At 41.7% G+C, this 57671-nt stretch carries 52 protein-coding genes (2 of these 52 cut by a window edge); 23 read left to right on the top strand and 29 right to left on the bottom strand.

Annotation, left to right across the window (positions count from 1 at the left end):
• From J2W55_RS13190 to J2W55_RS13140, 11 genes are all read right to left on the bottom strand, one after another.
• Window positions 1-557: the 5' portion of a DUF3109 family protein gene (locus J2W55_RS13190; RefSeq protein ID WP_310096411.1), read on the bottom strand. It extends 7 nt beyond the left edge of the window; the window shows 557 of its 564 coding nt (coding positions 1-557); the start codon lies at window positions 555-557; the stop codon falls past the left edge of the window.
• Between the two features lie 6 nt (window positions 558-563).
• Entirely contained in the window at window positions 564-1220 is a 657-nt protein-coding gene (locus tag J2W55_RS13185) for a DUF3108 domain-containing protein (protein ID WP_445353950.1), read from the bottom strand.
• 275 nt (window positions 1221-1495) lie between these two features.
• The gene (locus tag J2W55_RS13180) at window positions 1496-2011 is read right to left on the bottom strand and encodes a DUF2480 family protein (RefSeq protein WP_310096409.1); all 516 of its coding nucleotides are present in this window, start codon (window positions 2009-2011) and stop codon (window positions 1496-1498) included.
• A gap of 114 nt (window positions 2012-2125) precedes the next feature.
• Window positions 2126-4246, bottom strand: coding sequence for a SurA N-terminal domain-containing protein (locus J2W55_RS13175; protein WP_310096408.1), 2121 nt, complete (start codon window positions 4244-4246; stop codon window positions 2126-2128).
• A 104-nt stretch (window positions 4247-4350) separates the two neighbouring features.
• Window positions 4351-4935 carry an LPS export ABC transporter periplasmic protein LptC gene (gene lptC, locus J2W55_RS13170; RefSeq protein WP_310096406.1) on the bottom strand — a complete coding sequence of 195 codons (585 nt, stop codon included), beginning with the start codon at window positions 4933-4935 and terminating at the stop codon, window positions 4351-4353.
• Window positions 4936-4940: 5 nt separating this feature from the next.
• Complete coding sequence (gene bamG, locus J2W55_RS13165) at window positions 4941-6251, bottom strand: BamG family beta-barrel-assembly machinery protein (protein ID WP_310096404.1); 1311 nt, start codon at window positions 6249-6251, stop codon at window positions 4941-4943.
• Window positions 6244-6987 carry a type III pantothenate kinase gene (locus J2W55_RS13160; protein ID WP_310096402.1) on the bottom strand — a complete coding sequence of 248 codons (744 nt, stop codon included), beginning with the start codon at window positions 6985-6987 and terminating at the stop codon, window positions 6244-6246. Before J2W55_RS13160 ends, bamG begins: the two co-directional genes overlap by 8 nt.
• Window positions 6987-7679 (bottom strand): phosphoribosylformylglycinamidine synthase subunit PurQ, encoded by a 693-nt coding sequence (purQ, locus tag J2W55_RS13155; RefSeq protein ID WP_310096400.1) that lies wholly within the window; start codon window positions 7677-7679, stop codon window positions 6987-6989. Before purQ ends, J2W55_RS13160 begins: the two co-directional genes overlap by 1 nt.
• Before the next feature lie 45 nt (window positions 7680-7724).
• Window positions 7725-8711, bottom strand: a complete 987-nt coding sequence (locus tag J2W55_RS13150) for a DUF6427 family protein (protein ID WP_310096398.1) — start codon at window positions 8709-8711, stop codon at window positions 7725-7727.
• A 40-nt stretch (window positions 8712-8751) separates the two neighbouring features.
• On the bottom strand, window positions 8752-9753 hold the full coding sequence (locus J2W55_RS13145) for a glycosyltransferase family protein (RefSeq protein WP_310096396.1): 1002 nt from the start codon (window positions 9751-9753) through the stop codon (window positions 8752-8754).
• 310 nt (window positions 9754-10063) lie between these two features.
• Window positions 10064-10918: a UDP-2,3-diacylglucosamine diphosphatase gene (locus J2W55_RS13140; protein WP_310096394.1), complete on the bottom strand. Its 855-nt coding sequence runs from the start codon at window positions 10916-10918 to the stop codon at window positions 10064-10066.
• 355 nt (window positions 10919-11273) lie between these two features.
• Here J2W55_RS13140 and J2W55_RS13135 point away from each other — a divergent pair, with 355 nt between their 5' ends.
• A complete protein-coding gene (locus J2W55_RS13135) occupies window positions 11274-12044 on the top strand; it encodes a hypothetical protein (RefSeq protein WP_310096392.1) in 771 nt (256 codons plus the stop codon).
• Here the strand turns inward: J2W55_RS13135 and J2W55_RS13130 are convergent.
• The 4 genes from J2W55_RS13130 to upp form a co-directional block, all read right to left on the bottom strand.
• A complete protein-coding gene (locus J2W55_RS13130) occupies window positions 12037-12549 on the bottom strand; it encodes a DinB family protein (protein ID WP_310096390.1) in 513 nt (170 codons plus the stop codon). The genes J2W55_RS13135 and J2W55_RS13130 overlap by 8 nt on opposite strands.
• The gene (locus J2W55_RS13125) at window positions 12546-13241 is read right to left on the bottom strand and encodes a YjjG family noncanonical pyrimidine nucleotidase (protein ID WP_310096388.1); all 696 of its coding nucleotides are present in this window, start codon (window positions 13239-13241) and stop codon (window positions 12546-12548) included. Before J2W55_RS13125 ends, J2W55_RS13130 begins: the two co-directional genes overlap by 4 nt.
• A gap of 137 nt (window positions 13242-13378) precedes the next feature.
• Window positions 13379-15670: a M60 family metallopeptidase gene (locus J2W55_RS13120; RefSeq protein ID WP_310096387.1), complete on the bottom strand. Its 2292-nt coding sequence runs from the start codon at window positions 15668-15670 to the stop codon at window positions 13379-13381.
• A gap of 239 nt (window positions 15671-15909) precedes the next feature.
• Window positions 15910-16554 (bottom strand): uracil phosphoribosyltransferase, encoded by a 645-nt coding sequence (upp, locus tag J2W55_RS13115; protein ID WP_310096386.1) that lies wholly within the window; start codon window positions 16552-16554, stop codon window positions 15910-15912.
• 134 nt (window positions 16555-16688) lie between these two features.
• Here upp and J2W55_RS13110 point away from each other — a divergent pair, with 134 nt between their 5' ends.
• The 6 genes from J2W55_RS13110 (at window position 16689) to J2W55_RS13085 (ending at window position 23341) form a co-directional block, all read left to right on the top strand.
• Window positions 16689-17186, top strand: coding sequence for a GNAT family N-acetyltransferase (locus J2W55_RS13110; RefSeq protein WP_310096385.1), 498 nt, complete (start codon window positions 16689-16691; stop codon window positions 17184-17186).
• 14 nt (window positions 17187-17200) lie between these two features.
• Window positions 17201-17680, top strand: coding sequence for a transcriptional regulator, SarA/Rot family (locus J2W55_RS13105; protein WP_310096383.1), 480 nt, complete (start codon window positions 17201-17203; stop codon window positions 17678-17680).
• A 132-nt stretch (window positions 17681-17812) separates the two neighbouring features.
• Window positions 17813-19837 carry an excinuclease ABC subunit UvrB gene (uvrB, locus tag J2W55_RS13100; protein ID WP_310096381.1) on the top strand — a complete coding sequence of 675 codons (2025 nt, stop codon included), beginning with the start codon at window positions 17813-17815 and terminating at the stop codon, window positions 19835-19837.
• Between the two features lie 371 nt (window positions 19838-20208).
• The gene (locus J2W55_RS13095) at window positions 20209-20451 is read left to right on the top strand and encodes a DUF4834 domain-containing protein (protein ID WP_310096380.1); all 243 of its coding nucleotides are present in this window, start codon (window positions 20209-20211) and stop codon (window positions 20449-20451) included.
• Between the two features lie 7 nt (window positions 20452-20458).
• Window positions 20459-20755 carry a hypothetical protein gene (locus J2W55_RS13090; protein ID WP_310096379.1) on the top strand — a complete coding sequence of 99 codons (297 nt, stop codon included), beginning with the start codon at window positions 20459-20461 and terminating at the stop codon, window positions 20753-20755.
• Between the two features lie 84 nt (window positions 20756-20839).
• A complete protein-coding gene (locus J2W55_RS13085) occupies window positions 20840-23341 on the top strand; it encodes a putative glycosyltransferase family protein (RefSeq protein WP_310096378.1) in 2502 nt (833 codons plus the stop codon).
• An 86-nt stretch (window positions 23342-23427) separates the two neighbouring features.
• On the opposite strand, the gene J2W55_RS13080 is transcribed toward J2W55_RS13085, so the two are convergent.
• Together J2W55_RS13080 and J2W55_RS13075 are read right to left on the bottom strand one after the other, a co-directional pair.
• Window positions 23428-24183, bottom strand: coding sequence for a glycosyltransferase family 2 protein (locus tag J2W55_RS13080; RefSeq protein WP_310096376.1), 756 nt, complete (start codon window positions 24181-24183; stop codon window positions 23428-23430).
• A complete protein-coding gene (locus J2W55_RS13075) occupies window positions 24173-25456 on the bottom strand; it encodes a glycosyltransferase (RefSeq protein ID WP_310096374.1) in 1284 nt (427 codons plus the stop codon). Before J2W55_RS13075 ends, J2W55_RS13080 begins: the two co-directional genes overlap by 11 nt.
• Window positions 25457-25855: 399 nt before the next feature.
• Between J2W55_RS13075 and J2W55_RS13070 the strand changes: the two genes are divergently transcribed.
• From J2W55_RS13070 to J2W55_RS13060, 3 genes are all read left to right on the top strand, one after another.
• Entirely contained in the window at window positions 25856-26158 is a 303-nt protein-coding gene (locus J2W55_RS13070; protein ID WP_310096372.1) for a GIY-YIG nuclease family protein, read from the top strand.
• 473 nt (window positions 26159-26631) lie between these two features.
• Entirely contained in the window at window positions 26632-28443 is a 1812-nt protein-coding gene (typA, locus tag J2W55_RS13065; RefSeq protein ID WP_310096370.1) for a translational GTPase TypA, read from the top strand.
• A 125-nt stretch (window positions 28444-28568) separates the two neighbouring features.
• Window positions 28569-29606 (top strand): LamG-like jellyroll fold domain-containing protein, encoded by a 1038-nt coding sequence (locus J2W55_RS13060; RefSeq protein ID WP_310096368.1) that lies wholly within the window; start codon window positions 28569-28571, stop codon window positions 29604-29606.
• 77 nt (window positions 29607-29683) lie between these two features.
• On the opposite strand, the gene J2W55_RS13055 is transcribed toward J2W55_RS13060, so the two are convergent.
• Window positions 29684-31162, bottom strand: a complete 1479-nt coding sequence (locus J2W55_RS13055) for a lipopolysaccharide biosynthesis protein (RefSeq protein ID WP_310096367.1) — start codon at window positions 31160-31162, stop codon at window positions 29684-29686.
• Between the two features lie 54 nt (window positions 31163-31216).
• Between J2W55_RS13055 and J2W55_RS13050 the strand changes: the two genes are divergently transcribed.
• Genes J2W55_RS13050 through J2W55_RS13035 form a run of 4 tightly spaced genes read left to right on the top strand, consistent with a single transcriptional unit; the run spans window position 31217 to window position 34674 of the window.
• Entirely contained in the window at window positions 31217-32227 is a 1011-nt protein-coding gene (locus J2W55_RS13050) for a glycosyltransferase (RefSeq protein WP_310096365.1), read from the top strand.
• Window positions 32227-32964: a class I SAM-dependent methyltransferase gene (locus tag J2W55_RS13045; RefSeq protein WP_310096363.1), complete on the top strand. Its 738-nt coding sequence runs from the start codon at window positions 32227-32229 to the stop codon at window positions 32962-32964. Before J2W55_RS13050 ends, J2W55_RS13045 begins: the two co-directional genes overlap by 1 nt.
• Before the next feature lie 21 nt (window positions 32965-32985).
• Complete coding sequence (locus tag J2W55_RS13040; RefSeq protein WP_310096361.1) at window positions 32986-33759, top strand: class I SAM-dependent methyltransferase; 774 nt, start codon at window positions 32986-32988, stop codon at window positions 33757-33759.
• Between the two features lie 12 nt (window positions 33760-33771).
• Entirely contained in the window at window positions 33772-34674 is a 903-nt protein-coding gene (locus J2W55_RS13035) for a glycosyltransferase family protein (protein WP_310096359.1), read from the top strand.
• A gap of 17 nt (window positions 34675-34691) precedes the next feature.
• On the opposite strand, the gene J2W55_RS13030 is transcribed toward J2W55_RS13035, so the two are convergent.
• Window positions 34692-35507 carry an alpha/beta hydrolase gene (locus J2W55_RS13030; RefSeq protein WP_310096357.1) on the bottom strand — a complete coding sequence of 272 codons (816 nt, stop codon included), beginning with the start codon at window positions 35505-35507 and terminating at the stop codon, window positions 34692-34694.
• A gap of 133 nt (window positions 35508-35640) precedes the next feature.
• Between J2W55_RS13030 and J2W55_RS13025 the strand changes: the two genes are divergently transcribed.
• The 4 genes from J2W55_RS13025 to J2W55_RS13010 all read left to right on the top strand — a co-directional run bounded on the left by J2W55_RS13025 (window position 35641) and on the right by J2W55_RS13010 (window position 39733).
• A complete protein-coding gene (locus tag J2W55_RS13025) occupies window positions 35641-36348 on the top strand; it encodes an esterase family protein (RefSeq protein ID WP_310096355.1) in 708 nt (235 codons plus the stop codon).
• Between the two features lie 82 nt (window positions 36349-36430).
• The gene (locus J2W55_RS13020) at window positions 36431-37504 is read left to right on the top strand and encodes an ATP-grasp domain-containing protein (RefSeq protein ID WP_310096353.1); all 1074 of its coding nucleotides are present in this window, start codon (window positions 36431-36433) and stop codon (window positions 37502-37504) included.
• Window positions 37505-37699: 195 nt separating this feature from the next.
• A complete protein-coding gene (locus J2W55_RS13015) occupies window positions 37700-38797 on the top strand; it encodes a carboxylate-amine ligase (RefSeq protein ID WP_310096351.1) in 1098 nt (365 codons plus the stop codon).
• A gap of 93 nt (window positions 38798-38890) precedes the next feature.
• Window positions 38891-39733 carry a type 1 glutamine amidotransferase gene (locus J2W55_RS13010; RefSeq protein ID WP_310096349.1) on the top strand — a complete coding sequence of 281 codons (843 nt, stop codon included), beginning with the start codon at window positions 38891-38893 and terminating at the stop codon, window positions 39731-39733.
• 207 nt (window positions 39734-39940) lie between these two features.
• Here J2W55_RS13010 and J2W55_RS13005 read toward each other — a convergent pair whose 3' ends face one another.
• Both J2W55_RS13005 and J2W55_RS13000 read right to left on the bottom strand, forming a co-directional pair.
• On the bottom strand, window positions 39941-41281 hold the full coding sequence (locus J2W55_RS13005; protein WP_310096347.1) for an efflux RND transporter periplasmic adaptor subunit: 1341 nt from the start codon (window positions 41279-41281) through the stop codon (window positions 39941-39943).
• Window positions 41282-41325: 44 nt separating this feature from the next.
• Window positions 41326-42771: a TolC family protein gene (locus tag J2W55_RS13000; protein ID WP_310096345.1), complete on the bottom strand. Its 1446-nt coding sequence runs from the start codon at window positions 42769-42771 to the stop codon at window positions 41326-41328.
• 101 nt (window positions 42772-42872) lie between these two features.
• Between J2W55_RS13000 and J2W55_RS12995 the strand changes: the two genes are divergently transcribed.
• Both J2W55_RS12995 and J2W55_RS12990 read left to right on the top strand, forming a co-directional pair.
• On the top strand, window positions 42873-43502 hold the full coding sequence (locus tag J2W55_RS12995) for a polysaccharide deacetylase family protein (RefSeq protein WP_310096343.1): 630 nt from the start codon (window positions 42873-42875) through the stop codon (window positions 43500-43502).
• A gap of 200 nt (window positions 43503-43702) precedes the next feature.
• Window positions 43703-45970, top strand: coding sequence for an aconitate hydratase (locus J2W55_RS12990; protein ID WP_310096341.1), 2268 nt, complete (start codon window positions 43703-43705; stop codon window positions 45968-45970).
• Between the two features lie 194 nt (window positions 45971-46164).
• Here J2W55_RS12990 and J2W55_RS12985 read toward each other — a convergent pair whose 3' ends face one another.
• The 6 genes from J2W55_RS12985 to J2W55_RS12960 form a co-directional block, all read right to left on the bottom strand.
• A complete protein-coding gene (locus J2W55_RS12985; RefSeq protein WP_445353951.1) occupies window positions 46165-46623 on the bottom strand; it encodes a transposase in 459 nt (152 codons plus the stop codon).
• Window positions 46624-46872: 249 nt separating this feature from the next.
• Window positions 46873-48528, bottom strand: a complete 1656-nt coding sequence (locus J2W55_RS12980; protein ID WP_310096339.1) for an ABC transporter substrate-binding protein — start codon at window positions 48526-48528, stop codon at window positions 46873-46875.
• A gap of 254 nt (window positions 48529-48782) precedes the next feature.
• Window positions 48783-49790, bottom strand: a complete 1008-nt coding sequence (recA, locus tag J2W55_RS12975; RefSeq protein WP_310096337.1) for a recombinase RecA — start codon at window positions 49788-49790, stop codon at window positions 48783-48785.
• A gap of 124 nt (window positions 49791-49914) precedes the next feature.
• Entirely contained in the window at window positions 49915-50676 is a 762-nt protein-coding gene (gene nth, locus J2W55_RS12970) for an endonuclease III (protein ID WP_310096335.1), read from the bottom strand.
• Window positions 50677-50887: 211 nt separating this feature from the next.
• Window positions 50888-51082: a hypothetical protein gene (locus J2W55_RS12965; RefSeq protein WP_310096333.1), complete on the bottom strand. Its 195-nt coding sequence runs from the start codon at window positions 51080-51082 to the stop codon at window positions 50888-50890.
• A gap of 195 nt (window positions 51083-51277) precedes the next feature.
• Entirely contained in the window at window positions 51278-51862 is a 585-nt protein-coding gene (locus J2W55_RS12960; protein ID WP_310096329.1) for an RNA polymerase sigma factor, read from the bottom strand.
• 480 nt (window positions 51863-52342) lie between these two features.
• Here J2W55_RS12960 and uvrA point away from each other — a divergent pair, with 480 nt between their 5' ends.
• Together uvrA and J2W55_RS12950 are read left to right on the top strand one after the other, a co-directional pair.
• Window positions 52343-55234, top strand: coding sequence for an excinuclease ABC subunit UvrA (gene uvrA / locus J2W55_RS12955; protein WP_310096327.1), 2892 nt, complete (start codon window positions 52343-52345; stop codon window positions 55232-55234).
• A 172-nt stretch (window positions 55235-55406) separates the two neighbouring features.
• The gene (locus tag J2W55_RS12950; protein ID WP_310096325.1) at window positions 55407-56003 is read left to right on the top strand and encodes a glycoside hydrolase family 19 protein; all 597 of its coding nucleotides are present in this window, start codon (window positions 55407-55409) and stop codon (window positions 56001-56003) included.
• 43 nt (window positions 56004-56046) lie between these two features.
• On the opposite strand, the gene J2W55_RS12945 is transcribed toward J2W55_RS12950, so the two are convergent.
• Together J2W55_RS12945 and tsaD are read right to left on the bottom strand one after the other, a co-directional pair.
• On the bottom strand, window positions 56047-56217 hold the full coding sequence (locus J2W55_RS12945) for a hypothetical protein (protein ID WP_310096323.1): 171 nt from the start codon (window positions 56215-56217) through the stop codon (window positions 56047-56049).
• An 89-nt stretch (window positions 56218-56306) separates the two neighbouring features.
• A complete protein-coding gene (gene tsaD, locus J2W55_RS12940) occupies window positions 56307-57308 on the bottom strand; it encodes a tRNA (adenosine(37)-N6)-threonylcarbamoyltransferase complex transferase subunit TsaD (protein ID WP_310096320.1) in 1002 nt (333 codons plus the stop codon).
• Window positions 57309-57502: 194 nt separating this feature from the next.
• Between tsaD and J2W55_RS12935 the strand changes: the two genes are divergently transcribed.
• Window positions 57503-57671, top strand: partial view of a translocation/assembly module TamB domain-containing protein gene (locus J2W55_RS12935; protein WP_310096318.1) — the 5' portion only. The gene runs 4253 nt beyond the window's last position; the window shows 169 of its 4422 coding nt (coding positions 1-169); the start codon lies at window positions 57503-57505; its stop codon lies beyond the right edge, outside the window.

Raw genomic sequence — 57671 nt, 5'->3', positions numbered from 1 at the left:
CCGGCAACCTCATTTTCCAACTCCTGATACCATTCCGGGCCATATTTGCGTATAAGCGGATCTTTTAAAAACTCGTGCACCCTAACCTTAAGTTCGTTGCCAAAAGAGCATGCGGGGCTGCAAATACTCCAGCGATCATAATTTAATACATCAAACTCAGGGTATGCAGTTATCCGTATAGGGTATAGATGACAGGAAATCGGTTTTTTCCAGCTGATAGCACCTTCCTCATATGCTTTTTCAATACCACACTTGGTAATGCCGTTTTCCCATATCACATAGGCGCACTCTTTATTTACATCAACACATGGTGTGGTATAATCACCTTCAAAATCCTTAACGTATACGCCGGTCTTTTCAATTGTTTTAATGCCTTTGGCCGTAAGGTAAGGTTTTACTTTGGGGTATATTTCTTTTAAAATATCAAGTTCATCGGCATTCAAAGGTGCGCCGGAATCGCCTTCCAAACAGCAGGCCCCTTTACATTTGTTCAGGTTACAAACAAAATTTTCCTTCACTACATCCTCGTGCACCAATACATTGCCAACCTCAATCATATTTATTTATTTTTTTATAGGGTTTAAAGGATACTTAAGACCAGTAGCCGCCTGCAGATCCATTGTTATACTACCTAATATAACTTCAACATGCGCTTTTACAGGTATCCTGTTACCGTCATTTGTTACCCAAAGGTACAATTTACTGTCCTTTCTGAAAATACGGCCTGGAATAATAGTAGGATTAAATTTAAGGCAGTTAAATTTCCCTAATGAACAGCTTACCACCTCGGTACCAACATAAGTTATACCCATGGAATGAAAACCATCCTCCAGAAAATACTGCAATTGAAATTGCTCGCCTATTTTCATCTTTGAAACATCAATAGTACGGGCAAAATAATAAGCGGATACAAAATCAAATGTTTTTCCTTTGAACTGGAACACGCCTTTATTGGCAGTCACCTTATTGTCTTTATGGTCAAATGTTACATTGTCAGTATGCTTCCATTTTCCCTCGCGTCTGTTTTCGGTATAAAAATAGGGCAATAAGGTGTTTTGATCAACGTACGATTCATACTTGTTACGCACTTTGTAAAAAAAATCAAAAGAGCCGGCTGTTTTACCCTCGGCTATTAAATGAAACGCGGGTTTGTCAAATTTTTTATCGCTGGCTTCTATTCGTATATCTGCTTCGGCTGCCGTAAAAATCCCATATTTCATTTTATAGCTTAACTTTTCGCCCACTTTAAAAACAGGTTCACTGATTTTTGTTAGTTCCTGTGCAAAAACATGATTACAACAGCAAAGAAAGAGCAGGATATAAAAAAAACGTTTTCTCATTAGCACAATTTGCATTATTATAAATGGACCGCCCGATATTATCAGCGGGCGAAGATATGACAACTGCTACTATAAATGGTTTAAATCCATTTTTATTGCAACGGCACATAAATACTGCCTGTGGGCAGGTTCCATAAAATTAAAAAGCAAATTTGTTAGTCTTTCCGTTTATATATAGGTACGGTTGAGCAAGGCTCACCAAACATGAGGCTTTTTACTATAGGTGTTAATTTTTTTGTTAGCTCAACATAAGCCGAAACCGGCACATCGGTATCGCCGCATCCCTTTAATACAATACGCTGATCGCGATATTGTTCAAAATTGGCCTTTGCCATTTCTTTTTCAAACAACACTGTTTCCAAAACATCCTTGTCACCAAAAACAACTTCACGCGCATAAGGAGCCATGCGATTGGCCAGGAGCATATAAGCCCATGCAGGTACAATGGCATCAGCGGTACAGGTAATACCTACATTTTTACCTTCATATTGTGTCCAGTCATGTTCTTTTACAAAATCCCTGAAATCCTTTTCACGTAATATAAGGCCATGGAACAGGTTATCTTTAATATCATAAACAACGCGCTCGCCGGCAGGGTAAAAAGCGGCAGGATCTAAGGTTACCAGACCACTTTGAGCCACTTTATTCACTATATTTTCCTGTATATCCATATCTTTTCAAATTCTAAAAAAAGAAACCCTGATCCTAAATCAAAATCCCGATATAAAAAAAATCCGGAAGCGGCTTGGAGCCACTTCCGGATACAAAATTACTTTAAAATATTATTATAACAGTTTAGCTCTGTTATCTTTTACATTAGCATTATCTTTCAACGCGTCCAGTATTTGTCCTTGTGAACGTTGTGTTAAAGTTTGGCTTATTTGTTGTTTTTCCCTTACATTATTAGCAAGTGCTGGTGGATTGGTAAAGCCATCAACAACATATACAAAAACTCCTTGCTGACCGTTAACCGGTTTTGAAAGCTTGTTGGGTTGTGAACCAAAAATAGAGCCGATAACTTTATACTCAATTGATGCGCCAGGGATAACCGGGTTTGCAAAAACAATATTTTGAACCGGAACTACTTTGCTGCCCGCTTTTTGAGCTACCTGATCAATGGATGAAGATCCGCTTAGTGCAGCCTGGAATTTTGCATTCAGTTGCTTGGCCTTTACCTCATTGCGTACAGCAGGTTCAATTTGTTTTTTAACGATATCAAGCGGCAATATGCCTTTTGGTTTAATTTCGCTTAAACGGGTAACAATATATTGGTTTCCAACGGTAAATACTTTATCGGTAATATCGCCTTTGTCTGCTTTGTATGCCCATCTAACCACTTCACGCGCATTGTCTAACCCGGGTAAGCTTGCCGATACACCGGTAACATCTTCGGCGGTTTGTTTTTTCAAACCTTCTTTTTTAACCTCGGCATCAAAGTTGTCTTTTGAAAGGTTAGCTAAAAATGCCTGCGCTTTACTATAAGCAACAGTTTGGGTTTTGCTGCTTGCCTCAATCGGTTTATCAACAACAGCAACCTTTACTACTTTTACTGATCCTTTTTGATCTTCAACCTGAATAAGGTGCACGCCAAACTGTGAAGTAACCACGATCATATCGCCTTTGCTTGCTTTAAAAGCAGCGTTGGTATACTCAGGCGTGATTTGGCCCTGACCGCCACCCATTGCGCCATTAACATCAAATGCCGGAATATCACCGCCTTTAGTACCGCTTCCTTTATCAGCAGAGAAGGTCAGAGCCATTTCAGCAAATGATTTACCGCTCTGGATTACTTTTTTAATGGAATCGGCTTTGGCAATTGCTTTATCAACACCACCTGTAGTAGCAGGGTCAATTAATATATGCCTTGTTTTAACCGAATCAAATGTGGTTTTTACATCAGTTAACTTAGCTATTTTATAGCTGCCGTTTGATACATAAGGACCATAAACAAACCCTTTTGCAGCATTAAACATCAGTGTATCCAATTTAGGCTCAAGGCTGCCTTTTTTCTGAAAAGTGATTGGAGTTTTGGTTTCAGAGTTGATCTGAACAAAAAGAGAATCATTTGTGCTGGCTTTAAAACTTTCAGCAAGTTTATCAGCTTCGGTTTTCAGGGCCAGGGAATCTTCTTTTGATGGTGCAGCATTAAAACTTACATACTCAAATGACCGCAGATCCTGCTGATTTTTAAATTCAGCTTTGTGTGCATTATAATAAGTATTATAATCGTCATCAGTTAAAGTAACTTTAGCATCAGGAATCGAAGCATAATCAAGTGTGGCGTACTTAAAGTTCACCAGCTTATTTTTAGCTTCATAATCGTCTTTCGCCTCCAGTGAGTTTACATACAAACCGTTAGAAACCAACGCCATGTATTTGGACTCCATTTTTGCCTCAATCAGTTGCGTTAAGAAATCTGTCCACGCTTGTTTTTGAGAGGGATCGGCTTTGCCTGATTGCAGATAGCTTTTAAACTGGTTCAACCGGTTTACATCAAACTTACCTGTTTGCGGGTCGGCAAACTGGCGGGCAATCTGAGGGTCGGGATTGCTGCTGCCGGTCATCGATGCTGTTTCATCGCCACCAACCACAATGCCTACTTTTTCAATCTCCTTGTCAAGCAATATCTGACCCAGATACTGGTTCCAGGTAGTTTCCTGAATGTAACTGGTAATTTGCGGTGATATACTTTGCCCCGATTGTTTAAATTGGGCTGTATTTTGTTCAAGCCTTTTATTAAACTCAACATAAGGCACTTTCTCCCCGTTTACTTCGGCCAGTACACTATTATCATCCCTAAAAAAAGATCCACCAGATCTTACAACCTCGCTCACAATAAAAGCAAGAAGCGCGAAACCAATAAAGAATGCAAGGATAGTCCCCATTCTTTCGCGCAAATAACCCATTATACCCATATACTTTTTATAATTATTTTCTATTCTTCAAAAGAGGGCGCAAGATACAATTTTTAGTAAAATTCTATAACACAAAATTTTCCTGTAAAAAAACGTCATTGCGTTGCATTTTCGTCAACATGAAATACACCTTTACTGTTTCTAAGTGTGGGATGCAGAAACTTGTCGTCGCTCTCAAAATCATCACCGTTCATTACATTGCCGCCGTTCATGGTAACTTCAACTATTTTATGAGAATATACCTTTTTTGTGGCAGCGTTCCAGAACAATTCATCTGATTTGTAAGTTTCCCCCTTAGCATTCGTAGCTACCACATTTTTATGAAACTCGTATAACTTTTGATCTTCGCGAAGAATACCGGTATCGGCAATGATGTTACCTGATTCCTTTTGGGTTTGTTTATCATAAAAAATGATCTTGATACCCTTTGGGGCTACCCGGTAAGGTTTTTTGGTTTGGTAGGTTAATAATAAAGGAGCGGTAAGATGAAGTTGCACTCTTGCCGAGTCGCTCATGATGATATCAACTCCTGTTGTAGGTTCAACTATTGTTCCAACCTCATTTGATGATATCTCTTTAACCTTATTCAGGTCATTCTCGCATGAAGTTATTAAAAGCACAAACAAGGGCAATAACCACAGACATAAGTCTTTAATGTTTTTAACCCAGGTATACATCATATTGCTTAATCAAATTTATACTTTTGGAACCACCTGTCATTAAGTGTAAAGCCCAAATGAATATTGATGTAATTTTCTTTAACCAAGCCGTTGACTAATGAACCTCTTTTGCCAACTTCGGCCGAGATATTGATTTTGTAAAAACTGCCGTTATTAGGTCTTAAAGGCAAACCCAAACCAGCGGTAACCGCATATCTTTTAATTCTGGTGTTGTTAACAACCATATAAGTTTCGTCATATATACCTCCCAGGCGGTAATCAACAGAAGAAAAGTAATTACGTAAAGAAGCGATATTTGGAGTATACTGCCCTCCTACGTTAAAGGTTTTGCTGTCTTGCAGGCCCTTGTTTATGCCTGTAAGGCCAGACCACTTACTCATTGTATAATCAGCACCTACCAGGAATTTGCCATCGCTTTGAAACGATATGCCGAAGCGGTTGGTTTGCGGAAGCTTTATTTTTGTTTTAGCATCCTGTCTGTTAATAATACTATCAAGCGGTACATCCTGGTTGCCATTGACATCAGTAAAGTACTGGCTAACTATAAAACTGCTCTGCGAGTTTAGTTTAGAACCGGTAGAGGCTGAGTATCCTAAAACGAGGTGCTTTGTTTCAGAAAAATCAAATGAGTATTGAACGCCATAATCATAATTTAAGCCGCTGATAGCGTTGCTTTGTTCAATTTTTGAATTTATTGTACCTACCAGATCGGGTATTTCGGTAGTGCTTATATCTTTTAGTGTACCAAATATGTATGATACATTACCGCCCAGCAATAAGTGTTTGCCTATGCCGAAACCATAACCGATATAAGCTTTTGATAAACCGCCATCTCCGCTGTAAGTGTAATTGGTAATGTTGGTATCAGCCGGTGATGAGCCTGTTCCTTTAACTGAATTCTTAAAATTGTAACCGCGTTCGCTGTAAGGAAGCAAGCCAAAACTAAGTGCAGAACGTTTTGATACCGGTATAGCAAAAGCCACGTGGCTAAGCCTGAAATTGCTGTTTTTTTGACTTGATACACCTGTTTGGTTCAACGTTAAAAAGTTGGCATAAAGGCCAATATCAATAGTAGTTAAATTTATAGCGCCGTACGAGGCAGGATTTATAATATTAATATTATTAAAATAACCAAATTTATTGGTAGCCACGCCGATACCACCCATGGCAGAGTTTTGAGGCATTAACTGAGGATCAATATCGCCTATACCATACCTTGAATATGGAGAACTTGTAGTTGCAGTTGATTGTGAATGTGCTGCAAATGCAATAACAGCAAATAAAAGTGTTATAAAAAACCTGGTATATTTAATCATTATGCTTTTGTATAGCTGCGTTTAATCCTTTTAAAACCAAATAAGGTTCAATTTTAATATAGGGGGCAAAGATGCTATTTTTCAATAGAGTATCAAAAAAAATACTATCGCCCCCGCTCAGTATAATATTCCCTATTGAACTGCTGTTATTATAGCTTTCAATAAACCCCATTAGCTCATGTTTTATTCCGTTTTGTACGCCTGAGCGGATAGCGGTTTCTGTATTGTTTCCATATGGGGCATTAAAAGTCGCATCAGTGCTGATCAGGGGCAAACCGGCCGTATAATAATTTAAAGCCTTATAACGCATATTTAAACCCGGCGATATACTGCCACCAAAATAATTTCCGCCTGCATCAATATAATCATATGTTATGCAGGTACCTCCGTTAATTACCAGGCTGTTTTGGTCTGGGAAAACATAATTTGCACCAATAATTGCAGCTAACCTATCTGTACCAAGTGTTTCGGGGGTTAAATAATGGCTATGTATACTGCTTTTTGTTAGCGCGCTAAAATAGGTAAGCGGAATTTTTGCGCCCAGATCAGTTTGCCATGGTTCAATATCTTTTTTAACCGATGACACGATTGCCTTATCGATATTATAATTTTTCAAAAAACTATCCAGCGTATCATTACCTACAGTTTCAAACTGAACAACTGCCAGCAATTCATCCAGCTTAAAAACAGCGATCTTGGTGTACGAATTACCGATATCGATAACCAGATTGGTCATCAGGCCCTAACTAATGATAGGATAGATTCAAAAATTGCCAATCCGTCTTCATTCGCCAGCAAGCTGTCGGCCGCCCGTTCGGGGTGAGGCATTAAGCCAAATACATTTCTGTTTGCATTACAAATGCCTGCTATATTCTCTAATGACCCGTTAGGATTAGCTTCGCTAACAATATTACCGGCTTCATCACAGTACCTGAACAATACCTGCTCATTATCATTAAGCGCTTTTACCACATCGGCATCGGCAAAATAGTTTCCTTCGCCGTGGGCAATAGGAATTTTATAGGCCTGCTCCTGTACTAACTGGGCGGTAAGTAATGATTGAGTGGTTTGCGGCTTTAAATAAATATTGCGGCAAATAAATTTACGGTTCTCGTTATGCAGCAATGCGCCATCAAGTAGGCCGGCTTCGGTCAATATCTGGAACCCGTTGCAAATACCCATTACATAGCCACCCTTTGCAGCAAACTGTATAACCTCCTGCATAATTGGTGAAAAGCGGGATATAGCACCTGAACGAAGATAATCGCCAAAAGAAAAGCCACCTGGTAAAACAACAAAGTCAACACCCTGCAGATCATGGTCTTTATGCCATAACCTAACCACCTGCTGACCCATTATTTTTTCTAATACGTATATGATGTCTTCATCACAATTGGACCCGGGAAATATAACTACTCCAAATTTCATGTTACAAAACTAATATAACCGCCGAAATTTGAACGAATGTAAAAGTTAAAAATTGTTAAACTGAAAGCAGATGACGCTGATTAGCAGTAATAAAAACAAACTTTCGTAAAACCATTTGCGTGTTGCGTACAGAAAAAAGTAGGCAAAAAACACCGCCGCAGGGGCTATACACAACAAAAAATGATTTAAATGGAACGAGGCGTTCACATAAAATGAAAATGCGGCTATTAAAAAAATAAAAAATAACAGCTGAAAAGATTTTCGTATTTGCACATAGCTTTTAAAAAAGTTTTGCTGTAATTTAAAAAAACAAAGCACCAATATTGCTACAATAGGTATAAGTAGCACATAGTTATAAGAATTTATGCTGATGTGATCTGGAAATTTTGTACCTAACGGACGCCATATTTTATAAAACACCGGAAGATGATCATTTAAATAATAAAAAACAGCCAGGAAGAAAAAAACAGTGACATAGCCCAATACACCGGCAATCCACTCGCGCCAGTTAAAAGGTTTAAAAAGTACCAGCGCAATCCAAATCACTAAGAATAAATAAATAAACGGAAAATAGATGAGCGACCCCAGTGCTACTATCATTCCCAGATCATAAACGGTTGACTTGGCATCGTCGCCTTTATACAGGCTAAACAGCTTAAACAGCATCCATATTACCAGAAAATTACATATAAGCGGGGCGCTCAGGATTAAAAACGGGGCAAACAAGCCCGAAAGGGTTACATACATTAATGCCGGTAAAAATGTAGGCTTGCCCAGTAAATTGTAAAAATTGATGAGATAATTAAGCAGCAAAGCCTGTATAAAAACAAGCACCGCGGCCAATAATATATTTAAAACAGGCGAAAATGCATACTCATACGCCACCGGTACCAGCAACCTTGCAAAGGGCTCAACAAAAATAAATTTTAACGTGGCTGGAACATGAAACAGGTAGCCCACGCGCGACAAGAACAATACTATTGCTAACCATAAAACATTCAACGGATTAAAGGCTCTGAAAATACTGATCATAAAGGCGCTGTTTGCGGGGTAAAATTAGCAGAAAAACCTTTTATGCTACAATGCTTTGTGGCTTTGCATAACGTTTTATCAAATCATCAACAATGCTGGCGGTCTCGTCAGGAAAATCAACGGTTACTTTCTTATCGTCCTGTATCCAGTTGTTAAGGTATCCTGCAAACTCTTCATTGATCTCGTTAACCACGGGCACCCCCAGTTTTGAGGCAGCCAGGGCATTGCATTGCTGCTCATATTGCCCCTTCATGGGTATCATGAGCACCTTCTTTTTAAGGAATAAAGCCTCGGCAGGGCCCTCAAACCCCCCTCCTGTGAGTAAGCCCTCGCAATTGGCCAGGCTTTTGTTAAAGGCCTCATTGTTTACGGGGAATATTTCAATATTGCCCGACTGGTAGGGCGTTTTTTGACGTTTTGAAAATACCTGCCATTTAGCATCAGTAAGGCTCAGGTGCTTCACCAGGGTTTTGTCGTTATAAGCGGGCAGGTAAACCGTATAATGCCCCAGGTTAGCCGTTTCCATCTCACGGATGCCGCTCCTGATCACCGGGGTATGTATAAAATCATCATAACGCTCAAAATGAAAGCCTATATGATTTGTTGTTGGCGAATAATATTTGAACAGCCACTCCGCATAATTCCATTTTGCGGGCCGCGGGGTTTTGGGCGATATAAATGAGCACTGGTGACTTAACGATACCGACGGAACCTTCTGCAACCGGCATGCCCAGGCGCTTACCGGTTCAAAATCATTGATTATCAGATCATATTGATCCAGGGGCAAGCTGTGCATGTCGCGCCAAAGCTGGCGCAGGTTCATGATCTTATAGGTGGCCCAGTTATCAACCCCTCCATTGGTGCCAAATACAAAGCTAAAGCCATGAAACCTGTATTTAAGCGGCTGCGACAAGGAAACCTCGGCCTCGGTACCGCTTACCAGCAGATCAACCTCGCCATACTGCTGCAACAAGGGCACAACTTCGCGGGCCCGGCTAATGTGTCCGTTACCGGTTCCCTGTATAGCAAAAAGTATCTTCATGGAGGTATAAAAGTGTTTAAATTTGAACCAAAACAGATAAATTAAGACCCATTTTAACAAATTTTAAACGTAAATTTTCATAGTTTTAGTTGCGGGGTCAAGTTAGTAAAGAAAACTGATTTTTTTGTGGACTTTGGGACGATGGAATTGCAGGACGATAGGATTATTGGACTGCTGGAGTGGTAAGATCATAGAAGAGTTTATAACGCCTGTTTCAATATTTATTTTCTTTGTCCTAAAAATGTTCGATCCTTTAATCCTTCTATCTTTTGTCCATTATCCCAAAGTCCAACAACCTCCATCGTCGGCCTTAACGCGGCTCTTGTTTAAAACGCTCCAGTAAACTTTTGACATCCATTTTTGCGTCCAGATCTTCGGCGTCGGTTTTATCATCTTCGTCGGTATCGGTAGTAAAATCGTCGGGGTGGTATTTAAATATCTTCCATATACCTTCATGGTATTCCAAAGCGGTGAGGCTTTCCACCCAATCGCCTGAATTTAAATAAAGCACTTTACCTGTTTTGTCAGTGTTAGGTATTTCCCTGATCTCGGCGTGGTGAATGTGCCCGCAAATTACATATTGGTAATCTTTATCAACAGCCAGATCAGCGGCTGTTTGCTCAAACTGGTTAATAAACTTTACCGCTTCTTTAAACCGGGCTTTCACTTTTTGCGAAAAGCTCATTTTTTGACGACCAAATGCTGTTAACAGCCAGTTGGTTAAACTGTTGATGAGTATAAGGGTGTCATATCCAACCGCGCCAAGTTTTGCCAGCCATTTGGAGTGCTGCATGGTAACATCAAATATATCGCCATGAAATATCCATGCCTTTTTACCGTCAATGTTTAACACGATCTTGTTGAGCAACTGGAACGACCCTAAATTAAAATCGGTGAACTTACGCAGCATTTCGTCATGATTGCCGGTTAAATAGTGAACCGGAATGCCATCGGTCACAAACTTGAGTATGCGGCGCACCACTTTCATATGGGCCTCGGGCCAGTATGATTTGCTGAACTGCCATATATCAATAATATCGCCGTTAAGAATAAGCATTTTAGGCTTTACGCTCTTTAAATACTTAAGCAACTCTTTGGCGTGGCAACCGTATGTACCAAGGTGCACGTCAGATATTACTACGATATCAACTTCACGTTTTGACATTAAAATTGGGGGGTTAATTCCTCGTCCGGCAGGTGCTGCCGGCTAACATTTATAATTGAAATGATTAACAAACGATTACTCGTCGTCGTCGTCTTCATTAACATTCAGTTCATAAGGGCTGATATAAAAGGCGCCAACCAATAGCAGCAAGCTTATAACAACCAAATACGCATATTCAAAATTCATCATCAGAATGATTTTAACAAATGTCGGTAAACTAAATTATTTTATTGTTAAGACTCTGTTAAATGTAAAAGGTTACTTCGTTATGTGAAATTTCTTTTTTATCCGCTCCACGTCAAACAATTATGGAATTAATAATTATAAATCATCATATAACTATATAGCTTAGAATATGAAATTAATTAATATAATTTTCTTGTTACTACTCTGCCACTGTGGGGTGACCGGCCAAACTATCACAGACATCGGTAGTTTAAGTGACAGCCTAAAAACTAAATTAAAAATAATAGACGCTTATGTTAAGCAGATTGATAAACGCACTGACTTAAAAAAGGAAAGCATAACCTCTATTTTTCTTGATGATACTGAAAGCACGCACACAAAATACATTGATTCGATAACAAATCAGATTTGTAAGGCCCAAGATGAAAAACACACCGATTACTATCAAAATGGTGAATTAATTTATACAGAGAACAGAGATTGGGATAAAGTAAATATAACATACTTCCAAAACCACAAAGTACTGTTCACTACTTATCACCTGGATACCGAAAACATATTGCAAATTGTTTATAGCACGCGAACTGGAGGAAGAAATGGCAGATATGAGTATTTAAAATTATCAAAAGACTCTGTAATTTTTTTCGCAGGCATTCCTTATTCAAAATCGAAGTATCAAAAACATCAGGTAAACAAACTGAAAGATTGGAACAAGCTTACTCAAATGCTAAAATTATCTGATTTCGATAATGTTAAAAACGGAAAAAGCCAACTACCTACAAATGGTCAGGATATAGTTATTGAGATAACTACAGAATACCATACGATTACTCAACTAAATGGGTATGAGGATGAAGATGCTTACCGAAAGATGAAGCATTTTGCAGATTTGCTTGCATCAATAGCCAGTAAACACAATAAAAAAGCAAATACTAATTAAACTTCTTTTTGATCTGTTCCAATTGCTTTAAATGATGCCGTAAATGTATCCCGGTAAATTTGAACCATTGCCTGGCATTGAGCATACCTAAACGCGGGTGCGCGTAACGAATATCGGACGGGGCCTTGGCAATAAGCGGGGCAATAATTTCTATACGCTTGCGGCATTTGATGATCAGGTTCCGGGCGTCCTCTTTGCTTATCTTTTCAACATTCATTATTTCAAGCATTTTGATAGGCACCGGCGGGAACCTGCCAAACAGCAGGGTAAAGTGCCCCTGCAGGCTAAGCCCTTTGTTGGTTGGGGGGCAGTTACTATGCGCGCAACGCTCAATGGCTATTGATGAAGCAAGGGTTGCCTGCATAACGTGACTGTAAACTTCGGCAGACGACCAGCCGCCGTCCGGCGGGGTCTCGGCAAATAACTCATCGGGAATAGTATCTATCCGCTCGCGATAGTCGTCCAGCGCTGTTTCAATGCCCCTTAGCTCTTTAGCAATGCTCATAATAATAAAGTTAGCTCTTTTAAATGGGTAATTTGCGCAGGCACGTCATGGGGTTTAGGCGCTTTAAACGGGTTAAAATAAATAGCATCTATGCCAAAATTAAGCGCGCCGTAAATGTCGGCTTCCAGGCTGTCGCCAATCATTACACTTTCCTGCTTGTCCGCGCCGGCCAGGTTAAGCGCATATTCAAATATGGCCTTATCCGGTTTATTTACCCCAACATCTTCAGATATGATCATGTGCTGAAAATAGCCCGCCAGGTTGGTGCCGGCTATTTTTAACTGCTGCGACTCCTTAAACCCGTTTGAAATTAAATGAAGCGTATATTTTGACTGCAGGTATTGCAAGGTTTCATGCGCATGCGGAAACAGGTTGGTTTTGGTGGGGCAAAGCTTTACGTAAGCGTCTTCAAAATCGGCGGGAATAGTATTAGGATTTAACCCTAACTCCATAAATGTTCTTTTAAAGCGGGCATCACGCAGTTCATCCTTAGTGATTGCGCCTATGTGGTATTGCGCCCAAAGCTGATGGTTATGGCGCGTATAGGTTTCGATGAACAGATCGGCAGAGGTGAGACCGATGCTTTGGAGCTGGTGGATGTGGTACAGCTCGTTCAGTGCCTCTTCGGCGTTTTTATCAAAATCCCAAATGGTATGGTCGAGATCAAAAAAGATATGTTTGTAATTTTTCATTTCGGAATTCGGATGTTCAATTTCGGTCCATTTCCTTTTTGCCGGGAATTGGATGCCTTCATGTTTCCTGATAAAAGCAAAATTAAACTATTCCCAAACCAAATCCGAGACCAGGCATCTGAAATCCGAAATCATATTTAATTGGCTTCTAATTCTTCAGGGAACCATGTTCTGTGGGATGAAACTTGTTTTTTTGCCGTGTCTGAAACCGGGATCTTCCATGTATCAAAAAAACGGCTAAGATCGCTGTTTGTTGTTTTGCATATCGTGGTAAACCACAGGTCGCGCTTATCCTGATCGGTTTTAGGATATTTATCCTTTGGCAAATTGCGATAAATGATATTGGCATCTTTAATGGCGTTCCAGCCAAACTTGTCAATGATCTGGATATACATACTTAAAGCCAAAAAAGGATCATTACACCATTTTTCATAACTGGGATCATTAGCCAGATAGTTTTTTATTTTGCTGATCACAGCAGCCTTATCAGGCAGGTTCTCGTGGTTATAAAGGCCTTTATGCAATACCTTGTCATATACATACATGGTAAATAAATTCACGGTAACCTCTCCGGTGCCTGGATAATCAAGTTCCCAAAACTGGTGCCGGTGGCCAAGCTCATGAAAGTGTCCCCATGAACCATGTTTGCGTATAAATATTTCATTAAGCATCCACTCGCAGCTTTTATCATCAGGCACCACTATTTTTTCTGGTGTAGTGAACATGTACCCGTAAGCTACATCAGCATCAACAATGATCCGTTCCTGGTGCACCCGTTTTTTTGAAATGTCGGCCAGGTCGGCATCGGCATCCATTACCTCATCCCAAAACTGCATCAGTTTAACCGGGTTGTTCAAATTACGAATGCGGTACGAAGGAACGGTAAGCACAATGTTGTCAGTAGCAAGCTCGGCCCAAGGCGCAGGATTATTACGGATAGCGGCGTTCCAATCCTGCTCATTGGTTTCGCCTAATTTAAAATAAGGCGCTTTTACCGCGCCGTTAACGCTAATTTTAATGGTTTTTAATGTAGTGGTATCAGCAATGTTTATCAGCAATAAGCCGCCGTAAGGCGAGTAAACCGCTGTGCTTGTTTTATCCAATTCAAAGGTTTTGGTTAAATCTGCCGGTATGCGTTTCAGTTCTTCCAGGTTCAACAGGTTATCGCTATGCACCCCTATTTGCGCTTTTAAGTGCCGTTGCAAATCACCAGCGCCAATGGTTATTTTAACCATTTGGCCGGCAGGTACATATAAACCGGTGCTGTGCGGCCTGTAATACACTGTGGGCTTATCATAAAGGCCTTGTGTACCAACTTTTACCGGGATAATAACCGTTTCATTAACCCTTGGGGAATTTGCAGGTACTTCGCCCGGAAATATGTTATATCCAACAGCTTTAGCTTCGGGATGATGGTCAAAATCCTGCTGCTTTGTGTATAACCAATAGCTCATTTTATTGCCTGCCTTAAGTGCAGGTGTATTATTGGGCAGCGGTTTGGCCGGCGATGGTACCGGCAATACCGGCGGAACATTTAAAAACTGCCTGATATGACTTATAACGGGCGAGTTGGACTCATTATATTTAAATATCATATCAAGCGACAGGTTAAGCAAAAAGTCAATACCCGGGTTAGATGGCATTTTGCTTTGCGGAAGCAACCTGGGTAATAAAGTATTAATCCGCAGGTAATCGGGTACGCTATCAGTAACAAGCACCTTGTTATCCGGTGACTGCATCACTAAAACATTAGGGTTAACCAGGCCCGCTTTCGCTAACAACTTGTTAATGCCTAAATCAAAGCTGCTGAGGTCTGCAATGGTGTCCTTCCTGTTATACAGATCTGAATAAGGAGATGCAAACAGCATTGTACCACCCGCTCTTATAAAATTTTCAATCTGCTTTAGTTGCACGGGGTCGGTTACATCTCTGTTGAGTATCAGCAGGTCGGTATTTTTTTTAAAGGTGAAATTTTTAACGGTATACACATTGGCATTCTGGCGCAGTAAAAAGTCTTTAAAGTCGGTTTCCACATTTTGGGTAACCGCAACATGCACGATATTGCCACCCGGTTTTGCCCAGTTCAGGATATTTTCAAGCAGTTGTACAACATCTTTATTATCAAGCATCGGTGCTTTAAAATAAGCAGGGCAACCAAGCAACAGTAGTTTTCCCTTACCAAGCGCAGACAGCGCAATTGCACTCACCCTGAATTTTTGCCCTTCCTGAAACTCAGGCTGCATCATGGCTATAACTTGGGGCGTGTTATTTATCGGGATAAAAAACGAGCCGCCCTGGGGTGGCTGCGGCATAGGGATGGTATCCACATTTTTAAGCAGCGCCGTTTTGGCGTCCTGGGCATTTGCCGTAAAAACGGCAACAATGAATATAAAAAACCAAAATAAACGGCGATAAGGTTTGCAGGGCATGGGACAGGTTATTGTTAAATAAAGAAAGGCAATAAAATCCTCAAATAAAAAACACGATGCAAACATTAACCATTTTTAACAATGTTTTTTTACTTCGGAATTCGGATGGTTGATTTCGGAATTGGTTTGCGAGTGATTAATTTTTGATTTATGAACATTTCAGACAAGATTCCTCTTTAAATACTCAAATTCGAAATCGGACATCTGAATTCCGGAATTAAGCTCCCCAATCATGCGGTTCAGGCTTTTTCGCCAAAGGCGAGGTCGCCGGCATCGCCCAGGCCAGGCACTATATAGGCCTTGCTGGTCATTTCGTCGTCAACAGCGCACAGCCATAACTTGGCTTTGGGCAGGTTGGCCCTCACATGTGCAACACCTTCGGTGCTGGCTATTACGGCAGCTATGTGCAGCTCTTTAATTTTATACTGTGCCATCAGTTCCTTGCAAACCAACACTACGCTTTGCCCGGTGGCCAGCATGGTATCGCACAAAATAAATATCTTGTCGTCAAGATTTGGGGTAGATATGTGATCAACCTGAATGATAAAGTCGCCCGTCCGTTTTACTTTACGGTAGGCCGTAATAAATGCCGAGGCCGACTGATCAAAGTAGTGCATAAACCCCTGGTGAAATGGCAGGCCCGCCCTCAGGATAGTTCCCAATACCGGCTGCTCAACGGGGATGCTGATACTGGCCGTGCCCAATGTGGTTTGCACCTCCCTGGTTTCATACTTCAGCGTTTTGCTCAGCTCATAAGCCAATATTTGGCCCAGCTTTTCCTGGTTGCGCTTAAAGCGTGTTTTATCCTGCTGAATATCAGCATCGCGCAATTCGGCCAAAAACTGGTTGGCAATGGTGTTGGTTTTGTTCAGGATAAAGATCATAACTAAATTTAAGGCTTTTAAACCATAATGCATCTACTTATTAATTAATAATCAAATCGTGCTGTTTTGGTTTTTTTCAAATTAATTTAATTATATGTAGTTAACTACGTAGATTTGTACATAAATTTATTTACATGGATACATCTTTTGTTATTACCCCCTTAAATAATGATTACTGCGGGCAGATCATTGATATTATTATACCTATTCAACAAATTGAGTTTAAGGTTCCTGTCACACTGGAGGACCAGCCCGATCTGCTAGATATTGAAACCAACTACCACCAAACCGGCGGCAATTTCTGGGGCGCTAAAGTAAACGGGCAGCTTGTTGGCACTATTGGATTAATTATTACCGATGGTAAAATAGGCACCGTTCGCAAAATGTTTTTGCGCAAGGAATACAGGGGCCGCGAACTTGGCATTGCGCAGGCGTTGCTTAACACGCTGATAGGTTATTGCAAACAAAACCAAATTGCCGATGTGTATTTAGGCACGGTTGAAGCGTTAGAAGCCGCGCACCGCTTTTACGAGCGCAACGGATTTACCCGCGTAGCCAAAGCCGATCTGCCAAAATCATTTCCGCTAATGGCTACCGATACCATGTTTTATCAGTTACATTTAACCAATTAACCACGGGTTTGCAAATGAATGTTATAGATGAATCGGGCATTTTGGCTATCTCCACAAGGCTGCAGCGCCTCAGCGACCAGTTGCGCAAGGACGGAACACTGATATATAAAGCCAATGGTATTGACTTTGAGCCTAAATGGTTCCCGGTAATTTATACCTTACACTTAAAATCAATTTTGAGCGTGGTTGAAATTGCCAGCGAAATTGGCTACACCCATCCGTCAACCATCAGTCTTTTAAAAGAGCTTGAAAAAGAAAAACTCATCCGTTCAAAGCGCGATAAAGCTGATGAAAGAAAGCGCCTTATACAGTTAACAGCCAAAGGGCAGGAGCTTATTGAGCGCATGCAGCCTGTTTGGAAAATAATGGTAACCTGCTTAACCGACCTTACCAACACGCAAAATAACCTGATGCAGGCTATTATAGAAGTGGAACAACAGATGAAACGGTCAGGTTTCTTTGAACGTGCCGAACGCATTGGCCCGGTAACTTAGGGAAGCTTTGGTTTACCGGTATAAAATTTTTATATGATGGTAAACCGTTGCTGACATACGGTTGTCATTACCATGTACTTATTTTGATTTACAAACCCTATTGCGGGATTATTTGTATTTTTACATTATAACATGGATTTTAATTTAACATCTCAATACAAACCCACCGGAGACCAGCCCGAAGCCATAAGACAACTGGTTGAAGGAGTAAACAACGGTGATCCTTTTCAAACCCTGCTGGGTGTTACCGGCTCGGGTAAAACATTTTCAATTGCCAATGTAATACAGCAAACGCAAAAGCCTACGCTTATATTAAGCCATAATAAAACGCTTGCAGCGCAGCTTTACGGGGAGTTTAAACAGTTTTTTCCGGAAAACGCGGTGAATTACTTTGTTTCATATTATGATTATTATCAGCCCGAAGCATTTATACCAACCACCAATACTTATATTGAAAAAGACCTGCAAATAAACGAGGAGATAGAAAAGCTGCGTTTACGTACCACCTCGGCGTTAATGTCGGGCCGCAGGGATGTTATCGTGGTATCGTCCATATCCTGTATTTATGGCATGGGGAATCCGGATGATTTTGCTGATTCTGTTTTCAAGTTCGCGGTTGGTACACGCATCAGCAGGAACGCGTTCCTGCACCGGCTGGTCGAGATCCTGTACGCCCGCACCACGGCCGATTTTAAACGCGGAACTTTCAGGGTAAAGGGAGATACGGTTGATATTTTCCCGGCCTATCTGGATTATGCGTATCGCATTTCCTTTTTTGGCGATGATATTGAGGAACTAAGCGCATTTGACGTAAGCACGGGCAAAACCATCGAAAAGATGACCCACATGGTGGTTTATCCGGCCAACCTTTACGTGGCCCCACGCGAACGTTTTTTGCAATCTATATGGGCCATACAGGAAGAACTGGAAACACGCAAAAAACAGTTTATTGATGATGGCCGCTTTTTAGAAGCCAAGCGCCTGGAAGAAAGGGTTAATTACGACCTTGAAATGATACGCGAGCTGGGTTATTGCTCGGGTATTGAAAATTATTCGCGGTTTTTTGATGGTCGGCAGCCGGGTGCCCGCCCCTTTTGCCTGCTTGATTATTTCCCTGATGATTACCTGATGGTAATTGATGAAAGCCATGTGACCGTTCCGCAGATCAGGGCCATGTATGGTGGCGACCGCTCGCGTAAAATATCACTGGTTGATTATGGCTTTCGCCTCCCTGCCGCTTTGGATAACCGTCCGCTTAATTTCCAGGAGTTTGAAAAGCTGGCCCCGCAAACTATTTATGTGAGCGCTACCCCCGGCGATTTTGAACTTGAAAAATCGGGCGGCGTGGTGGTTGAGCAGGTAATACGCCCTACCGGCCTGCTTGATCCGGTTATTGATGTGCGCCCGGTAATAAACCAGGTTGACGACTTGCTTGACGAGGTTGACAGGACTGTAAAAATGGGCGACCGTGTATTGGTTACCACCCTTACCAAACGCATGGCCGAGGAACTTGCAAAATATATGGACAGGCTGGGCATTAAATGCCGTTACATACACTCCGAAGTTAAAACCCTGCAACGGGTAGAGATATTAAGGGGCTTACGCCTAGGCGAGTTTGATGTGCTGATAGGTATTAACCTGCTGCGCGAAGGGCTGGATTTGCCCGAGGTATCATTAGTGGCGATTTTAGATGCCGACAAGGAAGGTTTCCTGCGTTCAGAAAGATCATTGATACAAACCATTGGCCGCGCGGCGCGTAATGACCGCGGCCGGGTTATCATGTATGCCGATAAGATAACCGACTCCATGCAAATAACTATGGACGAAACCAACCGCCGCCGTGATATACAGATTGCCTACAATACAAAGCATGGTATAACTCCACTAACGGTTGGTAAATCGCGCGAGGAGATCATGGAGCAAACGTCGGTTGTTGATTTTAAAGGCGGGGTACAAAAAGCCTATGTAGAAGCTGACGTTGTATCGCTGGCGGCTGATCCTATTGTACAGTACATGACCAAAGCCGACCTGAAAAAATCAATTGACAATACCAAAAAGGACATGCTTGCCGCCGCCAAGGATATGGACTTTTTACTGGCCGCCAAGCTTCGCGATGAAATGTTTGCCCTGGAAAAAATGATGGAAGAAAAGTTTTAAAGATCCGGATTTTAGGATCTTCACATCTAAAATTTTATAAAAGGGACTGTGAGGAAGCACAAAATATAAAGGGCCTGTGAAGACACAGGCCTCGGGGAGGTATATCCCCGTGATCCGTGTCCTCACGGATCACTTAATTCCATATTAAAATCTCGCGTTCCCACAGACCGCTTACCCGGGGACATATCCCGTAATCGGTGTCCACACGGATCGTGATACCTGGATATGCAATATTTAGTAGGCTGAATGTCAAATAATCAGCTAATTCTCATTTCCATATTTAAAATCCAAACATCTGCATATCATCTTTATCATAATAAAACAATTTTAACGTTCTATACGTTTATATTTGTAAGCTTAATTTTAATGCAATGCTTTTAATTCGTTTTTTACTTATATCCATTTGCATACTATACATTATACGCAGTTTAGTACGCTATTTACTGCCTGTGCTTTTTGAAAGCGTAGTGAATAAAGCCCAACAGCAACAATATCAGCAACAACAACCCAAAAGGCCCGAAGGCGCCATTAAGGTCGATTATATTCCACAAGGAAAAAAAAGTACCGTTCCGGATTCTGAAGGCGAGTTTGTTGACTACGAAGAAGTAAAATAATTTAACCATGCTGCCCAAAGAAGTATTTAACAGGAGAAGAACACATAACAATACGCCAGAATCTGTTATGCTTATCTTTGTTAACTACATTGTAATGGCTGTAGCGGTGCAGGCCTTTGCACTATGTGATAAAATTGGCTGGTTTTTTTGGGCGGTAGTTGGCGTGCTTGCGTTATATAACGTTTACACCATCCGCAGAAACGCCGAAGGATATAACAAGATGCACATCATAGCTTATGCCATAAGCATAGCAGGGATAATCGGTCTGTTTTTATTTTTCCGCTTAAGGGCTCATAACTGCTAAACGAACCCTTTATTAACTAATAATTCCTATTCTCATTCAAATTTCTATTTTTGAGGAATATATTATCCATTTCAAGAAACTTAAATGAACAACTGGTTTAAACGTAATGGTACGCATCTGGCCGTTATCGCAATTTTTTTAGGTATATGCTTCTTTTTCCTTACGCCTGCTTTTCAGGGTAAAACCCTGGGCCAAAGCGACGTTCTTGGGGCACAATCCACTCAAAAGGAAGTAATGGATTATCGTGCTAAGGATACTACCATACTTTGGACAAACCAGATATTTGGTGGTATGCCCACCTTCCAGATCTGGGCGCCGTATCCTGATAACATTACTACACATGTGGTAACTATTATAAAATCTACTTTCCCTAATCCGGTTGATACCGTACTGATACTTTTACTGGGTACCTATTTTTTGTTTATTGTGCTCAAATTAAACCCCTGGCTTGCCGCCGCGGGCGCTGTCGCGTTTACATTTTCGTCGTATAATATTATCCTGCTGGTAGCCGGGCACTCCAACCAGGCGTTTGCCATAGCGTTTTTTGCACCTATACTGGCCAGTATTATTTTAACGCTAAGGGGTAAATACATATTGGGAGGTGCGTTAACAGCGCTGTTTTTGGCTATGGAGATAAGGGCCAACCACGTTCAAATGACGTATTACCTGTTACTCTCTTTAATTATATTGATGGCCATAGAGTTATACCATGCTCTTAAAACAAAAAATATACAACCTTATTTAAAATCATTAGCCTATATAGGCGGTGCAACATTGATTGCGCTGGCTGTGAATGCCTCAAGCTTGTGGAGCACTTATGATTATGGCACCGAAACCATCCGCGGAAAATCTAATCTTACACAAACCGCAAAAGAACCGAGCAACGGTCTTGAAAAAGATTATGCTTACCAGTGGAGCCAGGGTGTAGCCGAGTGTTTCACCTTCCTGATCCCTAACGCTTACGGGGGTGGATCAGGAACCGAAAGGCTTGACCAGGACTCAGAAACGGCTAAAGTACTGATAGCCAAAGGAATCCCGCAGGACCAGGCCGTTAACTACGCTCAGCAAATTACATCATCAATACCGGGCATGACAACCTATTGGGGTAATAAACCAGGTACAGCCGGCCCATATTACTTTGGCGCGGTGGTGTGCTTCCTGTTTTTATTCGGGTTGCTTATTGTTAAAAACCGCATAAAATGGTGGCTGCTGGCAACCGTGGTGTTAACCATGTTATTATCATTTGGCAGGAATATGCCATTCCTGTCCGACATATTTTTCAATTATTTCCCCTTATACAATAAATTCCGCGCGGTTGAGTCTATCCTGGCTGTAGCCAGCATATGTTTCCCGATACTGGCATTCCTGGCCGTACAGGAAATAGTCGACGCGAAAGACAGGACTGTAATCCTTAAAAAGTTACTGCTGTCTCTTTATATTGTGGGCGGCCTTACCTTGTTATTTGTTGTGTTACCCGATCTTATTTTAAGCTTCAAGGCTGAAGATCAGGCTACAGGTATCAGCACACTTACCCAGGCATTCCAAAACAATGCAGCCTTAGCTAACGATGTAGCCGCCGCTATTGTAAAAGACAGGATATCACTGGCACGTACCGATGCTATACGCTCACTAATATTCATATTGTTAACCTTTGGTATTGTTTGGGCATTCATTAAGCAGAAAATAAACGTAATAGCATTTTCAATAGCCTTATTTGCATTAACATTGGTTGACATGTGGCAGATAGACAGGCGATATTTGAAAAATGAAAACTTCCAGGATAAACTGGAAGCCGCTCAGGCAGTTAAGCCACGCGAAGTTGACCAGTTTATCATGAAAGATACCGATCCGAACTTCCGTGTGTTTGATGCAACTGCCGATTTCCGTTCCGATACTTTTAATCCATTCTTTCATAAGTCTATCACTGGTTACTCTGCAGCAAGGCTTAAAAGGTATGAGGAATTATTTTTGAGCCAGTTTACCAAAAGCATTAACCATGATGTGCTGGATATGCTGAACACTAAATATATTATCTCCCAGGATCCTAAATCGCAGAATTTGAGCATGCAGGTAAATGAAACCGCATGCGGCCATGCCTGGTTTGTAAAAAGCATTAAGTATGCTGAAAATGCCGATCAAGAAATGCAGGCCATTAGCAGCTTTGATCCTAAAGATGAAGCTATTGTTGATAAACAATACAAAAGCGTTATCGACGAAAAACAGTTAGGCGCCGCGCCTAATGGAAAGATCGATCTGGTTAGTTACTCTCCTGATCATTTAGTATATCAAAGTGGTTCAACTGCATCACAGATAGCCGTTTTTTCGGAGATATATTATAATAAAGGGTGGAAAATGCTGATCGACGGTGTTGAAAAACCATATTTCCGTGCCGATTATGTACTTCGCGCGGCACAAATACCTGTTGGTAACCACAAAATTGAATTTATATTCCACCCAACATCATACTACACGGGCGAAAAGATCTCTTTGGCCGGATCTATCCTCCTGGTATTAGCCTTGGGCGGTGCTGTTTATAGCGAGAATAAAAAGAAACCTGCGGTTAAGCCCGCTGCTAAAAAAGTATAAGGGTTTAATTATTATGTATAAAAAAAGCGAGTAGTTAAAACTGCTCGCTTTTTTTATACATGCCCAATCGACAACGGAACATCAGGTTAATCATTCGTCCGCTTATTTTTTAGCCAGTACCAGCCCAGGTTAATAGCAATTACAAAATGATTTAAGATGGTGGGAATCAGCCCGTAATATCGCCTCATGATATTAAAACGTTCCTGCAGGCTTTGGCGGTGTTTCGTTTTCGACATACCACCAACCAGGTATTTGGCTACGTACCGGTTTACATTTACTATTTTTTTGGCCTTTTTTGCCGCGCGGATTATCCAGTCGATATCGGCACTTAGCTGATACCGGCTATCATAGGGCTCAGTTAATGCCCGTTTAATGTAGATAGCCTGGTGACTTACGCTCATGCCGTATTTAAAATCGCGCCAGGTAAATGCCGCCGGAGCCTGGTGCCGGCGCTGGCCAAGACTTCGCCCGTCGTTGTCAATCATCTCAGTTTCACCATAATAGATATCGGCATCATCAGCCGAGGTGAAAACATTGGCTACAGTATCAGGTGCATAAAATTCATCGCCCGAGTTCATAAAGATGACATAATCACCTGTAGCTACGGTAAGACCTTTATTCATAGCGTCATAAATCCCCTTATCCTTTTCACTGATCAGCTTGCTGATGCGGTGCTGATATTGCCGGGCCAACTGCAGGGTTCCGTCTGTCGACTGGCCGTCGATAATGATATATTCTATGTTGGTATACGTTTGCCCAAGCACCGAAAGCATGGTACGTTCAATATCACGCACATTGTTAAATACAACGGTAATAACGCTTAATTTTGGATTAAAACTCATCGTTTTTTGCGTTTTTTAACAAATTTTGATACAGTTTTATGTGCTTTTGGGCAATTACTTCCTCCGAATAGTTTTCCATGATAGTTTGCCTGGCCTGCTGCTGCAATTGCGCCCTGTCCGGGTGTTTGATGATCCATGCCATGCCGTCGGCAAAGCTCTCTGCGGACCGATAGGTGGCCAGGTATCCGTTGTATTCATGCCGAACCATATCAGGTATTCCGCCGGTTGTAAATGCAATTACCGGTGTACCGCAGGCCAGACTTTCCATTACTGTGTAAGGCAGGTTGTCTTCCAGCGAAGGGATCAGGAAGGCATCGGCGGCAGCATAATACTGTGCCAGCCGTTCATCATTATTAATGGTGCCTAAGAAACTTGTTTTAAAAGGAAAATCAGGCACACCATCTGAGCCGCGGTTGCCAAATACAACCAATTCTATCTTATCCGCATCAACGCCTAAACGTTGTTTTAACAGTTCCATACTTTGCAGCAGGTATTGAGTGCCTTTATGCAGGTCTTTCCTGGAGGGCATAAAACCACTCAGAAAAATAAATTTCTCAGCCGGCAAACCAGTTTGTTGCTTTGCCAGCCTTTTATCAAGGGGCTTAAAAATATCGGTTTCAAGTGTGTTGGGTATCTGATGCACAGTTTTACCCTGCATCAGGCTGCTTTTTTTTATTGATGCCTGCATCCAGGAACTGGGCGCGGCAACGGTAAAATCGAGCGCCTTATAAGCTTCATGTTTTTGCACCCAGATGCGGTGCGACAGGTCGTTATCAGAGGCATTGATGAGCAGGGGGCAATTGCCGCACTGGCCCATATAATGGTTGCAGGTGTAGCGTACATGGCAGCCGCCGGTAAAGGCATTGCTATCATGAAATGTCCATACAACGGGTTTATTCAGCCGGGCAATTTCGGCAATGTGTTTGGGGTTTAAAAAACCGTGATTGATCCAGTGCAGATGTATAATATCGGCATTCTTTACGTCGGGGTGGTGAATAACCGAGCGACCAAACCAGGTAAAAGAAAATGGCGTCCGCAAAGGTTTTAAATACCTTTTGGCCAGCAGGCGCTCAAAAATAATAGTAGCAGCGGCGTAGGCGCGCTGCACAAAGTTTGGGTTAAAAGTGCCGATCTCAGGATTTTTGCCAAACTTATAATGCACAATGATCCTGGAGTTGATATTTTGGTTAAGCAATGCGCGGTTAAGGCGCATACACCCTCTCCCGGCCCCGCCATTTCCGTCATAAGTATTCAGATGCACTACTTTTAACATGCTTCAAAAATACATTTATTCATCTGAACCCAAAATGAGGCTGCTCTAAAAACTCTTGTTGCGGGCCGCGCGTATAAGATTTCTCCTCACTCCCGCTCGAGTTCCTCCCCTATGTTCGTCGAAATGATAGCGTTTTAATTTCGTTTCGTTCAGGATGGTCTGTGTTTTTATTTATGAAAATTGTCATTTCGATGAGCATGGGCTGGGATTGTGCGTTGGGGCGAAGAGAAATCTTATACGACATCTACTTGACACTAAATTTTATCTCGTTCAGGGCGGCCTGTGCTTTTATTTATGAAAATTGTCATTTCGATGAGCACGAGGTGGGATTGTGCATTGGGGCGAAGAGAAATCTTATACAACACGTACTTTTAACACTGAATTTTTATATTTTTAAGTATGTGGAATCATAATTACTACGTTTACATCACTACCAACCCCGGTAAAACCGTGTTATATGTGGGAGTTACAAATGACATAAGCGTTAGGATGATTCAGCATAAAGAGAACAAAGATATTGGCAAGTCATTTACGGGAAAGTATTACTGCTATAACTTAGTTTACTATGAACACTTTTTTAATATTGAACATGCTATTGAAAGAGAAAAGGAAATTAAAAAGTGGCGAAGAGAGAAAAAGAATGCGTTGATTGAATCCACAAATCCGAAGTGGCTTTTTTTAAATGATCAATTGGGTGATTGAATACCGTAGTACAGTATTTTTACTCTGATGCACCGCTGCTTATGGAATATGGCACGGTTTAATAACACATCGTATAAGATTTCTCTTCGCAGTCCTGCGTTTCGTCCCAACCTTGCTCATCGAAATGACAACTTTTATTGTATGTCCAATGGTTATGTACGTCGTATAAGATTTCTCTTCGCAGTCCTGCGCTTCGTCCCAACCTTGCTCATCGAAATGACAGCGTTTATTGTATGTCCAATGGTTATGCACGTCGTATAAGATTTCTCTTCGCAGTCCTGCGCTTCGTCCCAACCCTTGCTCATCGAAATGACACGATTTATTGCGCATATAATGCAGGCGCTTACTTTAAATTAAGCGGGGTTATGGTTGTTTGGTAATTTATTTGTATAAATGTTGGTCTATAAATTGACAAAGCTTTAAAATACCATATATTAACCTTACCTTTGCGCCAAATTTTAGAGAGCATTTTCATGCAAAAAATAAGAAACATCGCGATTATCGCACACGTTGACCACGGTAAAACCACATTGGTTGACAAAATACTGCACAGTTGTGCCATTTTCAGGGACAATGAGCAAACCGGTGAACTGATACTGGATAATAACGACCTGGAACGTGAGCGTGGTATTACCATCGTATCAAAAAACGTTTCGGTTAAATATAAAGACGTTAAGATCAACATTATTGATACCCCTGGTCACGCCGATTTTGGCGGCGAGGTTGAGCGTGTATTAAAAATGGCCGATGGTGTTTTATTGCTTTGCGATGCTTTTGAAGGCGCTATGCCTCAAACCCGCTTTGTAACTCAAAAAGCTTTGGCGTTAGGCTTAAAACCTATTGTTGTTGTAAATAAGGTTGACAAAGAAAACTGCCGCCCTGAAGAGGTTTACGAGCAAATTTTTGAACTGTTCTTTAACCTTGAAGCAACCGAAGAGCAACTGGATTTCCCGGTTATTTACGGTTCGTCAAAACAAGGCTGGATGAGCACCGATTATAAAAAACCTACTGAAGATATTTTCCCGCTGATGGATGCTATCCTGGAGAACATTCCACCAGCTCCTATAGCCGAAGGTACTTTGCAAATGCAGATCACCTCACTTGATTATTCTTCATTCGTAGGCCGTATCGCTATCGGTCGTGTAGCGCGTGGTACCATTAAAGAGAACCAGCCGGTATCATTGGTAAAACGCGACGGCACTATCCAAAAATCAAGAATAAAAGAGTTATATACTTTTGAAGGTTTGGGTAAAGTACGCACTGCAGAAGTAAGCTCAGGCGATATATGCGCTGTAGTAGGTATTGAAGGTTTTGATATTGGCGATACCATTGCCGATTTTGAAAAACCTGAACAACTGGAGGTTATTAAAATTGATGAGCCTACCATGAACATGTTGTTCACCATCAATACCTCTCCTTTCTTTGGTAAGGAAGGCAAGTTTGTTACCTCACGCCACCTGCGCGACCGTCTTTACAAAGAGATGGAAAAAAACCTGGCGCTTAAGGTTATTGAAACCGAGTCGCCTGATTCATACCTGGTGTATGGTCGTGGTATCCTTCACTTATCGGTTTTAATTGAAACCATGCGCCGTGAAGGTTACGAGTTACAGGTAGGACAGCCACAGGTTATTGTTAAAGAAATTGACGGGGTTAAATGCGAGCCGGTTGAAACTTTAATTGTTGACGTACCGGGCGATGTTGCCGGTAAGGTTATTGAGCTGGTAACACAGCGCAAAGGCGACCTGCTGGTAATGGAACCTAAAGGCGACCTGCAGCATTTGGAATTTGAAATTCCTGCACGTGGTATCATAGGTTTACGTAACAACGTTTTAACCGCTACAGGCGGCGAGGCCATCATGGCGCACCGTTTTAAGGCATATGAGCCATGGAAAGGTGTTATCCCCGGCCGTTTAAATGGTGTATTGGTATCAATGGATACCGGTAAAACCACTGCTTTCGCTATTGATAAATTACAGGACCGTGGTCGTTTCTTTATTGACCCGGGAGTTGATATCTACGAAGGTCAGGTTCTGGGCGAGCATATCCGCGATAACGATTTGGTTATTAACCTTACCAAAGGCAAGCAGTTAACCAACATGCGCGCATCAGGAAGTGATACCAACGTACGTATAGCGCCAGCCATTAAATTCTCGTTAGAAGAATCAATGGAATATATACAAGCCGACGAATACATTGAAGTAACACCTCAAAGCATCCGTTTACGCAAAATATTCCTGAACGAGAATGAAAGAAGAATTAACGCCAAGAAGTTTGTTAATCAATAATTAGCAAATAAGTATAAAAATATGAGCCCTTCGGTTTCCCGGGGGGCTTTTTTTTTCAAAAATATATGGCTATATCCCGGGCATCTAATTAATATCAATATCTTTATAGCACCAAATCTTATTGAATGAAAAAATTAATGCTCCTCCTGGCAGTCATAGCTGTCGCATTTACTTCTTGTGTTAAGCTTAGTGATCCGGCACTTAATCCCGACATGCTTAAATCCATCGCATTGGGTAAAGACACCCTAAATATGTTTGTTGGCGATGTTTTACAGATAGATGTCACCCTCACACCATCCACATATGAAAAAGCGTCGCTGATCTGGAAATCATCAGATAGTACGGTTGTGGAGGTTACAAATGAGGGTAAGCTAACCGCCAAAAAAATAGGATCAGCTAAAATTACGGTAAGCAATAAAAGCAATACTGTTTCAGTAAATTTTCTGACCACGGTTATACCAAAGGTATATAACCTTAAACTGGGGCTTATAGCCTACTATCCCTTCAATTATGATAGCGCTGTTGACTCCTCAGGCAAAGGCAACGATGGAACCATTTATGATATATCGTCGGTACCTGACCGCTTTGGAAAAATAAACTGTGCATATTATTTTAATGGTGCAAGCAGCTATGTGAGGGTTAAGGATAACCAGGACCTGAGGCTGAACAACACCGATTTTACACTCAATTACTGGGTTAACCTTGATGAGTATATCAGTACAACCGGTAGTGCTGTATTGGCCAAAAATAGCGGCCCTTACCAAAACGGCTGGAATACATCAATTACCGGATATCAGTCTGCCAATACAGAGGCGGGCAAGGTTGGCAGTGCATTTTATAATGTTTCGGGAGGTGGCGATCCGTTTGCTGTTGGCAATAAAACTATTGAACTGCATAAGTGGACCATGATCACTGTAATATACAGTAATCAGCAGCATAGCATTTCCTTTTATGCAGATGGCGTTCTGGATATAACAGTATCAAATATACCTACACCAAACCCGCAAACAACCTCTGACCTGTTTATCGGGAAAAATAGTTATTTTGATCCTTCAGGAGCTACCCCGCCTTACTTTATTAAGGGCAGACTTGATGATATCCGAATATATAAGCGCGCGCTTAGGGCCACTGAGGTTTCAGCGTTATTTAATTTGCCTTATTAATGATGATGATATTTATAATGATATAATATTCATTATTGCTTTCAAAAAGACCGGAGTCTAAAAGCCTCCGGTTTTTTTTATCTTTTTAATTTCAATAGTTGCTTTTTGATAATTATCGTAATATCGTCAGAAACATTAAAATAATAAATGGTTACGCCATATACTATGGCTATAAACAGGCTTCGTACCATAATATCAATAATAAAATTAGGCATGCGGGGCACAATCCATAATGAAAGGAAATAAACACCTGCACCAAGTAAAATGGTTAAAATGTTCTTGTAGTTAAAGGGCTGCATTTTAAACGCGATGAGGATAAACAGGTACCTGAAAAAGTTAAACACCAAAAAGGTAATGGCCGATGCTATGGCAGCTCCTGTAATGCCAAATATAGGAATGAGCAAAAGGTTGGCAGTTACCGTAACCGCTATCAGCATCAGGTAAAATAAGGAATCGTACTTAAAGTATTTAGAAGTGGCCAGTATAACCCCGTTTATGCCCGTTGCCGAATCAATTAAATTGCCTATTCCTATAAAAAATATCACATACTTGCCCGCCTGAAACTTAGGCGGAAGCAACTCAAATATGTTGTTGATATTGGCCCATATCAATATAAATATAAACAGGGCGCTAACCAGCTGGTTAATACAGCTTTTTTTATAAATGTCTTTAATATTGGCAAGATCGTTTGTTTTCCACGATTCGGCCACTACCGTATAGGTAATGCTGTACAATGACCGCGCTGGCAAGGTAATAACCGTAGCAAAATAAAAGGCGATGGTATAAATACCGGTGTCGCTCAATCCAAATTTGGTATTAATGATGTACTTATCAATGTTATCGACAATAATGGGTGCTGAGCCGGTTAATATGGTAAAAAAACAAATACTGATGAGCTTGCGGATCACCTCTTTATCAATAAACTTCAGGTTGGGTTTCAAATGGAACTGACCGTCGCGTATTAACACCCGAACCATAAGCACGGTTGGGATAATGTTGGCTGCCAGCCACACGTACATAAATACCTCAAAGCTTACCAGTTTAAAATAAAGCAACAGCACAGATACCAGTATGAATACCCGCTTGGTAAATTCTGTTAAGATACGGCCCGAAGTAGTATTGTACAACATACGGGCATATAGGTCAAAAACATTAAAGAACAGCGTAAAAAAAGTAAGCGGTACCAGGAACCAGTAATACTTTTCAAATAGGGTTGATGTTTGTACTTTGGCGGTTATAATCTCGCTTTTAAACACATAGGCCAATAAAATAAATATGCATATACCGGCCAGCGAAACTGTAGCAGCCAGAAATAAATAGCCATTATGCTTATTCTCATCGCTTCTGAAATACGGAAAATACCTTGCCGTACCGTTAAACCCAAGAATTGAAAACTGGGCAAACATTAACGAAAAAGAGGTTAACAAGCCGGTAAGGCCAATTTGCTCGGTAGTTAAGGTATGCGGCTGGATGATACTTAGTGTAATAAAACCGATAAGAATACCCAAATAGGAATAGAAAGTACCTTTAATTGTTTGTTGCTTTATTATGCCCATTCAGTTGTTTAGCCGCTGTGTGTATGAAGTAAAATGATAATTTTGGAAAAATCAATGGCAAAGATAAAATATAAAGTTTGTGTGTTAACGGTTACCTATGCAAATAGGTGGCAATTTTTAGAGCAAGTACTAAAACGGGTACTGTCCTTTGAAGCGGTAACACAGGTTATAGTGGTGAATAATGCCTCGCTTTATAATGTCAGCAGTCATGTGGCAGGCTTGGGTGATAGCCGGGTAACAGTATTAAATAATGAGGAGAATGTAGGTTCTGCCGGGGGGTATAAGCAGGCTATTGATCATGCAATGGTACAAACAGATGCCGACCTGGTGTGGCTGCTGGATGATGATAACTTACCCGACGAAGCCGCTTTGCCCTGCCTGCTTGATAACTGGGACAGGATTGATGCCCCAAATGATAAAAAGGCGCTTTACTGCCTTCGCGAAGACCGGCTGCCGCATGTAAAAATAGCCCGGGGCGAAAACCCCAGGAGGTACTACCTGGTGCCTGACAATTTCATGGGCTTTAGTTTGTTCAATGTCCTTAAAAACCAATGGTACAAACTGAACGATATATTTAAACGGCCTGCGGCTTATCTGGATAAAGTGACCATGCCTTATGTACCTTACGGTGGGCTGCTCATGCATCGTTTAATGGTTGCAGCGATAGGTGTACCTGACGAAAGGCTATTTGTATATGTTGATGATTCGGAATATACGTACCGTATTACCCGGCATGGCGGCCGCATCTGGCTTATTCCAGCGTGTAAAATTATTGATATTGATAAATCACAGGGTTTAACATACCAAAAAAAGGCTTTCCACTCGCATTTGCTTGATCAGTGGGGCTTCAGAACCTATTATGCCGTCAGAAACAGGATGTATTTTTATTCAAGGGTTGCGGTAAAGTCGCCTTTTATGTTTAAAATAAATAAAAAGTTGTACTTAACTTACTTACTATTTTTAAGTTTGTTGAGTTCAAAACAAAAAGAGTATAATAAACTATTATCAGCAGTGGAGGATGGCCTTCATGAAAAGCTGGGCAAGGTAAATCAGGAAAAGTTTTAATGAGCGATTTAATGCGATATGACATGATACAGGCTTGTATCAATGTGATCAGGAAAAGAAAAAAAGTAAACTATGTAGAGATTGGTGTGCAAACCGGCTATTGTTTTTTTAAAATTAAGGCCGACCGCAAAATAGCTGTCGACCCTCATTTTATTATCAAAGCCACAAAAAAGGTAAAAGCATACATTAAAAACCTATCTAATTTTAACAATACTTTTTTTGAGCTTACCAGTGATGACTTTTTTGAAAAAAAGAGCGGTTATCTGAAAAAGAAAGGCGGCATTGATGTCATATTTATTGACGGTCTGCATTTATATGAGCAGGTAGTAAAAGATATTGAAAACTCACTGAAACATTTAAATAAAGGCGGGGTTATACTGGTACATGATTGCAATCCGCTGTCAGAACCTGCTTCAGTGCGGGCCTACACATCAGAAGAAGCGGCGGTATTGGTAGGCGACCATCCGCAGTGGATAAATCAATGGAACGGAGATGTTTGGAAAGCAGTAGTACAACTGCGATCAGAGAGGAATGACCTGAATATTGCGGTTTTTAATACCGATCATGGTGTAGGTATGATAAGGCCGGGCACTCCTGAAAAGGCGCTCACTCTTACTGATAAAAAAGTAACCGATCTTACATATGCAGATCTGGATGCTAACCGTGAAAGATTTTTAAACCTGAAATCGCCCGAAGCTTTCGCCACATTTGTTGGCGGTCTGGAGAAGGAATTTTAAATAGTTTTACCTTCGTAACTCATGCAGGACTCAATTATAAGCGGCAATGTTAAAACCGCGTACGATCAGTTTTATCAAAAGCACGACGAAGCCTGGCGCATGCTCAGTGCAAAATATAAAGCACAGCATATTATTGAAGTATGCAAGGGGCTTACTTTTAAAAATGTGCTGGAGGTTGGTGCCGGCGATGGCAGCATCCTTAAATACTTGTCTGACCAAAATTTCGCGCCGGAATTTCAGGCGGTTGAAATATCAGGCAGCGGGGTAGAATATATCAAGTCGCGTGGGATAAAGAACTTAACCCAGGTACAGGAATTTGACGGTTATAAACTGCCCTTTGGCGACGATAGTTTTGACCTTATCATCCTTTCGCACGTACTTGAGCATGTTGAGCATGAACGTCTGTTGCTGCGCGAAATTAAACGAGTGGCCAGGCATTGTGTTATCGAAGTGCCGCGCGATTATAAGGCTGGGGTTGATAAACGCATAAAGCATTTTTTGGCTTACGGCCATATCAATGTATATACGCCAACTTCGCTCCGGTATTTGTTGCGTACCGAAGGTTTTGAGATTGAGAACGACCTGATATCCATGACGGAGCCGGGGGTAACCCGCTTTAACATGTATGTTAATCAACAAAAAACCAAAAGCTTTATAAATAATTTTCGCATAGCGGCTGAGTTTACCATTAAACAGGGCCTGGGGAAAATTTTTGGAAAAAAGGTAAGCGAACAATTTGCAAACGCTTATACCGTTCTGTGTAAGAAAGCCAGCCAGCAACCCGAATTATTCTGATTTTTTATACCAATGCAGCAACTTGCCCCTATAGCCTTATTTGTTTATAACCGGCCTGATCATACCCGCCGTACAATTGGTCATTTGCAAAAAAACGTGCTTGCAGATGAATCACGGTTATACATTTTTTGCGATGCCCCCAAAACCGAGGCAGACCGCGATAAAGTGGAGCAGGTAAAACAGGTAGTAAAGGAAACAACCGGTTTCAGATCAATAAAGATCATTGAACGCGACCATAACCTGGGTTTGGCCGATTCGATCATCAGCGGGGTTACCCAACTGGTATATGAGTATGGCAAAGTTATCGTTTTTGAGGACGACCTGCTTTCGTCGCCCTATACGCTGCAATATTTTAACGAGGCCTTAACCCGTTATGCCAACCAGGAAAAAGTAATGCACATAGGCGCATATATGTATAACCTGAAGGATAAAGACCTCCCCGAATCTTTTTTTTACCGCGCGGCCAGCAGCTGGGGCTGGGCAACCTGGGCACGCGCCTGGAACCATTTTGAACCTGATATTGATAAACTGACAGCGCAGTTTGATCCGATAGATATCCTGCGTTTTTCTATTGAGGGTAAAATGAATTTCTGGCGACAGGTACTGGAGTTTAAGGCTGGTAAAAATAATTCATGGGCCATACGCTGGTACGCATCCATTTTTTTAAAAGGGGGGCTTACCTTAAATCCATCACGTTCGCTTATTAATAATATAGGGCATGACGGCACCGGCGTGCATTCCAATAAAGAAAGAATGTACGATGTGCATATTTCGCAACAGCCGGTTAAAAAATTCCCTGACGTAATTGAGGAAGACGAAAGAGCGTACCATGCTATAAAACACTTTTTAACACACCGCAAAGGCAACCTGCTGCAACGCGTTATACGCTTTGTAAGGCAACGGGCAGGCCAATAAACAACAGTTTAAGTTACCTATCGCCCAAAAGCCCAGGTCAAAAACTTGTGCATGGCTTTGGCCCAGGTAGCAGTATCATGGCTGCCGCCAACTATTTCTACATACTGTATATCAGCAGGGCGGGTGTAGCCTTTATTTTCCAGCGCTTTGATCAGGTCAATAGTATCGTCAATGGCGTCAATAATGCCATTTTTGTTACGATCGGTCGTTTCGTCTTTAGTGCCGGTTTGCAGCCAGAATTTCAGCCCGGGCGCCTCTGCCGTATCTTTTATCACAGCGTGCATAATACGGTCGGCTTCGGTATATCCTTTGGCCAGGTCCTTGCTTCGCCACCAGAACGAGCCCGAAAACACACCCACCTTATCAAACACATCAGCATTATTCCAGGTAATATCAAAGGCAGACAATCCACCCAATGAAAAACCGGCGTAAGCGGTTGTTTCAAAATCACTGATACCGGTTTGCAGTTTAACCTGCGGCAGCAGTTCATCTTTTATAAATGCAGTGTATACATCAGCTTTTGATCCGCGTTTTTTAAAATCGGGTTTCCCGGCCACTCCATATTCCTGTATACGGTCTTCACCGGCATGTATGGCCACTACCAGTACCGGCTTTATACGGTTAGTACCGTACAGTTTTTCCAGCGTTTGTATCAGTTCCAGGTTTTCCAGTTCCTGTCCGTCATTCAGCAATAACAAGTTTAACGATTCTGTAACCTCCAGCTCATCGGGTATTAAAAGTGTACAGGTAACTTCGCGGTTAAGCAGTTCAGAATTTATAGTGATATTTTTTTCGGTGATCGTCATTTCAATTTCGGCCCAGTCCCAATACATCTTTATCTAAATTTTAAGGGCGCAAAAATAAACTATCTTTTTATTTATTCTGTGCTATGTATTAATTTATCAGACAGTTGCCTTTTTCAATCAAACCCGTTAACTTACAATCACAAACAAATAAACTATTACCTTGATCGAAAAATATCACCGCTGGCACTCGCCAAACTTAAACACCGACCTTGAAATGCTGGTATTTGGCGACAGGGGTTTCCCCGTTATCCTTTTCCCAACAACCAAAGGAAGATATTACCAGAACAAGGATTTTGGCCTGATTGACAGCGTAAGGTGGTTTATTGACGAAGGCTTGGTTAAAATATACTGCCCCGATACCATTGACGACCGCAGTTGGTATGACAAGGGCATACACCCTGCCGATCGTGCCCGCAATTATACCTGGTACGACAAAATGCTGCTTAATGAGCTGGTACCCTGGGCCATGCACGAAACCGGTGTGGGCAAAGTAGCCATGGCAGGATGCAGTTTTGGCGGCTACCACGCGGCCAATTTTGCTTTTAAACACCCCGAAAAAGTGGCACACCTGTTTACCATGGGCGGCGCGTTTGACATCAGGATGTTTACTGATGGTTTTTATAACGATGATATATTTTATAATAACCCGGTTGATTTTTTACCCGGCGACAATGACTGGGCGCTGTGGGGCATGAATATTATCCTCGGCACATCTGAGCATGACATTTGTAAGGGATATAATATACAGCTGTCAAACATTTTAGCTCACAAAAATATTAATCATTGGCTGGATATCCGCCCGTTTGCCAGTCATGACTGGCCGATATGGAAAGAAATGTTCCCGCATTATTTGTCAACCATTAAATAGAGCAAGCATTAACTGTATCATTAATAATTGTACCCGGACAATGAAATCGTAAACCGTCAACTATAAACTAACATCACCTACCATGAAAAAAATTGGCATCTTATTCGGACAGGAAAATTCATTCCCCCAAGCGTTTGTTGATCGTATAAATCAAAAAGCCGAGAAAAACATCAGCGCTGAATTTGTTCGGCTCGATAAAGTAATGCAGGCCGAACCGCTTGATTACGCCGTAATTGTCGACCGTATTTCACAGGATGTCCCCTACTATCGTGCGGCTTTAAAAAACGCGGCCATTTGCGGTACAGCCGTGATCAATAATCCCTTTTGGTGGAGTGCCGACGAAAAGTTTTTTAACAACGCGCTTGCTGTAAAGCTTGGCGTACCGGTACCCAAAACGGTGATTCTGCCCTCAAAAGAACTGCCTGACGATACAACCGAAAGATCATTCCGTAACCTGGCCTACCCTTTGGATTGGGATGGTATATTTAATTATGTGGGTTTCCCAGCCTATATGAAACCCTTTGACGGCGGCGGCTGGAAAGAGGTTTACCAGCTGCACAACCGCGATGATTTTTTTGATAAATACGATAAAACCAAACAATATGTAATGATGCTGCAGGAAGAAGTAGTATTTGACGACTACTTTCGCTGTTATTGCATAGGCGGTAAGCATGTGCGTATAATGCAGTATGAACCACGCAACCCGCATCATTTGCGTTATGAGCATGGTAAGGCACCGGCATCAAAAAAAATACTGGATACCGTTAAAAACTATGTAATAAAACTTAACCAGTATTTAGGTTATGATTTTAACACGGTTGAGTTTGCTGTACGCGATGGTATACCTTACGCTATTGATTTTTGCAACCCGGCTCCCGATGCAGAAGTAACCAGCGTAGGCCAGGAAAACTTTGAGTGGGTGGTTGAAACTGCCGCCGACTATGCCATTGAACGCGCTAAAAAACAAAAGGATGGGCTGGATAACCTTACCTGGGGCGAATATGTAAAAACATCGGCCGCAAAAATACCATTGGTTGCTGCTGTGGCAAAAACTGTAAAAGCCGATGTTTCGGTAGGTAAAGTTGACCATGCTATTGAAGCCGAGGGAAAGATAAAGAAGGAGAAGGTAGTGAAGCCCGCTAAAGAAAAGCGGTGACCGTAAAAGCGGTAAAGGAGACGCCTAAAAAGGCTGTGAAGAAATAAGGGGATAATATAAACCTGTCATTTCGAACGAGGAACGAGGAGAAATCTTATACGTGCGATATTCCAGCTGTACAAGATTTCTCACTCCGTTCGAAATGACATGGTTTTATAATATACTGAATGAGTGAGCATATAACACTAACCAATTATGAACGAATTTACCTTAGGTGTTGAAGAAGAATTTATGGTGATAGACCCTGTAACCAGGGAACTAAAATCGCATGAACAAAGAATTGTGGATAGCGCCCAAAAGATCCATGAAGACCAGGTAAAGGCCGAGATGCACCAGGCTGTGGTTGAGGTGGGCACGCATATTTGCCATAATACGCAGGAAGCCCGCAAAGAGGTAGGCAAACTTCGCACCACGGTAGCACAGCTGGCAGGCGATATTGGTTTGCGCATCGGCGCGGCAGGCACCCACCCTTTTTCGCACTGGCAACACCAGCTCATTACAGATCATCCGCGGTATTTTGAAATTGTTGATGAAATGCAGGAAGCCGCACGTTCTAACCTCATTTTTGGCTTACATGTGCATGTGGGCATCCAGTCGCGGGATATGGCTATTCATATTGCCAACCAGGTACGGTATTTTTTGCCGCATGTTTACGCCTTATCTACCAACTCTCCTTTTTGGGAAGGGCGCAATACCGGTTTCAAATCATTCCGCACCAAGGTATTTGACAAGTTTCCGCGCACGGGCATCCCTGATTATTTTAGCAGTATTGAGGAATACGATAATTACATTAAGCTGCTCGTAAAAACCAACTGTATTGATAATGCCAAAAAAATATGGTGGGATATCCGTGTTCATCCCTTTTTTGAGACCATTGAGTTCCGCATTTGCGATTGCCCCATGCTGGTTGACGAAACCATTGCGTTTACAGCGCTTTTTCAAGCCCTGTGTGCCAAGTTATATAAGTTGCGGCAGCAAAATATGAAATTCATCACCTATTCGCGGGCGCTCATCAATGAAAATAAATGGCGTGCCGCCCGTTATGGCATCGATGGAAAAATGATTGATTTTGGTAAAGAAATGGAAGTAAACACCCGTTCACTGGTATTGGAGCTACTGGATTTTGTTGACGATGTGGTTGACGATCTGGGCTCGCGCGATGACCTGGAGTATGTGCATAAAATACTGGAGCATGGCACCGGAGCCGACAGACAGTTGGCCGTTTACCATCAAAACAATAACTTTGAAGACGTAGTTGATTATATCACTTCGCAAACTTTAAAGGGGCTGTAAATGCCCCTTCTCAAACCCTTCGTGGCAGGGAGGGCTTCATGGATATATAAAAAAAATAAAAGCTTCCCCACCGGGGAGATTTAGAAGGGGCTTATGAAACCGAAAATAAAAGTAGCAATACTTGATCTGTACGATGGGATAGCAAATGAGGGGATGCGCGGTTTCCAGGATATTTTAAAAAGATACAGGGACAAGCATGATTTAAATTTAAGTTACAGCATATTTGATGTGCGCAGGCGGTGCGAAATGCCTGGAACTGATTTTGACATTTATATATCAAGCGGCGGCCCCGGCGACCCGCTGATAACGGAAGGCACCGAGTGGGAGAAAAAGTATTTTATGCTGATGGATAAACTGGAAGACTACAATTTATCCAATCATGCTGATAAAAAACATGCTTTGTTTGTTTGCCATTCTTTTCAGCTCATGTGCCGCCATTACAAACTGGGGGATATCAATATGCGCCGGTCGCCATCTTTTGGTGTTTTACCGGTTAACCAAACTGCGGCAGGTATAGGCGAACCGGTTTTCGAAGGCCTGGCCAATCCATTCTATGCAGTTGATTCGCGCAGCTGGCAGGTGATCAACCCCGACGAAAACCGGTTTAAAGAGCTGGGTATGCAATTGGTGGCCATTGAAAAAGAACGCCCGCACATTGACCTGCCCCGCGCTATGATGGCTATACGTTATAACGACTATTTTTTTGCGACGCAGTTTCATCCCGAAGCCGATGCCGGTGGAATGAAGGCTCTCTTGCTAAAGGACGAAAAAAAGGACGAGGTAATAAACGAACACGGCGAAGTAAAATATCGCGAAATGCTGGCACATCTTGACGACCCGGATAAAATAACCCATACCCAGCATACGCTAATCCCTAATTTTTTAGATCAGGCCATGCTGAGTTTGCACGGACCGCTACCAAAGCTATTATCCTGAATTTTTAAACGCTGATGTTATTGGCAGATCAAAAAATAGTTATAAAATGAAGTCATGCCGAACTTGTTTCGGCACCCCATCATTAAGGTTGTATAATAACAATACTAACCGTCCATAGCAATTATAAAAAAGCGGAAGCATGCTGAACCCGTCGAAGCACAGAAGGATGGCTCCTGCTTTGACGGATTCAGGTTAACAGACTCCTTGCTATTGCTTGGTATTATCCGCGTTAAATAGTTTTGATTTATCAACCTTTTCAACCATCATACCGTTGGTGAGTGTTTTTGATATCGCCGAATACGGGGCTGATACTACTTCATCACCCTTTTTTAAACCGGATATAACCTGTATATAAGTATCGTTTTGAATACCTGTGGTTACCTGTACCTGTTTAAGCTTGCCTGCGGCGTAAACAAACACATATTCTTTTACCGGTGCGCTGATCTGCGGTTTGCTTTTATCATCGTCTTTTGCCGGTGCTCCGGTGGTTTCCTTTTTCTCCTCACGTGTAGTTACCGATTGTATAGGAACCGATAATGCCTTCACATGGTTGGTGTTGATATCAACCGTAGCGGTTAACCCCGGACGGAAGGGCGACGGGTTGTCAATTGTTTTTTTAAGCAACGCAGCGTATGACTCTGCATTGATACGTACTTTAACAGTAAAATTGGTCACCTGGTCGGCAGTTGTACCAACCACATTGGCCGAGCTCCCTATCTCAATCACTGCGCCGTTAAATTTCTTGCCTAAAAAGGCGTCAATTTCAATATTGGCAGGGTCGCCTATTGAAATGCGATTAATATCATTTTCATTCACGTCAACATTAACATCCATTTTGCTCAGGTCAGATATGGTCATGATCTCGGTACCGGCAAACTGCTGGGTACCCAAAACACGCTCGCCTTTTTCAATGGATAGTTTTGATACCACCCCATCAACCGGAGAATAAATAGTTGTTTTGGCCAGGTTATCCTGAGCCTCTTTAACTGATGCCGATGACTGGGCCAAACCATACTGCGCTCCAACAACATTTTGCCGGGCAGCTTCTAAACTGGCTTTTGCGCCCTCATAGCTTGCTTTGGCGTTATCATACTCCGAAGCGGTAAGCACTTTATTATCGTACAGCTCCTTACTCCGTTTATAAATAGCAGCCTGATTGTTATAGGTGGCCTCTGCCTGTTTAAGCAATTGCTGAGAGTTACCTACACTTGCTTTTTGGGTACTAAATGATGCCACAGCCCTGTCATAACCCGACTTTAATATATCAGGCCTTATTTTGCAAAGCAGCTGTCCTTTTTTAACCACGTCGCCTTCTTTTATGGGCAGCTCAACCACCTCGCCAGATACTTCAGGACTTATCTTAACTTCTATATGCGGTTTTATCTTTCCGCTGGCCGATACGGTTTCATTTACATCACGCACATCAGCCTTTTCAGTGGCTACCTGGGTTAAAGGCGGTTTACCAATTACCCCTGTCACTTTTAACAGGATAAGCAGTACAATTACTGATCCCAGCCCGATCAAAATATATTTAGTAGTTTTTCCCATGACTATGCGTTTGGATATTTTATATTGTGTTTAAGATTAATGGTTTAAAGCGTTATAGGGTTGCCTAAGTAATAATCAATTATTTTACTTCTGAAAATTACCTGGTACTTTGCCTCTATCATATCAAACTGTGATTTATTAAGGTTGGTTAATGATGTATTATAATCAAGCGAGTTTACCAGTCCAACGGTAAAACGCTGTTGGATAACGTTAAAGGCATCCTTGTTGGCATTATACGTTTGCGTGGTTGATTGGTATTTCTTTTCGGCTGCCTGAACATCCCATACCGCCTGGTAAATAATCTTGCTTAGGTTGTTACGGGCCAGCTGGGCTGTTACCTGTGCGTTTTGGGCTTGTATTTTGGCTTTACGTACTGATGTACGGGCCGTAAATCTGTTAAATATAGGTATCTGCAAGCTTATGCCCGCCGCCTGGTTAAAGTTATCACTTAATTGGGTAAAAAATGGATTAGCCCTGAAAGAACTCTTAAAGTCGGGTGTAACCACTGGCTGCTGTGTGCCCTGAACCACTCCTATGGTACTAAACGTTCCGGTAAGGGCAGTGTTATACGGTACATTCTTGGCGCCTGAAAAATAAGAGCCTGCCTGCCCAAACAATACCACAGACGGGTAATAGTTACCCTTGGCTACTTTTATGGCCTGTTCGTATGATTTCTGCTGAATCTCGGCAAGCAGTACATCAGGATTTACGCCCAATGCCGTTTTCAATACATCCTGCGGATCATAAATTGTTTTAATATCGGTAAGCTTGCTTATGTCCGGTTTCTCCACTTTTATATCAGTAGCCGGGCTCATTTCCATGTATTGCTTTAAAGTAAGTACGGATAGCTCTAACTGGTTCTCGGCATTGGTATAGTTCAGGTCGGCAGTTGATAGCTGGGCTTTGGCCTGCGAAAGATCTGCCAGCGTTTGGTTACCTACATTAAAGCTTTTCTGAGCTCTTTCCAGTGTTAGTTTTGAAATATCAATTTGCTGTTGCGCCGCTATTACCAAATCCTGATTGGTTAGTACCTGCAAAAATGTGGTAACCACGTTCAAAACAAGATCATTCTTTACCTTTGCCGTTGATGTTTTATTGGCATCGAGCAATATTTTGTTTTGAATTACCTGATTGCGCAGTTGCCCGCCCTGAAACAAAGTTACCTGCGATGTTATATTTCCGTTTAGCGCGAAGATCCTTTGATTGGTAAATTGGTTGGTCGAGGGGTCAATGTTACGCCCAAAATTAAACGCCCCCTGGGGAGCTGTATTTAAACTTGGCAATTGATTATATTTTGACTGCTTAAGGTCTTCCTCAGACAAGGCCTCGGTAAACTGTGCTTGTTTGATAGTTAAATTGCGTTCAAGGCTTAGGTCTATCGCTTTTTGCAATGTAATTACTTCTTGTGCTTTGGCTTTAAAACCAAATGTTGAAAGCAATAATATATTTATGATTATTGTTTTAACGGGTAGTGATAATGTTGGTTTCATAAGTTTTTATATACAATGGTAAGCAACTGATGCTTACCTTGCAATGTTCATTTTTTTATTTATTTTTTATAAAATAAACCATATAACGCCTCATTTGGAATATGTATCTGGTTAAAACACCCTGGCTGCTTAAGAAGCTTTATCCCGAATTAATTTGGAACATAAAACCAACTAACCGTTGCATTTATCTCACTTTTGACGATGGCCCTATACCAATTGTTACAACGCACATATTAAATATTTTAAAACAATACAATGCCAAAGCCACTTTTTTTTGTATCGGGGATAATGTAAACAAACATCCCGACATTTTCAAACAAGTAATGGCTGATGGTCACGCAATTGGTAACCATACCTATAATCATTTGAAAGGTTGGGAAACCGGCAACAAAACTTATCTGGGTAATTTTTTGATGGCCGATCAGGTACTGGATACACCGCTTTTCCGTCCGCCATATGGCAGGATAAAAAAACAACAGATCAAAGATCTGCAGGCCGCCCGGCCGGATATTAAAATTATAATGTGGGATGTGCTCAGTGGCGATTTCGACATCGATCTTAATCCCGAAGATTGCCTTAACAATGTGCTGAAACATACGGAAGCAGGATCTGTAATAGTGTTTCATGACAGCCTGAAAGCGTTTGAACGTGTAAAATATGTATTACCTAAGGCAATGGAAGCATGGAGTAAGGCAGGATACGAGTTTTGTTCCCTCGCGAACTTGGGTTAAAGAACCAAGCCACCGTAAAACTAATGCAGATTTACACAGAGCCGCAATCAGTTGACCCTCTATTTAGAATATCTCCAAATAACATTTACACATTTGACTGACAGCTTTTACTTGTAATTTTTGTAAATTCGCCGCACTGGGCTCAGGTAATGGGTTTAGTAACAATTTCTTTTACTTTTCACCTAAAAAATCAAATACAAATGGCTTTTGATTTAGATATGATCAAAAAAGTTTACGACCGCTACAGCACCCGTGTGGATGCTGCCCGCAAAGCGACTGGTAAACATCTTACTTTAACAGAGAAAATTTTATATGCCCACCTTTCTGAAGGCGATGCGCAAAAAGCATTTGCCCGCGGAGTGGACTATGTTGATTTTGCACCAGACCGCGTAGCCATGCAGGATGCTACGGCCCAGATGGCCCTTTTGCAGTTTATGCAGGCAGGCCGTCCGCAGGTTGCCGTTCCATCTACCGTACATTGCGATCACCTGATACAAGCCAAAGTTGGCGCCGTTGCCGATTTAAATACTGCTATTGATGTAAACCGCGAGGTTTATGATTTCCTGGCCTCGGTTTCTGATAAATATGGTATTGGTTTTTGGAAAGCCGGTGCAGGTATTATTCACCAGGTTGTTTTAGAGAATTACGCCTTCCCTGGCGGTATGATGATTGGTACTGACTCGCACACGCCTAACGCGGGTGGTTTGGGCATGATTGCCATTGGTGTTGGCGGTGCCGATGCCTGCGACGTAATGGCAGGCTTGCCATGGGAGCTTAAATTCCCTAAATTGATTGGGGTAAAATTAACCGGTAAATTATCAGGCTGGACATCAGCTAAAGACGTTATATTGAAAGTGGCAGGTATCCTTACCGTTAAAGGTGGTACAGGCGCTATTGTTGAATATTTTGGCGAAGGTGCTCGTTCACTATCAGCCACAGGTAAAGGCACTATATGTAACATGGGTGCCGAAATTGGCGCTACTACATCAATTTTCGGGTACGATGAAAAAGCTGCAGCTTACCTGAAAGGAACCAAACGCGGTGATATTGCCGAACTTGCCGATGCTATTGCAGAACACCTGACCGGCGATGACGAGGTTTACGCAAATCCTGAACAATATTTTGACCAGGTTATCGAGATCAACCTTTCTGAACTGGAACCTCACGTAAATGGTCCCTTTACTCCTGACCTGGCATGGCCTATCTCAAAATTTGCTACCGCGGTTAGAGAAAACAACTGGCCTGCAACTTTAGAGGTTGGTTTGATTGGTTCTTGTACTAACTCATCATACGAAGATATTACCCGTTCGGCATCTATCGCTAAACAGGCTATCGACAAAAAATTAACAAGCAAGGCTGAGTTTACTATTACACCCGGATCAGAGCTGGTGCGCTATACCGTTGAACGCGATGGCTATCTGGATACTTTTGGTCAAATGGGCGGTGTGGTACTGGCTAATGCCTGCGGACCATGTATTGGTCAGTGGGCCCGTCATACTGATGACCCTACCCGTAAAAACTCTATCATCACATCGTTTAACCGTAACTTTGCTAAACGCCAGGATGGTAACCCTAATACCCACGCTTTCGTAGCATCACCAGAGATAGTTACTGCATTTGCCATAGCCGGAGATCTTACCTTTAACCCGCTTACTGATACCCTGACCAACCAAAACGGCGAGCAGGTTAAGTTTGATGAGCCACAAGGTATTGAAATGCCGGTAAAAGGTTACGCAGTTGAAGATGCTGGCTACCAGGCACCGGCAGAAGACGGCAGCACAGTTCAGGTTATTGTTGATCCAAAATCATCACGCCTGCAATTGCTTGAGCCGTTTAAAGCATGGGAAGGCACTGACCTGCGAGGTTTAAAACTACTGATCAAAGCTAAAGGTAAATGTACTACCGATCATATTTCTATGGCTGGTCCATGGTTAAAGTTCCGCGGTCACCTGGACAATATTTCTAATAATATGCTGATCGGTGCTATCAACTATTTTAACAACACTGCAGATAGCGTTAAAAATGAACTGACCGGCGAATATGGTCCTGTACCTGCCACTCAGCGCGATTATAAAGCGCATGGAATTGGCACTATAGTAGTAGGCGACGAAAACTATGGCGAAGGTTCATCACGTGAGCACGCGGCGATGGAACCCCGTCATTTAGGCGTACGCGCCATACTGGTAAAATCATTCGCCCGTATTCACGAAACCAACCTTAAAAAACAAGGTATGTTAGGGATTACTTTTGCTGATGCAAATGACTATGATAAAATTCAGGAAGACGACGTTATCGACATTATTGGCTTAACGAAATTTGCTCCTGGAAAACAGTTAACCATTGTGCTAAATCACAAAGATGGCTCTGTTGATTCGTTCCCGGTAAACCATACTTATAATGCTCAGCAAATTGAGTGGTTTAAGGCAGGCGGCGCATTAAACATCATCCGCAAGCAAATGGCAGTGTAATTAATTTCGGAAGTCGGATTTCCGATTCCGGAATGTTGAATATTTAAAAAGCCTCTCTTGTCAGGGAGGCTTTTTTGTTTGTGCTCATTTGCTACTTGGCTCGTTCTACTTGCGCTCGTTTGTAACGAGTGCTTAATATTGATAAGCGTTTTACTTGCGCTCGTTTATAACGAGCGCTTAATATGGCTAAGCGTTTACAACGCGAATCCCAGATCTAATAACACCACATCCATCATTCCCTTTTCGCCCGCATAATTTGCAGCCGAACTATATTGATAACATTCAGGCGTAGTGACAATACCGGTTCTAACAGGATTATTATGAATATAATCCAGCTTTTGTGAAAGGATATTAATGTTATCACAAGCAATACCGTAATAACCGTCCTGCCACACCTTATAGTCCTGTATCCTGCTGGTATATTTAGCATGATATTGAAACCTGTAAAGCATCCAATCTCTCCTGCTTTCAACTTCTTCCTGTATTAACTTAATGATCTGTTTGTTGGTATGCTTTTTAAAATCACGAATAATATCTGGTAATTTATTAGGCAGTTGAGCAGATACGAGTAAGTGCAAATGATTGGTCATTAAACAATAAGCATAAACTTCCAGTCCTTTTTGTTGTTGACAATAAATTAAGGAGTCAATTATTAATTGTTTATAAGCCAGTCACGTAAAAACATCAACCCAATCAACAATAGTAAAAGTTACAAAATAGATTTCGTCCGGGTTCCAGACACGGTATTGATGCGACATGATTTAAGGTTTGCCGAAAATACCGATTGGCTTGTAAAATTGCAAGTTGTAAAGGCGATGCAATCGCACACCCATGTTAAGCACTCGTTGCAAACGAGCGCAAGTGGTACTCGTAGCAAACGAGCGCAAGTGAGTAGCATTGAATCAATTCACGCCCCGAGCGACACTCCAGGGAGCCTTCACCACTCTTTTTAACACGAGCAGGTTCTGTCCGTTTAAGCTATAGCCACTGATATTATCCTGGTACAAATTTACCAGCTTATCGTAATAGAGCACCACCACCGGCGATTGTTCCATTACCAGGTTATCCATTTGCTGGTACAGGGCATAACGGGCTGAGTCATTTTTTATATGGTATGTTTGCTCAAACAGGGCATCAAACTTTTTATTGTTAAAGCCTGTGTAGTTTGGGCCATAAGGGATCTTGTTTTTGGAGTAGAAGACCGACAGGTAATTTTCGCCATCAGGATAATCGGCAATCCATTGTCCGTAAAAAAAATTGATGCCGTTTTTTGATACCAATTCCCGTAAACTGGCGCCCTGGGTAATTTCAACGCTGGTTCTTATACCTATACGGTCAAGCTGGCCCTGTACGTACTCTATCAGGCTGCGGTAGCCTACCGTAGTGGCCAATGAAATTTCGGGCAGGTTCTTGCCATCAGGGAAACCAGCCTCGGCAAGTAACTGCCGGGCCTTTTCGGGGTCATAGGTATACCCTTTTACAGCCCTGCTAAAACCCGGCATACCTTCGGGAATAAAGCCTGCATATCCTGGAGTGCCCATGCTATTGCGCAGGTATTTCATCATTTTTTGCCTGTCAATGGCATAGTTAATGGCCTGCCTTACTTTTAATATCCGCAAGGGCGACCGTTTCACTATAGCCAGGTTGGTATCAACCAAAATCCCCAGGTACATGGTATTGAGGTATGGAGCCGTATTTAAAATAAATTTACCTTTATATTTTTGCGTAACCTTGCCCGATTTGGTCAGGATATCATCACGATAACTGCCGTCAATATCATTCAAAAAATCGAGTTTCTTTTTTATAAATTCTAAAAAAGAGGTTTGCTTATCGGCAATAAACGTGGCTTTAACAGCGTCCAGATAAGGTAAACGCCTGCCTTTGCCATCTTTTTCCCAGTACTTTTCATTTTTAAGCAGTACCAGTACTTCGCCTTCTTTCCAATACTTAAATTTAAAAGGTCCCGTACCTATGGGATGGCTCCTGAAATCCTTGCCGTAAAACTCAACCACCTCCTTGGGTACTACAGAACAATACTGCGCGGTAAGCATACTCAAGAAAGGCGCAAACGGCTGCTTGAGCCGTATTTTAAAGGTACTGTCATCAGGAGCGGTAAAAGCATTTTTACCCTCCACCTTGTCGCTGAAGATCCATGAACCTGACGAAGCTACTTTTGGATCAATTAAACGGCTGAAGCTGTAAACGAAATCGGAAGCCACAGCCCGGCGGCCCACGCCGTTTGCAAAGTGTGCATCATCATGAAAATATACATCGTTACGTAAATGAAAAGTATACAAGAGGCCATCTGCCGATACGTCCCAGCTTTTGGCAATACAAGGGATAACTTTAAGACTATCATTAACCTGTACCAGCCCATTGAACACCTGGTTATCCATCCAAATGGTATAACGGTTACGGCAAAAGGCCGGATCAAGCGATGTGAGGCCCTCTTCCAGGTTAATATTAAAAACCGTTTTATGCGAATCAGGAGCGTTGGTATGGCAGGCGCTAAGGTGAATCAGCAATACGAAAAACAGTGGTAAGACCCATTTATTCATTAAGCTAAATGTAATAATTATTGGCTTAGCTCATTAAGCTTTATCGATTTATTACGTGCAAATGAAGGTGCATTGCGAAGTAGCGGCAACACAATGAAGCATATGCTGACGGCTACGCAAACGCTATAATAGATGCTTCACTACGTTCAGCATGAAAATTAGGATGGCGTATAAAAAAAAAAGCCTCCCCAAATAATGGGAAAGCTTTTCAATTTCATAAATCTGAAACCAGAATTCCGAAATCCGACATTTCGTTATTCTTCAACCAGACTTTCGCCCGTAACGGTCTCCTTAATTTTATTTTCAAGTTCTTCCTGTAACTCAGGATTATCAAGTATCAGTTGCTTAACCGCATCACGGCCCTGCCCCAGACGGGTTTCGCCATAACTAAACCATGAACCCGCTTTTTTAATGATGTTATACTCAACACCCAGGTCAATGATCTCGCCGGCTTTTGAAATGCCTTCGCCAAACATAATATCAAACTCGGCCACACGGAATGGAGGGGCTACCTTGTTTTTAACTATCTTTACTTTAACACGGTTACCGGATACTTCATCAGTATCCTTAATTTGTGATATACGGCGTACATCCAAACGTACCGAAGCATAAAATTTAAGTGCATTACCACCCGTGGTTGTTTCGGGGTTACCAAACATTACGCCAATTTTGTCGCGCAGCTGGTTAATAAATATGCAGCAGCATCCTGTTTTGCTGATGGTACCGGTTAATTTACGCAATGCCTGCGACATCAAACGCGCGTGCAAACCCATTTTAGAATCACCCATTTCGCCTTCAATTTCGGCTTTGGGCACCAAAGCGGCAACCGAGTCAATAACCAAAATGTCAATTGCACCTGAACGGATCAGGTTATCAGCAATTTCAAGCGCCTGCTCACCGTTATCTGGCTGAGATATCAGCAGGTTTTCTACATCAACCCCTAACTTTTTGGCATAAAAACGATCAAAGGCATGTTCTGCATCAATAAAAGCGGCAATGCCGCCTTTTTTTTGCGACTCGGCAATGGCATGTATAGCCAATGTGGTTTTACCTGACGATTCGGGTCCATATATTTCTATAACCCGTCCTTTAGGTAACCCGCCAACCCCTAATGCTATATCAAGCCCTAATGAACCGGTTGATATAACCTCAGTTGGTTCAATCACGGAATCGCCCAGTTTCATGATGGTTCCTTTTCCGTATGATTTTTCAAGCTTATCTAAAGTAAGCTGCAGTGCTTTCAATTTATCTGTATTGCTCATTTCAAAAATTTCTACAACAAATATAAATGTTTTATTTAAAATTACTAATTTTTTTAGTAATTTATTTAATACCGGAGATTTTTGTTCTATTTATTGATAAACTTACTTAACCTGTAAATACCAATCAAATATCTTTATCCACACTTCGCCTGGCAAGTTCCTTACTAATGACATTTAAGTTTCTTTTCTTTTTAGCCACCGCCGCTTTTTTTATCCTCGCTGCCTCGGCTCTTAGTAAAGCGGTTTCGGTGTTATTGCGTTCGTAATACCTGCAAAACCAACTAATAGGGCAAATACTGCATTTGGGGTTGCGGGCAACGCAAATATACCGCCCATGCAATATAAGCCAGTGATGGGCTACACCAAGTGTGTTTTGTGGTAAATGTTCTGTTAATTGTTTTTCAACGGCAAGTGGCGTACGGGCATTGGTGGTTAAACCTATCCTATTGCTCACCCTAAAAACATGTGTATCAACCGCTATAGCAGGCGCGGCAAAAACTACCGAGGCGATAACATTTGCCGTTTTACGGCCCACGCCCGGCATCTTTTGCAGGTCATTAATATCAGATGGTACCTGCCCGTTAAAAATATCAACCAGCATTTTGGCCATACCTACCAAATGTTTGGCTTTATTGTTAGGATAACTTACGCTCCGAATATAGGTAAAAACCTCTTCGGGGGTGGATGCTGCCAGGTCATGCGGGGTTGGGAAACGCTCAAACAGGGCTGGGGTAACCTGGTTAATACGCTTATCGGTACACTGTGCCGATAGTATTACGGCAACCAGCAATTGATATGGATTGTTATAATGCAGCTCAGTAACAGGATCAGGCTGCTGCTTTGAAAAATAGTCAACAAAATGGCGGTAACGTTCGGCCTTAAGCATTCTTTATCTGATGATCGGGTTTGTAGTTAAAACGAATAGAGCTTACAGTACATACATATATTATAATATGTATGTACCACTGCTTATTAAATATGAATCATTGTAAAATAGAAAGGTTCATAAATCATCTATTGTGCCGGGTTTTTTGTTATTTTCAAACATTAACCTTAATCAACAATTATGATCTATGAACCAGTAAGTTTGGCGGTGCTTAACGCAGGCTTTTTGAGTAGTCAAGTATCTGGTGTATAGTCTGTACCTTTGGTTTTTTGTTCAAAAGGTCCAAATCAGCACGAATTGAATTATAAAAAATCAAATCGTCAGCATCCAGATTTTCTTGTCCATTCTCGTTCATCAGAGCTTGGTTAGCAATTCCATTTAACGTTGTAGTAAAAGTTTCATCCATAAGCTTATTTTGTAATAAATTTTATATGATTTATAACGGCGACTTAAAGATAATATTTTATTAAATGAAAATTAAATGAAATTATTTTTAACTATCAGTTCATTGACCTTGCAAAAAAAATCATCAGGTCATTTGGCCTGGAGTACTTCCCCTGATCAACTGACCTGATGATTATAAAATGGTAATCTGAATGATTTAATTTTTTAAACTCAGCTCCTTATTCTGCATCATTTTGCGGAGATTATTAAGCGCGTAGCGCATACGGCCCAGCGCGGTATTGATGCTTACTTCGGTTATATCGGCAATTTCCTTAAAGCTCATATCGCCAAAGTGGCGCATGATCAATACTTCTTTTTGTTCTGATGGCAAGAGCTGTATCAGCGTTTTAAGGTCTTTATGTGTTTGTTCACGAACCATACGGTCCTCAGTACTTTCATCGTAATTGCCCAAAACTTCAAAAATATCAAAGTCGTCGCCATTACTTACCATAGGAGCTCGTTTTTCGCGGCGAAAATGGTCAATAACCAAGTTATGCGCAATGCGGGTTACCCAGGGTAAAAATTTACCTTCTTCGTTGTATTTCCCGGCTTTAAGTGTGTTTATAACCTTTATAAAGGTATCCTGAAAAATATCTTCGGCCAGATATTCATCTTTTACCAACAGATAAATCGAGGTATATATTTTTGTTTGATATCGTCTAATCAATTCCACCAGTCCCGCTTCGTCGCCGGCAATATACAGATGGATTAGATCCTGATCACTTTTCAATTGAAAATCCATAGAAAGCACTACTTAAACTTAATTTTTAGTTAAAAATTTATGAAGTAAAGTATATTCTATAGTATGCTCCTTAGGGGTTAAGAAATTGTTACCTCAAATAAAACAATTTCTGGGTTAAAAAACAAATTATATTTTTTTACTTTCTTCTGTTTATCAGGTTTATGGAGATTTATCAGTAGCCCCGCTATCAATAATTTCAAATATCCCTGTGGTTTTGACAACAATAGTTTGCAATAGTTTAATAAGGTTTTACATATATAGTGCATTCTGCATTGCTTAGTCATTAAGTATTTAAAAGTCAGCTAACTGTAAACTCAGAAATTTATTTGATATAAACCGGCAAACAAAGTAAAACCAATTTGGATTCTGCTAAATATTTTAGGATTTTTGCATTTCCAAAAAAGGCCATAGCTTGATAGTTCGTAAAACCATAGTGATGGGTGGTTGCTATAATTTATTGGCCATGTACTATTTACTATCATGACTAAAGAAGCAGAAAAAGATCCGCAGAAACATATCATTATAAAGGGCGCCAGGGTACATAACCTTAAAAATATGGATGTGGCCATCCCTAAAAACAAGCTGGTTGTAGTAACCGGCATGTCGGGGTCCGGCAAGTCGTCACTGGCTTTTGATACATTATATGCTGAAGGTCAGCGCCGCTATGTAGAAAGCCTGTCGTCATATGCCCGTCAGTTCCTGGGGCGCATGAACAAGCCCGATGTTGATTATATTAAAGGTATAGCCCCCGCTATAGCTATTGAACAAAAAGTGATCACCTCAAATCCGCGGTCAACTGTAGGCACATCAACCGAAATTTATGACTATTTAAAACTGCTGTTCTCGCGTATTGGTAAAACAATTTCGCCGGTGTCAGGCCTGGCAGTAAAAAAAGATTCTGTTACCGACGTGGTAAACTTTATATTATCACTGCCTGATGAAAGCCAGGTAACTATTTTGTCGCCTTTACACCCGCATAATAATCGCAGCTTAAAGGAAGAACTGGCTGTTTTAATGCAAAAGGGCTTTGTACGGGTTGAGTATCAGAACAAACTTTCAAAAATTGAGGCTTTGCTGGAGGATGAGTCCATTGATAATGCCTCGTTAGTACCTGCGGCGAAAGACGAAAAGGTAAAGGCCAAAAGCAAAAAGAATGAAGCTGAAACTCAAAGTCCGGAAACCTTAACTCACAATCTGATACGGATAGTTATTGACCGAGTTTCAAAAAACGAGGAAGAAGAAACCATAAGCCGTTTGGGCGATTCGATACAGACCGCTTTTTTTGAAGGTAAAGGTGATTGTTATGTACGTTACCAGGAGCCTGATGCCGATGCTGAGCAGGAACGCTTCTTTTGCGACCGCTTTGAGCTCGACGGGATAAAATTTGAAGAGCCTACACCAAACTTCTTCAGTTTTAACAATCCTTACGGAGCTTGTAAAAAGTGCGAGGGTTACGGTAAAGTGATCGGTATTGATGAAGACCTTGTTATTCCTGACAAAAGCAAAAGTATTTATGAAGGTGCTATTGCACCCTGGCGTGGTGAAAAAATGCGTGAGTGGAACGATACGCTTGTAAAACACGCGCTTCAGTTTGATTTTCCGATACATCGCCAATATAACCAGCTAAGCGCTGACCAGCAAAAGCTGTTATGGACAGGTAACAAATACTTTCGCGGTTTAGATGAGTTTTTTCATGAAATGGAGGCTCAAACCTATAAGATCCAGTACCGGGTCATGTTGTCGCGCTATCGTGGCAAAACCACCTGCCCCGAATGTAAGGGAAGCCGCCTGCGCCAGGACGCATCATATGTAAAGATCAGTGACCGGTCTATTACCGATGTGGTACTGATGCCGTTAGATAAGGCATTTGAATTTTTTAAGGGTTTGCAGCTTAATGAAACTGATGCCAGGGTGGGCAAGCGTTTACTCATGGAGATCACTAACCGCCTTTCGTTTTTAAATGATGTTGGATTGAGTTATTTAACTCTTAACCGCTTGTCAAACACCTTATCGGGCGGCGAGTCGCAGCGTATCAATCTGGCTACGTCCTTAGGCAGTAGCCTGGTAGGCTCCGTATACGTGTTAGATGAACCAAGTATTGGCTTGCACCCGCGTGACACCCAGCGCCTGATAGGCGTACTAAAATCACTGCGCGACGTAGGAAACACCGTATTGGTTGTGGAGCACGAAGAAGAGATCATGAAGGCTGCCGACCATATTATTGATATCGGGCCAGAAGCCGGCACTCATGGCGGCGACCTGATATTTACCGGTACATATGATGAAATTATCAGGGACGACCACAGTTTAACCGGCAGGTACTTAAGCGGGAAAGAAGAGATAGCAATACCTGCAAGCCGCCGTAAGTGGAACGATTTTATTGAGATAAAAGGCGCCCGCGAAAACAACCTGCAGCATGTTAACGCTAAATTTCCGCTTGGTGTGCTTACCGTTGTTACGGGTGTATCCGGGTCGGGTAAAACCAGCTTGGTAAAGCGCATACTGGCGCCTGCTTTGCAAAAAACGCTGGGCAACTATTCTGGTGAGCAAACCGGATCATATGACAGCATTGACGGCGACTATGCAAAAATTGAACAGGTTGAACTGGTAGATCAAAACCCCATTGGCCGCTCATCTCGCTCAAACCCGGTTACTTATGTAAAGGCCTGGGACGAGATCCGCAACCTGTATGCTTCGCAACCCGCGGCTAAAGCCGCGGGGTTAAAACCATCGGCATTCTCATTTAACGTTGAAGGAGGCCGTTGTGATGTTTGTCAGGGTGAGGGCGAGGTAAAGATTGAGATGCAGTTTATGGCAGATATTTTCCTTACCTGCGAAACCTGCGGCGGTAACCGGTTTAAACAACACATACTTGATATAACCTATAATGAAAAAAATGTAGCCGAAGTGCTGCATATGACCATTGATGAAGCTTTGGTTTTTTTTGCCAAAGAGCCTAAGATCATCTCTAAAATAAAACCATTGGTTGATGTAGGTTTGGGTTATGTTCAGTTAGGACAATCGTCAAATACCCTTTCAGGAGGCGAGGCCCAGCGTATCAAACTGGCATCGTTCCTGGTTAAAGGCAATAACACCAATAAAACGCTTTTTATTTTTGACGAGCCTACCACCGGACTGCACTTTGCCGATATTAAAAAACTGCTCAAATCATTTGACGCCCTGCTTGACCACGGTAACACTATTATAGTAATTGAACATAATATGGATGTTATAAAATGTGCCGACTGGATAATTGACATCGGCCCGGAGGGTGGCGACCGCGGCGGTAATGTTGTTTTTGAGGGCGTTCCTGAAGATCTGATCAAAGAGAAAGAATCACATACAGGACACTATTTAAAGGAACGTTTTTAATCTGAATATTTTGACGAAAATCGTGCCTCCCCGGGGCACGATTTTTTTTTGATATCACCAAAGGGAATATTTATATTTACTTAACGAAGCCATTTTGCTATCTTCTTTTATAACAGGCATTTACCTGCCACTCACTACCGGCTTCAGTTATTAACATTTAAATTTTAATAACATGCCGGGATCAAAAGAATTTTACGATGGTGTTCGTCCGTTGTTTGGCGGCCATTTATCACAAGGACAGGTTGATGGTATTGAAGCTATATTAAAAGCACTGGAAGACGCCAATATTGCCGATAACCGGAAGGAAGCCTACATATTGGCAACCATTTTTCATGAATGCGCCAAAACCATGCAGCCAATAGCTGAATTTGGCAAAGGGGCCGGGCATGATTACGGTAAAAAATTAAAAATGGGAAGCGGCCCCGGGCACCGTATCCCTTATGACGCTCCTGATGAATTATATTATGGCCGTGGCTATGTACAGCTAACCTGGTACGAAAATTATGAAAACATGGGCAGGCTGCTCCATATTGACCTGCTTAACAACCCCGACCTGGCTTTGCAGCCGGCAGTGGCCGCAGCTATTCTGATAAAAGGGATGACCGGCGGCTTATTTACCGGCAGAAGTTTGGGTGATTTTTTTAATGACAACCGCACCGATTGGATAAATGCCCGCAAAATAATTAACGGTCTTGACCATGCGGGAGATATAGCAGGTTTTGCCCAGATTTTTTTTAAAGCATTAAATGAAGTGCCCGCGGTAAGTTAGTCTTACTAAAAGGCAGGTGTAATTGCCCACATACAGCCGTGACTTATTGCCCGCCGGTTTTCAGGTACATATACACTATGCCGCCAACTACAATTATAGCCAACACAATAAGTCCGGTAACGCCTTTACGCTTATCCTGGCGCATAAGCCATATTAAAAACACTACAAGTGGCAGTACAAAAACCGCCCAAAATATAAGTGATGGAATATTCATAAGTCCTTACCTCCTAAAAAGGAGGAATTTTTAAATCGTTTATTATTAATTATAAGCCTGTACCACTTCCCTCTTCAGGAGCCGGCTGGCTACATGATCATCCTTGCCATTGGAGCTGTCTCCTGCCCGGCAAATTCGCCATTTAAATATTTATAATAGCCGGCAATGGCAATCATGGCTGCGTTATCGGTACAGTATTCCATTTTAGGAATAAAACTCTCCCATCCGTTTTTAGCGCAAAGTTCCTGTAAGCCCAGCCTTAAACCGGTATTGGCAGATACCCCACCGGCCAGTGCTATTTGTTTTATACCGTGCTCCTGTGCCGCCTTTTGTAATTTATTAAGCAATATAGTGGCTATCCGTTTTTCAACCGAGGCGCAAATATCCGGCAGGTTCTGGCTAATAAAATCGGGATTCTTAGCCACATTATCTCTTATAAAATATAATATGGATGTTTTTAACCCGCTAAAGCTAAAATCAAGGCCAGGTATCTGCGGCTCAGGAAATTTGTAGGCATCGGGGTTCCCCAGGCGGGCGTATTTATCAATAAGCGGGCCGCCGGGATAAGGCAGGCCTAAGATCTTACTGGTTTTATCCATCGCTTCGCCGGCCGCATCATCAAGCGTTTGGCCAATTACCTGCATGTTAAAATAATCGTTCACCAAAACTATTTGCGTGTGGCCGCCTGAAACGGTAAGGCACAAAAACGGAAACGATGGCTTATGATCACCAATAAAATGGGCCAATATGTGGGCCTGCATATGGTTAATATCAATAAGCGGCAGGTTTTTGGCCAGCGCAAAAGCCTTGGCAAAAGACACACCTACTAAAAGCGAACCTAAAAGTCCGGGACCACGCGTAAAAGCTACTGCATCAATATCATTTTTGTTTACTTTTGCGTTCAATAATGCTTGTTGAACAGCGGGAACAATATTTTGCTGATGAACCCTTGAGGCAAGCTCAGGGACAACGCCTCCGTAAGCTTCGTGAATGGTTTGATTAGCAATAACATTGCTCAATATTTCCCCATCAACACAAACAGATGCAGAGGTTTCATCACATGACGATTCAATTCCTAAAATTACAGGCACAATGTTGTTAATTATTGTATTGTTGAATTAATGAATTAGCGATTATCAAATTTTGCAAACTATCATCCTTTTAAATTGTAACGATTTTAGTTACTCAATAAATCAATCATTAAAAACACAAAGTTATTAAAAAAGTACTCAATATAGCGTTAGGGATAGTGTTGTTCATTTTATTGACACTGAGCATACTTTTATTGACTTTTCAATTTAAACCCGTACAAACCTGGGCTGCTAAACAAGCGGCTGATTACCTTTCGGGCGAACTCCATACCAAAATAAGTGTCAAAAGCCTATACATAAGACCTTTTACATCGGTTGTGCTCGAAGGCTTTTATGTACTTGATAAAAAGCAGGATACCCTGC

The organism is Mucilaginibacter pocheonensis (assembly GCF_031456535.1).
GTDB lineage: Bacteria > Bacteroidota > Bacteroidia > Sphingobacteriales > Sphingobacteriaceae > Mucilaginibacter > Mucilaginibacter pocheonensis.
This window is presented reverse-complemented; position numbering and strand designations above follow the sequence as displayed.

Coding starts and splice junctions, on each gene's coding strand:
- J2W55_RS13185 (WP_445353950.1), bottom strand. CDS start 1,220: ATGAAATATGGGATTTTTACGGCAGCCGAAGCAGATATACGAATAGAA.
- J2W55_RS13180 (WP_310096409.1), bottom strand. CDS start 2,011: ATGGATATACAGGAAAATATAGTGAATAAAGTGGCTCAAAGTGGTCTG.
- J2W55_RS13175 (WP_310096408.1), bottom strand. CDS start 4,246: ATGGGTTATTTGCGCGAAAGAATGGGGACTATCCTTGCATTCTTTATT.
- lptC (WP_310096406.1), bottom strand. CDS start 4,935: ATGATGTATACCTGGGTTAAAAACATTAAAGACTTATGTCTGTGGTTA.
- bamG (WP_310096404.1), bottom strand. CDS start 6,251: ATGATTAAATATACCAGGTTTTTTATAACACTTTTATTTGCTGTTATT.
- J2W55_RS13160 (WP_310096402.1), bottom strand. CDS start 6,987: ATGACCAATCTGGTTATCGATATCGGTAATTCGTACACCAAGATCGCT.
- purQ (WP_310096400.1), bottom strand. CDS start 7,679: ATGAAATTTGGAGTAGTTATATTTCCCGGGTCCAATTGTGATGAAGAC.
- J2W55_RS13150 (WP_310096398.1), bottom strand. CDS start 8,711: ATGATCAGTATTTTCAGAGCCTTTAATCCGTTGAATGTTTTATGGTTA.
- J2W55_RS13145 (WP_310096396.1), bottom strand. CDS start 9,753: ATGAAGATACTTTTTGCTATACAGGGAACCGGTAACGGACACATTAGC.
- J2W55_RS13140 (WP_310096394.1), bottom strand. CDS start 10,918: ATGTCAAAACGTGAAGTTGATATCGTAGTAATATCTGACGTGCACCTT.
- J2W55_RS13135 (WP_310096392.1), top strand. CDS start 11,274: ATGAAATTAATTAATATAATTTTCTTGTTACTACTCTGCCACTGTGGG.
- J2W55_RS13130 (WP_310096390.1), bottom strand. CDS start 12,549: ATGAGCATTGCTAAAGAGCTAAGGGGCATTGAAACAGCGCTGGACGAC.
- J2W55_RS13125 (WP_310096388.1), bottom strand. CDS start 13,241: ATGAAAAATTACAAACATATCTTTTTTGATCTCGACCATACCATTTGG.
- J2W55_RS13120 (WP_310096387.1), bottom strand. CDS start 15,670: ATGCCCTGCAAACCTTATCGCCGTTTATTTTGGTTTTTTATATTCATT.
- upp (WP_310096386.1), bottom strand. CDS start 16,554: ATGATCTTTATCCTGAACAAAACCAACACCATTGCCAACCAGTTTTTG.
- J2W55_RS13110 (WP_310096385.1), top strand. CDS start 16,689: ATGGATACATCTTTTGTTATTACCCCCTTAAATAATGATTACTGCGGG.
- J2W55_RS13105 (WP_310096383.1), top strand. CDS start 17,201: ATGAATGTTATAGATGAATCGGGCATTTTGGCTATCTCCACAAGGCTG.
- uvrB (WP_310096381.1), top strand. CDS start 17,813: ATGGATTTTAATTTAACATCTCAATACAAACCCACCGGAGACCAGCCC.
- J2W55_RS13095 (WP_310096380.1), top strand. CDS start 20,209: ATGCTTTTAATTCGTTTTTTACTTATATCCATTTGCATACTATACATT.
- J2W55_RS13090 (WP_310096379.1), top strand. CDS start 20,459: ATGCTGCCCAAAGAAGTATTTAACAGGAGAAGAACACATAACAATACG.
- J2W55_RS13085 (WP_310096378.1), top strand. CDS start 20,840: ATGAACAACTGGTTTAAACGTAATGGTACGCATCTGGCCGTTATCGCA.
- J2W55_RS13080 (WP_310096376.1), bottom strand. CDS start 24,183: ATGAGTTTTAATCCAAAATTAAGCGTTATTACCGTTGTATTTAACAAT.
- J2W55_RS13075 (WP_310096374.1), bottom strand. CDS start 25,456: ATGTTAAAAGTAGTGCATCTGAATACTTATGACGGAAATGGCGGGGCC.
- J2W55_RS13070 (WP_310096372.1), top strand. CDS start 25,856: ATGTGGAATCATAATTACTACGTTTACATCACTACCAACCCCGGTAAA.
- typA (WP_310096370.1), top strand. CDS start 26,632: ATGCAAAAAATAAGAAACATCGCGATTATCGCACACGTTGACCACGGT.
- J2W55_RS13060 (WP_310096368.1), top strand. CDS start 28,569: ATGAAAAAATTAATGCTCCTCCTGGCAGTCATAGCTGTCGCATTTACT.
- J2W55_RS13055 (WP_310096367.1), bottom strand. CDS start 31,162: ATGGGCATAATAAAGCAACAAACAATTAAAGGTACTTTCTATTCCTAT.
- J2W55_RS13050 (WP_310096365.1), top strand. CDS start 31,217: ATGGCAAAGATAAAATATAAAGTTTGTGTGTTAACGGTTACCTATGCA.
- J2W55_RS13045 (WP_310096363.1), top strand. CDS start 32,227: ATGAGCGATTTAATGCGATATGACATGATACAGGCTTGTATCAATGTG.
- J2W55_RS13040 (WP_310096361.1), top strand. CDS start 32,986: ATGCAGGACTCAATTATAAGCGGCAATGTTAAAACCGCGTACGATCAG.
- J2W55_RS13035 (WP_310096359.1), top strand. CDS start 33,772: ATGCAGCAACTTGCCCCTATAGCCTTATTTGTTTATAACCGGCCTGAT.
- J2W55_RS13030 (WP_310096357.1), bottom strand. CDS start 35,507: ATGTATTGGGACTGGGCCGAAATTGAAATGACGATCACCGAAAAAAAT.
- J2W55_RS13020 (WP_310096353.1), top strand. CDS start 36,431: ATGAAAAAAATTGGCATCTTATTCGGACAGGAAAATTCATTCCCCCAA.
- J2W55_RS13015 (WP_310096351.1), top strand. CDS start 37,700: ATGAACGAATTTACCTTAGGTGTTGAAGAAGAATTTATGGTGATAGAC.
- J2W55_RS13010 (WP_310096349.1), top strand. CDS start 38,891: ATGAAACCGAAAATAAAAGTAGCAATACTTGATCTGTACGATGGGATA.
- J2W55_RS13005 (WP_310096347.1), bottom strand. CDS start 41,281: ATGGGAAAAACTACTAAATATATTTTGATCGGGCTGGGATCAGTAATT.
- J2W55_RS13000 (WP_310096345.1), bottom strand. CDS start 42,771: ATGAAACCAACATTATCACTACCCGTTAAAACAATAATCATAAATATA.
- J2W55_RS12995 (WP_310096343.1), top strand. CDS start 42,873: ATGTATCTGGTTAAAACACCCTGGCTGCTTAAGAAGCTTTATCCCGAA.
- J2W55_RS12990 (WP_310096341.1), top strand. CDS start 43,703: ATGGCTTTTGATTTAGATATGATCAAAAAAGTTTACGACCGCTACAGC.
- J2W55_RS12980 (WP_310096339.1), bottom strand. CDS start 48,528: ATGAATAAATGGGTCTTACCACTGTTTTTCGTATTGCTGATTCACCTT.
- recA (WP_310096337.1), bottom strand. CDS start 49,790: ATGAGCAATACAGATAAATTGAAAGCACTGCAGCTTACTTTAGATAAG.
- nth (WP_310096335.1), bottom strand. CDS start 50,676: ATGCTTAAGGCCGAACGTTACCGCCATTTTGTTGACTATTTTTCAAAG.
- J2W55_RS12965 (WP_310096333.1), bottom strand. CDS start 51,082: ATGGATGAAACTTTTACTACAACGTTAAATGGAATTGCTAACCAAGCT.
- J2W55_RS12960 (WP_310096329.1), bottom strand. CDS start 51,862: ATGGATTTTCAATTGAAAAGTGATCAGGATCTAATCCATCTGTATATT.
- uvrA (WP_310096327.1), top strand. CDS start 52,343: ATGACTAAAGAAGCAGAAAAAGATCCGCAGAAACATATCATTATAAAG.
- J2W55_RS12950 (WP_310096325.1), top strand. CDS start 55,407: ATGCCGGGATCAAAAGAATTTTACGATGGTGTTCGTCCGTTGTTTGGC.
- J2W55_RS12945 (WP_310096323.1), bottom strand. CDS start 56,217: ATGAATATTCCATCACTTATATTTTGGGCGGTTTTTGTACTGCCACTT.